The sequence below is a fragment of the Pseudomonas sp. NPDC087690 genome, from assembly GCF_044743175.1.
Lineage (GTDB): Bacteria > Pseudomonadota > Gammaproteobacteria > Pseudomonadales > Pseudomonadaceae > Aquipseudomonas.
On record NZ_JBIUVX010000002.1, the window covers coordinates 573,416 to 630,425 of the forward strand.

Genomic DNA, 57,010 nt, shown 5'->3' on the forward strand with positions numbered 1-57,010 from the left:
AACGCTATGAGCCTTATTTCTGCAGCGTGCTGGGCACGGTTGCACAAACCCCCCGCAAGTTGTGATCGATTGCTTGGGTATCTGGCGGCGGTACTGGATGGCACAGAGCAATCAATTTGTGCGGGTGGAAACGACGTTGTTTTGAATATTGATACAACGGGTGTGCAGGTTGACATATTGATCAATGAGGACTGGATCGGTCAGGCTGAAAGCAAGTTCACCTTGCAGGAATGGCAAAAAATTCTTGAGGGCTGGAAATGCCTTTTGGAGTTACCAAAAGGTTCTGAAGAGGTTGTGCTGGTCAAACTGCCGTAGAGAATATTGACACCACAGAGTATGAACTGAGGGGCCTTTGACCGGGGCTTTTTAACCTGTAACAGAATCAAAAGATCGCAGCCTTCGGCAGCTCCTACACATAACTCCTGTAGGAGCTGCCGAAGGCTGCGATCTTTTGATCTTTTACTTCGGATAAAGCGGTGGCAGGCCACTGTCGCCCACTGGGTCGTGTACGCGCTCAGCGGTCGGAATCGTGCGGATCGCTCGCCACAAATCTTCACCTTGCCAATGCTGGCCGGTTTCGCTGTAAAGCGCGCCGTTGAGCCCGTCGAGGGCATCCGACAAGGGCACAAACCGCGCCGCCATGTCCGCCAGGGTTTCCGGCTGTTGACGCGCCCACGCATCCAGCGCCTGCCGCGTTGCTTGCGGATCGTTGGCCTGGCTCGCGCGCTTGATGTCATCCATCAAGGTGCGCGGGCTCGGGCCGGTTTGGGCGGCGCGATGTACCGCCGGTTGCCAGCGCGCGCGCCACCAGAGGCCGAAGCCGAGCAGGGTGGTGCAGGCGAGAATCAGCGTGCTGAGCTTCCACCACCACAACACATCGTTATCGACGACACTCGGTTGCAGCGTACCGGCCGGCGTATCGACCTGCAGGCTCGGGTTGTTCGCCACTTGCAGGGTGCGTGCGGGCAAGCTGCTGTGTTCCAGGTGATCTTCGAAGGTGTTCCACCACACCACGTCGACCGTCGGCAGGTCGATTGCGCCGCTACGGCTGGGCACCAGCGCTTCGCGTTCTTCGCGAGTGCCGACCAGGCCGCGGTCGGTGCTTTGATTGCTCAGCACCGGTTGATCGGGGTAGCGGCGCAAACCGTTGACGTCGGTGGCGGGCAGCACTGGCAGTTGCGAACTGGCGAGACCTTCGACTTTCAGGGTCAGGCTGCGGGTCAGCGAGTCGCCCACCTGCGTGTGCTCCGGTTCCGGATTCCAGCTTTCGCTCAACGTCAGACTGCGGGCGGGCAGCCATGGCGCATCGACGGGGTAGGTCAGGGGTTTGGGTTTGACCGTCAACGGGATGTCGGCAGAACTGACACGCATCAGTTTGCCCGGCTTCGGCCCTTGTGCGCTGACGTCCGGGGACGGTTGAGGATCGACCAGCGTGGCGCTGAACGTTTGCGGGGCAATGGTCAGCAAGCCGCTGTGCTGCGGGTAGATTGCATAACGCATTTCGATCACGCCGTGGCGCACGCCGTTGAGGTCTTTTTCGTAGGTGCGCGTGTCGCCGAGTTGCTCGATGCGCGCATCGGCGATCTGCAACGGGGTCAGGCTGCTGTCGTCGTACAGCGACACCGAATGGTAGATGCGCAACGTCAGGATCGCCTGGGCCTGCACATAGACGCTGGACTGATCGAGACTGGCTTCGATGAACACCGGATCGAGGCTGTTGTTGTCTTCGCGGGTAGCGCTTTCAACCACTTGCACGGTGATTGGCTGGCTCTGCACATCGCCCATCTGCAACGGCGGAATCACCACGCTGCCGTTCTCTTTCGGCAACAGCGTGATGATCCAGCGGGTGGTCGCGCGGTTGTCGCCATTGAGCGTGTTCAACTGGTTGACCTGGCGCGTGCCACGCACTTCGAACAGCGGCTCCAGCGGGGTCAGGTCAGGTTTGCCGAACTGGGTGACGTCGCTGGTTTCGAGCGTGAGTTCGACCGTCTCGCCGGAGTTCAGGCGACTGCGATCCACGCTGGCGGTCAACTCGGTCGCCTGGGCGGTGGCCGTGCAGATCAGCAAGGGCAGCAAGAGAGCGGTGAAACGGGTCATCGAGTGTTTTCCTGATCCTGATGTTGTTGCTGTTCGTACCAGAATTTGCGTCGCAGCAGTTCGCCCGGATCATCCGGGATCTTGCCCAGCCATTGCTCCAGTGCCTGGCGTTGTTCGCCTTCGAGGTTGTCCTCGGTGGGGCGCAGGGTGGGCACGGTGTCGGTTTCTTCTTCCTCGTCGCTGCCCGGAATCTCATTGGGGCCCGGTTGCGGCGGCGTGGTCGGCGATGGTTCGCTGGCCGGTTCGGCGGGCTGCGTGTCGCCCTGGGTTTCGCTTTTCACCGCAGGCGGCGGCGCGGTAGCGGGTGGCGGTTCATCGCCGGGCAGACTTTGCTCGGTCGGTTTCTGTTCCGGCTCAACGGGCGGCGGGGTGTTTTTCTGCTTCAGCAGGTTCTCCACAAGTGCCTTGTTGGTCTGTGCCGGGCGCAGATCCGGTTGCAGTTCCAGCGCCTGCTCGTAGGCATCGATGGCTGCTTCCAGCTCACCGCTTTTCGCCAACGCGTTGCCACGATTGTAGTGGGCGCGGGCGTCGCTGCCCTCGGCAAAGCGCTGGGCGGCGCCACTGTAGTCGCCAGCCTCGTACAACGCCACCCCTTGCCACTGATGATCGTCGAAATGCTGCGCGGCTTCGGCCGGGCGCTTTTGCTTGAGCAAATGCAGGCCCTGTTGGTCCGGGCGCAGCCACAAATCTTCGAAGTCGAAAGCGTAGCTCGGCTGTGGCAGGCAGAACAGCAGCGGCAGGCAGAACAACCAGCCGCGACGCCCGGCGCACGCAGCGAGCAACAATAATGGCAGCAGCAGCCAGTAACCCTGATCGGCCCAAGTGTCCAGGCGCACGGTCTGGCCATCGTCTCGCAAGCTGCGCGGGCCATTGAGCAGGCCGAGGGCGCCGAGGTCGGCTTCGTCCAGTCGTGCCGGGTGGTAGTCGCCGCCGACACTGTTGAGGAAGGCGCTCAGGCCGGGGCTGTCGAGCTGCGGCACACGGATTGCGCCTTGCTCGTCTTTAAGGAAGCTGCCGTCCTCTTGAGCAATCGGTGCACCTTCAGCGGTGCCGACGCCAAGCATCAACAATTGTGCGGATTCACCACTGAGCGCACGACGAATGCCTTGGCGTTCCTGTTCATCAAGCGACGAGCCGATCAACAGAATCCGCCCATGACCCAGTGCGCCTTGCTTCAACAAGGCCAGCGCTTTGCTCACCGCCAGATCGGCGCGATGACCGCTCTGCGGCATCAGCGATGGCTTGAGCGCATCAAGCAAGTTGCGACTGGTGGCCAGGTCATCCGACAACGGCACCAGCGTGTGCGCGCTGCCGGCGTAAACGACGATGGCGGTCTGCGCATCGCTGCGCGCCTGCAACAGGTCGAAGAGCTTGCGCCGCGCCTGTTCCAGTCGCGTCGGCGGCGAATCGGTGGCGAGCATTTCCGGGGTCAGTTCGAGCACCACCACCAAGGGATCGGCAGGTTTCTGACTGGTCTGTTCAACGCGCTCCCAGCTCGGCCCGAGCAGCGCCAGAACGGTCAGCAACCACGCCGCGCCGAGGGCGATCCACGGCAGTTTGCTGTCGCGTCCGTTGCCGCCGCTGAGCAAAGTGGCGTGGAACGCCGGCGGCAGAATCATCTGCCAGCGCCCGGCGCGTTTCTGCCGGTGCCAGAGCTGCCAGATCAGCCAGCCGAGCAGCGGCAGCAGCAACAGCCACCAAGGACGGAACCAGTGCGGCCAGAGCGCGATCATCGGCGCCTCCGCAGACGCAGGCGCTTGAGACGCTCGCGCCAGTCAGGCAGCGGGCTTTGCAGATACAGCTCCTTGCTGAACAGGCGTTGCAGCGGGTTATCCGGCCACAATTCGCGGGCGACCAGCAGCAGGCTCAACCACAGCGCCAGTGCCAGAGGCCAGTGATACAACGCCTGAGCCGGGCGTGCCTGAGTCGGTTGCTGGGTCACCGGTTCGAGCTGGTCGAGGGTGTCCTTGATCGCTTGCAGTTCTTTGCCGTCGTGCGCACGGAAGTATTGGCCACCGGTGACTTCGGCGATGGCCTTGAGCGCCGGTTCGTCGAGGTCCAGGCTCGGATTGACGCCGAGCAGACCGGTCGAACCGCTGTCTTCCGGATTGGCGCCGATGCCGATCGGATAGATTTTCACGCCTTCGCTGGCGGCTAATTTGGCTGCGGTCAATGGATCGATTTCACCGCCATTGTTGGCGCCGTCAGTCACCAGAATCAGCACACGGCTTTGCGCCGGGCGCATGCGCAGGCGTTTCAGGGCCAGACCGATGGCATCGCCGATGGCGGTGTTCTTGCCGGCAATGCCGATCCGCGCTTCGTCGAGCCAGACGCGCACGGTGTGGCGGTCGAAGGTCAATGGCGCTTGCAGGTACGCTTGACTGCCGAACAGGATCAAACCGACGCGGTCGCCGTCGCGGCTTTCAAGGAAATCGCCGAGCAGATGTTGCACCAGTGTCAGGCGACTGACTTCTTCGTCCTGCCACTGCATATCGGGGAAATCCATGGAGCCGGACACGTCCACCGCCACCAGCAGATCGCGGCCACTGGCGGCAATCGGCAACGGCTCGCCGAGCCATTGCGGGCGAGCGGCGGCAGTCAGCAGCAACAGCCACAGCAGCATGAACGGCGCCTGTTGACGCCAGGCCGGCAGATTAGCCCGGGCGCGACGGCGGGCGAGGCCTTCGAGGTCGGACAGAAAGCTGACTTTCAGCGCCGGTTCGCCGCTGTCGGCCACCGGCAGCACAAGGCGCATCAACCACGGCAGCGGCAACAGCGCAAAGATCCACGGCCAGGCGAACTCAAACATGTTTGCGAATCCACGTGTCGACGGCTTGGGTCAGGCCGGCGATGGCCTTGTCGTCGAGTTTGCATTCCGGTTTGTACGCGCCTTCGACCAGCACCATCCAGCGCGTCAGGCCCGCCGCCGGGCAGCGGTTATCGAGGAATGCCAGCCATTTACGCCCGTTGAGGGTGTGGCTCTGGCTGTACGGGTAGTGGTTGCGGCACAGGCGTTTGAGCAGGCCATTGAGTTGTTGCAACCAGGCACCGGCCGGGGCGCCATCGTAGGGCTTGGGCATTTGCGCGAGTTCGGCGAGGGCGGCGATGCGCACCGGGTCGAGCGGCTGTTCGGCGCGTACGATCGGGCGTTTCTTCATGGGAATGAAACGGCGCAGGCGCCATACGGCGAAACCCAGCAGCGGCAGCAACAGAAGCAGCAGCCACCAACCCGGCGCCGGTGGCCAGAAGGCAATCGGTGGCGGCGAGATCAGCGGTTGCAGTTGTTCGAGGCCGTTCATCGACCTTTCCCCGGACGCTGCGGATTGAGGAATTCGCGCATCTGCTCGACCATTTCACTTTGCGTGCTCAGCGGCATCAGCAACACCCGCAGTTTTTGCGCGAGCAGTTCCCAACGGGCGATACGTGCTTCGGCTTGGGCGCGATAAGTCTGGCGCAGGTCGAAATTCAGCGTGTCGAGTTCCAGTTGTGCGCCGCGCTCGGCAAACCTCAGCAGGCCGGCAGCGGGGAGGGCATGATCCAGCGGATCAGAGATGGGCAGCATCAGCAGATCGCAATGGCGCGCCAGCAGGCTCAGCTGTTGCTCGGCGCTGTCGGACAACGCGCGTTCATCGCAGATCACGATGGCCAGGCTGCCGGGGCGCAGCACTTCGCGGGCGCGGCGCAGGGCTACGCCAAAGGCATCGCGATCCGGCTCACGCTCGGTGTGCAGCGACTGATTGACCTTCACCAGACGGTTGAGCAGTTGCAGCAGGCTTTGCTTGCTGCGTCGTGGCTTGATTTCGTAATGCTCGTTGTCACCGAATACCAGTCCGCCGACCCGATCGTTGTGGCCCAGCGCGGCCCAGCCGATCAGCGCCGCCGCTTGCGCCGCCAGTACCGATTTGAACATCAGCCCGGAACCGAAAAACAGCCGCGTGCTTTGCTCGACCATGATGAAAATCGGCCGTTCGCGTTCTTCATGGAACAGTTTGGTGTGCGGCTCTTGCGTGCGCGCCGTCACGCGCCAGTCGATGGTGCGCACGTCGTCGCCGGCCTGATAGACCCGCACCTGATCGAAGTCGACGCCGCGACCACGGAATTTCGAGTGATGCAGGCCGATCAGCGGGCTGCGCTGACTCGGCGTGGAAAACAATTGCACTTCGCGCACCCGATGACGCATCTCGATCAGCTCGGCGAGGCTGACGCGGATGCCCGGTTCGGACGGCAAAGGGGCGTTCATGGGGGTCAAGCGACGGCTACGACGTCGAGAATCCGCTGCACCACCCGATCCTGATCGATGCCGGCGGCTTCGGCTTCAAACGACAGAATGATGCGGTGGCGCAACACGTCGAACAGCACCGCTTGAATGTCTTCCGGGCTGACGAAGTCGCGACCGGCCAGCCAGGCGTGGGCACGGGCGCAGCGGTCGAGGGCGATGGAACCGCGCGGGCTGGCGCCATAGGCGATCCACTCGGCCATTTCCGGGTCGAACTTGGCCGGCGTACGGGTGGCCATGACCAGTTGCACGAGGTATTCCTCCACGGCATCGGCCATGTACAGACCAAGGATTTCCTTGCGCGCGGCAAAGATTGCCTGCTGGCTCACGCGGCGTTCAGGCTTGGTTTCGCCGTTCAGCGCTTCGCCCCGGGCCTGCTGGAGGATGCGGCGTTCGACGGCAGCGTCCGGGAAACCGATTTTCACGTGCATCAGGAAACGGTCGAGCTGGGCTTCCGGCAGCGGGTAGGTGCCTTCCTGTTCGATCGGGTTTTGCGTGGCCATCACCAGAAACAGTGGCGACAGTTCATAGGTGCTGCGACCGACACTGACCTGACGCTCGGCCATGGCTTCGAGCAGCGCCGATTGCACCTTGGCCGGCGCACGGTTGATTTCGTCCGCCAGCACCAGGTTGTGGAAGATCGGCCCTTGCTGGAACACGAAACTGCCGGTTTCCGGGCGATAGATCTCGGTGCCGGTGATGTCGGCCGGCAGCAGGTCAGGGGTGAACTGAATGCGATGGAACTGGGCTTCGATGCCCTCGGCGAGTTCTTTGATCGCTTTGGTCTTGGCCAGACCCGGCGCGCCTTCGACCAGCATGTGGCCGTCGGCGAGCAGGGCGATGAGCAAACGCTCGATGAGTTTTTCCTGGCCGAGAATCTGCGTTGAAAGAAAGGTTCGCAGCGCCAGCAGCGCTTCACGATGTTCCATCGGTGACTGTTCCTGGAAAGGGGTGGCCACAGGCGTTCGGATAACGCCGGGGCTGGGGGCGTTACTTTAATCCATCGCAGGGGGTGGCGACTAACGGCATTTTGTAGAAAAGGGCAAAAGATCGCAGCCTGCGGCAGCTCCTACAGGTGATTGCATTCCAATGTAGGAGCTGCCGCAGGCTGCGATCTTTTGGCTGTCTGTGAAGGCCTCATCGCTGGCAAGCCAGCTCCCACAGGTATTAGAGGTGTGCATGGATTTGTGCCAGACACCGATCACTGTGGGAGCTGGCTTGCCAGCGATGGGGCCAGTCCGGGCACCATCAAACTTCGTTGATGAACGTGCCAGTCCCATCAAGGATATTCGTCAAGGTCTCGACCACCTCATCCATATCCACCATATCCGGGTTAAAGCTGATCTCCAGCACATCATCCCCATTCAACGCATCAGCATCCGCCGCCGCGATCTCGATCTTCAGCAGCGTCGAAGTCAGCGTGACTTTCACCCCATCCAGCGTCGAAGGCTCGCCATCCAGGGTGATTTCCAGCTCATCCTCATCCGGATAACGGCTCATCAGGAACATGTCGCCCTTGTCGCTGTGGCAGCAGAGCATGGCCATGTTGTCTTCTTCGTCATCGCACGGGTTGACGATCAGTAGGGCGGTGGTCATTTGCATGGTCAATTCCTGCCTCGAGGGGCGTGTTGGTCGCTAATGGGCGCGATTCTGCCAGTCCTCGGGAATTTCTGCATGTGAGAGTGTCAGAGGATGTGTCGTGAACGCGACGTGGGTCAATGGTCATTTCTGGCACGCATGTACCGTAAAAACGGGCATTCAGACCAGCGTTTTGCGCCACGAGTGCTAGTGTTTACCGGTGTCAAACCCTCGGTTTACGTGCCAATGACCGAATATGTCGCAGCACCGCAAGCAGACACATTGTCGCACCCTTTAAGCTGCGCAACGGATGAGCACCCGTAAAGGCATTGTCGGCGACGCTGACAGTCGCTTTTGCAGATGCTCATTCAATGGAAGGTGAATGTGACCTCAGTGTCCCGTCCAGCTTCACCCACCTGTCCCCCTGTTTCCTCTGCCCGAGAATCAGGAACAGGGCGACACAAGCCCCGAAAGGGGTGTTGCACGCGACGCTTTCCATCAATAACAAGCTTAAGCGGAGTACCACAGATGGCGTTCTTCACCGCAGCCAGCAAAGCCGACTTCCAGCACCAACTGCAAGCGGCACTGGCGCAGCACATCAGTGAACAGGCACTGCCACAAGTGGCGCTGTTCGCTGAACAATTCTTCGGCATCATTTCTCTGGACGAGCTGACTCAACGTCGCCTCTCCGACCTCGCTGGCTGTACTCTTTCTGCGTGGCGCCTGCTTGAGCGCTTCGATCACGCGCAACCGCAAGTGCGCGTCTACAACCCTGATTACGAGCGTCATGGCTGGCAGTCGACCCACACCGCGGTCGAAGTGCTGCACCATGACCTGCCATTCCTCGTCGACTCGGTCCGTACCGAACTGAACCGTCGCGGCTACAGCATCCACACCCTGCAAACCACCGTGCTCAGCGTGCGTCGTGGCAGCAAGGGCGAGTTGCTGGAAATCCTGCCAAAAGGCAGCACCGGCGAAGGCGTTCTGCACGAATCGCTGATGTACCTGGAAATCGACCGCTGCGCCAACGCGGCCGAACTGAATGTGCTGAGCAAAGAGCTGGAACAGGTTCTCGGTGAAGTCCGCGTTGCGGTCGCCGATTTCGAGCCGATGAAAGCCAAGGTGCAGGAAATCCTCACCAAACTCGACAACAGCGCGTTCGCCGTCGATACCGACGAAAAGAACGAAATCAAGAGCTTCCTGGAATGGCTGGTGGGCAACCACTTCACCTTCCTCGGCTACGAAGAATTCGTAGTCACCGATCAGGCCGATGGCGGCCATATCGAGTACGACCAGAACTCCTTCCTCGGCCTGACCAAACTGCTGCGCACCGGCCTGACCTACGAAGACCTGCGCATCGAAGACTACGCCGTTGCCTACCTGCGCGAACCGACCCTGCTGTCGTTCGCCAAGGCTGCGCACCCAAGCCGTGTACACCGTCCGGCGTACCCGGACTACGTGTCGATCCGTGAAATCGACGCCGACGGCAAAGTCATCAAGGAACACCGCTTCATGGGCCTGTACACCTCCTCGGTGTATGGCGAGAGCGTGCGGGTCATCCCGTTCATCCGCCGCAAGGTCGAAGAAATCGAAACCCGCTCCGGCTTCCAGTCCAAGGCTCACCTGGGCAAGGAACTGGCGCAGGTGCTTGAAGTGTTGCCGCGTGATGACCTGTTCCAGACCCCGGTCGACGAACTGTTCACCACCGTGATGTCGATCGTGCAGATCCAGGAGCGCAACAAGATCCGCGTGTTCCTGCGCAAAGACCCGTACGGTCGCTTCTGCTACTGCTTGGCCTACGTGCCGCGCGACATCTATTCCACCGAAGTTCGCCAGAAGATCCAGCAAGTGCTGATGGAGCGCCTGAAGGCTTCCGACTGCGAATTCTGGACGTTCTTCTCTGAGTCGGTGCTGGCGCGCGTGCAGTTGATCCTGCGTGTCGACCCGAAAAACCGTCTCGACATCGACCCGGTGCTGCTGGAAAAAGAAGTCGTGCAAGCCTGCCGCAGCTGGCAGGACGACTACGCCGCACTGACCGTCGAAAGCTTCGGCGAAGCCCACGGCACCAACGTGCTGGCCGACTTCCCGAAAGGCTTCCCGGCCGGCTACCGCGAGCGTTTCGCAGCGCATTCGGCCGTGGTCGACATGCAGCACCTGCTGAGCCTCAACGAAAAAAATCCGCTGGTGATGAGCTTCTATCAGCCGCTCGGTCAGGTCTCCGGCCAGCGCGAGCTGCATTGCAAGCTGTACCACGCCGACACGCCGCTGGCGTTGTCCGACGTGCTGCCGATTCTGGAAAACCTCGGCCTGCGCGTACTGGGTGAATTCCCGTACCGTCTGCGTCACACCAATGGCCGCGAGTTCTGGATTCACGACTTCGCGTTCACTGCCGCTGAAGGCCTGGACCTCGACATCCAGCAACTCAACGACACCCTGCAGGACGCCTTCGTCCACATCGTCCGTGGCGACGCCGAAAACGATGCGTTCAACCGTCTGGTGCTGACCGCCGGCCTGCCATGGCGCGACGTGGCGCTGCTGCGTGCTTACGCGCGTTATCTGAAGCAGATTCGTCTGGGCTTCGATCTGGGCTACATCGCCAGCACCCTGAACAACCACACCGACATCGCTCGCGAGCTGACCCGGTTGTTCAAGACCCGCTTCTATCTGGCGCGCAAACTCAGCGACGACGATCTGGAAGACAAGCAACTGCGTCTGGAACAAGCGATTCTGACCGCACTGGACGACGTCCAGGTGCTCAACGAAGACCGCATCCTGCGTCGTTACCTCGACCTGATCAAAGCCACCCTGCGGACCAACTTCTACCAGACTGACGCCAACGGCCAGAACAAGTCGTACTTCAGCTTCAAGTTCAACCCGCACGCGATCCCTGAACTGCCGAAGCCAGTGCCGAAGTTCGAAATCTTCGTTTACTCGCCACGCGTTGAAGGCGTGCACCTGCGCTTCGGTAACGTTGCCCGTGGCGGTCTGCGCTGGTCCGACCGTGAAGAAGACTTCCGTACTGAAGTCCTCGGCCTGGTAAAAGCGCAACAAGTGAAGAACTCGGTCATCGTGCCAGTGGGTGCGAAGGGCGGCTTCCTGCCGCGTCGCCTGCCACTGGGCGGCAGCCGTGACGAGATCGCAGCCGAGGGCATCGCCTGCTACCGCATCTTCATTTCCGGCCTGTTGGACATCACCGACAACCTGAAAGACGGCGCGCTGGTGCCACCATTGAACGTGGTTCGCCACGACGATGACGACCCGTACCTGGTAGTGGCAGCGGACAAGGGCACTGCAACCTTCTCCGACATCGCCAACGGCATCGCCATCGACTACGGCTTCTGGCTGGGTGACGCGTTTGCGTCCGGTGGTTCGGCCGGTTACGACCACAAGAAAATGGGCATTACCGCCAAAGGCGCGTGGGTTGGCGTACAACGTCACTTCCGCGAGCGCGGCATCAATGTTCAGGAAGACAGCATCACTGTTGTCGGCGTCGGCGACATGGCCGGTGACGTGTTCGGTAACGGCCTGTTGATGTCCGACAAGCTGCAACTGGTCGCTGCCTTCAACCACCTGCACATCTTCATCGACCCGAACCCGAACCCGGCGACCAGCTTCGTCGAGCGTCAGCGCATGTTCGACCTGCCGCGTTCGGCCTGGACCGACTACGACACCAGCATCATGTCCGAAGGTGGCGGTATCTTCTCGCGCAGCGCGAAGAGCATCGCGATCTCCCCGCAGATGCAGGAACGCTTCGACATCAAGGCTGACAAGCTGACCCCGACCGAACTGCTGAACGCCTTGCTCAAGGCGCCGGTGGATCTGTTGTGGAACGGCGGTATCGGTACTTACGTCAAGGCCAGCACCGAAAGCCACGCCGATGTCGGCGACAAGGCCAACGATGCGTTGCGCGTGAACGGTAATGAGCTGCGCTGCAAAGTGGTGGGCGAGGGTGGTAACCTCGGCATGACCCAACTGGGTCGTGTGGAATTTGGTCTGAATGGCGGCGGTTCCAACACCGACTTCATCGACAACGCCGGTGGCGTGGACTGCTCCGACCACGAAGTGAACATCAAGATCCTGCTGAACGAAGTGGTTCAGGCCGGTGACATGACCGACAAGCAACGCAACCAGTTGCTGGCGAGCATGACCGACGAAGTCGGCAATCTGGTGCTGGGCAACAACTACAAGCAGACTCAGGCCCTGTCCCTGGCGGCGCGCCGCGCTTATGCGCGCATCGCTGAGTACAAGCGTCTGATGGGCGATCTGGAAGGCCGTGGCAAGCTGGACCGTGCCATCGAGTTCCTGCCGACCGAAGAGCAACTGGCCGAGCGTATTGCTGAAGGCCACGGTCTGACCCGTCCTGAGCTGTCGGTGCTGATCTCCTACAGCAAGATTGACCTCAAAGAGCAGCTGTTGGGCTCGTTGGTACCGGACGACGATTACCTGACCCGCGACATGGAAACGGCGTTCCCGCCGTCTCTGGTCAGCAAGTTCTCCGAAGCCATGCGTCGTCACCGTCTGAAGCGCGAGATCGTCAGCACCCAGATCGCCAACGACCTGGTCAACCACATGGGCATCACCTTCGTTCAGCGACTCAAAGAGTCGACCGGCATGAGCCCGGCGAACGTGGCCGGTGCTTACGTGATCGTGCGCGACATCTTCCACCTCCCGCACTGGTTCCGTCAGATCGAAGCGCTGGACTACCAGGTCAGCGCTGACGTGCAACTGGAGCTGATGGACGAGCTGATGCGTCTGGGTCGCCGCGCCACGCGCTGGTTCCTGCGTGCCCGCCGCAACGAGCAGAACGCTGCCCGTGATACCGCGCACTTCGGTCCACACCTGAAAGAGCTGGGTCTGAAGCTCGACGAACTGCTGAGCGGCGAAATCCGTGAAAACTGGCAGGCGCGTTATCAGGCGTACGTCGAGGCCGGTGTACCGGAATTGCTGGCGCGTATGGTCGCGGGCACCTCGCACCTGTACACCCTGTTGCCGATCATCGAAGCGTCCGACGTGACTGGCCAGGATCCGGCCGAAGTGGCCAAGGCTTACTTCGCCGTCGGCAGTGCGCTGGACATCACCTGGTACCTGCAACAGATCAGCGCGCTGCCGGTTGAAAACAACTGGCAAGCCCTGGCCCGTGAAGCGTTCCGTGACGATGTCGACTGGCAGCAACGTGCAATCACCATCTCCGTCCTGCAACAGGGCGACGGCACGCTGGACGTGGAAGCACGTCTGGCGCTGTGGATGGAACAGCACGAAAGCATGATCTCGCGCTGGCGCGCCATGCTGGTGGAAATCCGTGCGGCGAGCGGCACGGACTACGCCATGTATGCAGTGGCCAACCGTGAACTGCTGGACCTGGCGTTGAGCGGGCAGGCGGTAGTGCCTGCGGTTGCTGCGAATGCCGAGCTTGAACTGGCGTAAGTAGTGGCTGAATGAAAAAGCCCCGGTGTCGTGAGATGTCGGGGCTTTTTTATGTCTGAGGGTTTTTTGGTGGTTGTTATGGCGTCATCGCGAGCAGGCTCACTCCTACAGGGGGAGCGCATTCCAACTGTAGGAGTGAGCCTGCTCGCGATGGCGTTCTTTATATCAATACAACTTCTGACCTTGTTTACTATCCAGCATCGACACTTTATCCGCAGGCCTTGCGACCAAATTGTTGAGCGACTGGTCAAACTTCTGCAGCGCCCGAACTTGCACATCCTGCTGCTGATTAATATCGGCAACTATCTCTTCTGACCGCTTGAAGTCCGCCCATACTGGCGTCAACTCTCGCGCCTCTGAACCTTTCGCCGTACCGATATAGTTCAACTGCGTATCATAAAAATCGGCACTGACATCGGCTTTGATGTCGGAACTTCGCGAGGTGATCAATTGGCTATGGGTGTCGACAATCGCCGTCACATCCGGTCTGGCTGCGCGCAGACTTTGCATGTCCGGATACACCGTCACTGAGCCAAACTGGCGTTGCAGGGAGGCGTTAACCCAGTCCACCGCCATGTCCGGTTTTGAGCTGGCGACGTAGGCGTCGTGGATCGGCTGCACCAGCAGGCTCTGGCCGAAACCGGTGCCGGCGTTGGCCTGGTAATCGCGCAGGTATTCGCGGTTGGTCTGGGTGCTTGGGCTATAGACCACGCCCAACGACACGCCGGGACCGCTTTTTACCTGGGTGGCGCTGCTGCGGCCGGTGGGATGAGGGAGCAAGGTGTCGAGCGAGGAAACTGCTTTCGGCGCGGTGGGGACTGAACAGGCTGACAGAGCTAAAACCGATATCGCCAGTACACTGGTGAGCGCAAGTTTCATGGTGTTTCTCCCGTGAAACAACATCAGTCGGAAAGTTTGGAAATGCCGTCGGCGACGACAGTTAATTCAGACTAAACCCGCCAACCTGACAATTTGCTGAGTTAAAACGTGTTAGATAGTTTCATTTGCTGTAACCCGGCGCGGTTAATTGCGCCGGGAAATAAAAAGGCGCGAAACGATGATTTGCCCCCGTTTATTTATGGCTGGTTAAACAGCCATCAGTTTTTCAGCGGGATCAGCACTTGCTCATCCGGGGCCAGGACCATGAACACGAGCAACTTCGCAGGTTTGCTTTGGCTGGCATTTTTTGACACCAGATGCTCGGAGCCGGCCGGTTCGTACCAGAACTGGCCCTTTTTGTAGGTGATCGCCTGTTCGCCCTTCACCTGGGAAATCACTTCGCCTTCCAGCACATAAGCCATCGCCGTGCCATCGTGTTTATGGGCGATGGAGGACTGGCCGGGTTTGTAGTCGACCTCAATCATCATGGCTTTTTTGCCGGGGGCGTTTTTCAGCATCTGGTCTTGGAGGACGGTGACTTTTTCCGACGGGTCGTGGGCGAAAGCGGTCGAAGTGCAGAGGCTTAAGGCGAGGGCGGCAGCGAAGAAGGGCAGGGCTTTCATGGCGGGTTACCTGTGATAATCGGGGTGTTGCTGATCACAGTAGTCCGCGGGGCGGGGCATTCAAACGGCCAATATTCGGGAAGATCAGGTGACCAATCGGCGAGGGAGGCAGGAAGGTTATCGATGTGGCGCAATACGCTTTCGCGAGCAGGCTCGCTCCCACAGGTTCTGCGGTTGCTCACCTATCTTGTGAACAACCAATAACCCTGTGGGAGCGAGCCTGCTCGCGAAGGCGTCAGATCAGACGATAGGGAAACTGTTGAAATCCACGCTATTGGCCAGCCGGCTATCGATCAAGTCAATAAACCCCTGCGCCTCGGGCCGGTTGAAATGCGCCTGCATTGCCGCTTCCGACTGCCAGCGGGCACTGACCGTCCAGCGGTGGCTGTCCTCGGGGCAGCGGTCGACCAGGTAGGAATCGCAGCCCGGCGTCTCGCGCAGGGTTTCGACGATCTTCTGCAGTTGCCTGCCCAGTTCATCCGAGCGGCCGGCGGCAGCCTGCACCTGGACCGTATTGATCACTTCGTTGGACATTGCTCACACTCCTGAATCAGGCCGGACGAATCCTGCTCATTGAGGGATAACGCCTGTGCAGGATAGGCCTGCCGTCGTGAATCACCAATAACCAATCGGCAGTAAATGCGTTATACCAAAGGCTCATGACAGCTGTTCGAGGATGTCGCGCAGGCGATCCAGAGCGATATCGATGTCCAGCGTTTCGATGGCGCCGAAGCCGAAATACAGGCCGTTCTTCGCCGGTTGCTGATGATAGAAACCGTTGATCGAGTACAGCCCGACTTCGACCTTTTTCGCCAGTTCGATCACCAGCGGCAAGTCGATCGGCACCTTGCAGAACACCGCCATATGAAACCCGGCGCTGGCCGGCACTGCCTCAAGCCATGGCGACAAATCATCCGCCATGCGCGCGAGAATCCGCTCACGGCGCTGCGCATAAATCGCATGACAGCGGCGGATATGCTTGAGCAGGCAGCCCTCGGCGATGAACTTGGCCAGCGCCCATTGCGGCAGGGTCGAGGCGTGCAGATCGGTGAGTTGCTTGGCGCGGATCACCGCCTCGAGAATCGCCGGCGGCAGAATCGCATAGCCCAGACGCAACTCCGGCAGCAGGGTTTTCGAGAACGTGCCGACGTAGGCGACGATGCCGCGCTGATCGAGGTTGTACAGCGAATCGGTCGGCCGGCCTTCGTAGCGAAACTCGCTGTCATAGTCGTCCTCGATGATGATCGCGCCCAACTCATGAGCGCGGGCCAGCAAGGCTTCACGGCGCGCCTGACTCATCGGCATGCCCAGCGGAAACTGATGCGACGGCGTGACATAGATGAGGCGCGTGCCATCGGGAATGTGCTCGACCTGAATGCCCTCGGCATCCACCGGAATCCCGACCACCTCGGCGCCATGGGTGCCGAACAACAGGCGTGCCGGCGGATAACCCGGATCTTCCATGGCCACCAGGCTGCCAGGACGGATCAACACACGGGTGATCAGATCCAGCGCTTGCTGCGCGCCATTGCACACGACGATGTCTTCGTCCTGACAGTTGATCCCGCGGGAAAACGCGATGTGCCGGGCAATCGCATTGCGCAGCGCCGGCAGGCCTTCGGCGACACTGTAGAAACCCTTGGACTGGCTCATCTGGCGCATCGCATGGGCGACGCAGCGGCGCCAGTCATCCTGCGGGAACTGGCCCTTGCTGGTCGCGCCACCGATGAAGTCGTAACGCAGCGAGCCTTCCAGCGTCGGGTGACGCAGAAACACCGGCAGATTGCGCCAGCTCTCGATCACCTCGGCACTGGCCAGTTCGCTGTGGCTTTGCTTGCGTTGGATCTGCGCCGGGCGCGCGTTGACGTAAGTGCCTTTGCCGATCACCCCGGTGAGGAAGTTTTCGTAGGTCAGTTGCGCGTAGGTATCGGAAATGGTCTTGCGCGAGATGCCCAGTTGCTCGGCGAGCAGACGGCTGGGCGGCAATTGCGTGCCAGCGGCCAGACGCCCGGATTCGATGGCGCCGCGCAGCTGTTGATACAACTGACCGGCAAGATCCTTGCGGCCGTTGATCACGACGTGAAGTTCCATACCGACGAGGCTCCCGAGGCTAATTGGCGTGCGCGCCAGATTACCGCTGTTGCGGGACCTGCAATAGTTGCCTACCCGAAAAACCCAAAATTGGCCTAGATCCCTGTAGGAGTGAGCCTGCTCGCGATGACGGTGGCACATCCGACATCAATGTTGCCTGACACACCGCTATCGCGAGCAGGCTCACTCCTACAGGGATTTGTGTTTGGCGGGGATGCAGTGGTGTAGCGGTTTTCCGTGCAATTGGGGCTGTAATGCATGGCTGCCGGCGTTTACGGTGAAGTCATTATTCCGTCCACCGAGAACCGCCATGTCCCCGCGCCTGGATTACTACAACGCTTCGCCCAAGGCGATGAAAGCGATGATTGCCATGGAGGCGCTGACCGCCAACCTCAGTATCGAACAGCCGTTGCTGCAACTGATCCGCATCCGCGCCTCACAGCTCAACGGCTGCGCCTTTTGCACCGACATGCACTCGGTGGATGCGCGACGGGCCGGGGAGAGTGATCGGCGTTTGTATGCGATTGCGGTGTGGCGCGACAGCAACTTCTTCAACCCGCGCGAGCGTGCGGCGTTGGCTTGGGCCGAGGCGGTGACGTTGTTGGCGGAGAGCCGTGTGCCCGATGAGGTGTATCAGCAGGCCCGCGAGCAATTCAGCGAAGGCGAACTGGTCGACCTGACTATGGCCGTGACCACCATCAACAGTTGGAATCGCCTCGCAGTAAGCTTCCGCCAAACCCCAAGCGATTGAGCCCCCGATGATCGTTCCCACGCTCTGCGTGGGAATGCCTCAACGGACGCTCCGCGTTCGGCTCCGGATGGGACGCAGAGCGTCCCGGGCTGCATTCCCACGCGGAGCGTGGGAACGATCGGTAAGCGACTGAACACCACAGGATCGTTCCCACGCTCTGCGTGGGAATGCCTCAGCGGACGCTCTGCGTTCGGCTCTGGATGGGACGCGGAGCGTCCCGGGCTGCATTCCCACGCGGAGCGTGGGAACGATCGGTGGCGTGTCATTGCGGTGGGCGTTGCGGTTTCACCGAGGTGCCAAAGGTATTGCCCATCCGCGTACTGGTCGCCGCCGGTGTCGCCAGGCCAACCTGATTTGGCGGCCGCTTGTTCACCGGCACATTCAGCGCCTCTTGATTCTTCTCCGCCGCCGCAGCGCCTTCGGGATTGTTGCCCATCTGCTGGCTCAGACAATCGTAATTCGGCGCCTTGTAACCGCCAACCGTCACCTCGACACAGCCCAATGGCTGCTCGGCATAGGCGCTCGACAGCGCCATCAACATCAGCCCGCCAAGGCTTAATCGCCACAGTGTGTTCATGCTCGCCTCCTGGCCGGCCCGATGGGGCCGCGCTATGGCTTGAGTCTAGTGCAAGCCGTGCGCAATTCCCGTGATGGTTTTTTTGCACCGCCCGTCACACCAGATTCATAAACAGCCCTCAGGATGACGATTTCCAAGGATTCGTCAGCCGTGCAGCGAGGCAATTCCACGGACGGTTTTCAGCGTTCAACGAGGCTTGTGCGCCGGATGTGTCTGGGGTGGCTGCTTGGCTGTGCGGCGGGCCATGCAATGGCCGATGCGGTGCCGGCGGACCTGCGCATGACGCTGCACATTCCGGCACAGGATCTGGCGCACGCGCTGGATCAGTACAGCCACGCCACGGGCGTTGCGGTGCTGGTCGACAGTCAGTTGAGTCGCGGTCGTCGTTCGCTCGCGGTGGACGGTGAATACACCGCCGCCGATGCCTTGCGTCGGTTGCTCGGCGGCAGTGGTTTGATGGCGCGTTATGCCCGCGACGATGCGTTTACGTTGCAAGTGGCGCAGGTCGAAGACGTGCCGGCGCCGCCGCAAAAACAGACGCCGGAAAGCGTCGCGGTCAACCGCAGTTACGCGACAGCGGTGCAAGCGGCGATCGAGCGCAATCTGTGCCGCTCGCCGCTGACCCGTCCGGGCAGTTATCGCGCGGTGTTGCAGGTCTGGGTCGGCCGCGACGGCTTGGTGCAGCACAACCGGTTGGTCACTTCGACCGGTGATGTACGGCGCGACAACGCGCTGGTGGAAAGTTTTCGCAATCTCAAAATCGACCGGCCGACGCCCAGCGCCTTGCGTCAGCCGGTCACGTTGCTGTTGTTACCGGAGTCGTCAGGGAAACGCATGGAATGCACCAAATGGGAAGGAGTTTCCGGGGGATGAAAGACACCGGACAAGGTTCGATGGTCCAACTGTTCCTGACGTCCTACGAGGACTTTCGGGTGCGCCTGCGCAGGCGTCTCGGTTCGGAAGATCTGGCCAACGACGTGCTGCACGAAACCTACCTGCGCGTCGACCGTATGGAGACGCCGCCGAACGTCCTGCGGCCCAATGCTTACCTCTACCGCATGGCCCTGAACATCGCCGCCGACCGCCGTCAGGCCGACGCGCGCCTGCTCACCGGCGAGGAAGTCGAAGAGCTGCTGCAAATCGGCGACGAAGCCCTCGATCCCGCGCGAGTAGTCGGTGGGCAGAAGGAAATCCAGTCGCTGCTCAGTGCGTTGTACGAGCTGCCCGCACGGCGCCGGAAGATCTTCATCGCGGCGCGTCTGGAGGAGGCGCCGCATCTGGAAATCTCGCAGCGCTTCGGCATTTCCACGCGCATGGTCGAGAAGGAAATCAAAGCCGCGTTGGGCTTCTGCGCCGCGAAACTGGAAAGAAAAGTGTTTCAGCGGTTCGGTCGCGGGGCCGGAAAACCGTCTTCTGAATAGTGCCCGATCAATTCGTTGAGAATCTGCGCGTTTGAACATCTTTCGACTGACACCTGCCGAGCCATCGGCGGCCGACAATCTGCACAGCGAAGCCCGCGACTGGCTGGTCCTGCTGACCTCCGGCCGCGCCACCGTGGCCGACGCCCGCGCCTTGCGCGAATGGTGCGCCCGGAGTGCCGAGCATGCCCGCGCGTTCGAAGAGGCCAAGGTGTTGTGGCACAACTTGCAACCCGCCGCGCAAGGCATACAAGCACCGCGTGGGTTTGGCCGTCGTGCTTTTCTCGGTGGGGCGATTGCTGCGTCGGCGGCGTTTTTGCTGGTGCGCGGGACGATTCCTGGTGGCTTTGAAGGGCTGGGCGCGGACTACATCACTGAAGTTGGCCAGCAGCGGCGTTTTGAACCTGTGCAGGGTGTGAGTCTGGAGCTGAACACTCAGACGCGGATTAATCAGCGTGCGGTGTCTGACGGTGTGCAGGGGTTTGAGTTGGTCAGTGGTGAGGTTGAAGTGCAGACCGCGCGGTTGCCGTTGGCGATGCAGGCTGGGGGAGGGTGGTTGCGTGCGAGTCAGGGGCGGTTCAATTTGCGTAATACCGATCAGCAGGTGTGTGTGACTTGTCTTGATGGTGCGGTTGAAGTGGATGTTGAAGGTCGTAGTCTGCGTCTTGAACCGGGGCAGCAGGTGACCTATGACGCGCGGCAGGTTGGCAGTGTGCAAAGCGTCGACACAGCCGTCGTGATGAACTGGCGCCAACAAGTGTTGGTGTTTAACGGCGCCACGCTGAGCCAGATGATTGATGAGATCAATCGGTATCGGCCGGGGATGTTGTTGTTGCTTAATCGTCAGCTTGGGCAGCGGCGGGTGCAGGCGCGCTTTAGCCTTGACCAACTTGCTGGCGTTGCATTGCTGATTCGCGATGCTTATGGCGTCAAATGCACTGAGCTGCCGGGTGGCGTCGTTGTTTTGAGTTAGTGGGGTTGATTGGGTACATATCCGTTGCTGCGGTAACGGCGGCTTAGGGTTCCGCCCTTACGGCGGGTCACTTTTGACAAACGCCTCAAAAGTAACCAAAAACGCTTGCTCCTACGTCCGGCCCGCTCGCTAAAGCTCGGGGTTCCTTCGCTCCGGGATCCATCCGGGCGCATCGCCTACGGTTTGCTTCGCTGCACCTCCTCTCGATGCATTTGGCTGCGCCAAACGGTCGCTGCGCTCCCACCCCCGGATGAATCCCTCCACTCAGCCTTCCGACGTCGCCCGTGGATCAAGATCAAAAGCTGCAGCCGAGCTAACGCTCATCCTGTTGAGTGGGGCGGCTTTGCCGCTTGGGTTGTACGCACATTAAAACGGTGGGAGCGAGCTTGCTCGCGAAGACGGCCTGCCAGCCGACCAATCTCTTGCTGATGTACCCGATCCAACTGTAGGAGTGAGCCTGCTCGCGATGACGGCCTCACAGCCAACCAATCCCCAACTGACTGCCCCCAATCCCTGTGGGAGCTGGCTTGCCAGCGATGGCGGCCTACCAGCCAACCAATCTCATTGCTGATGTACTCGATCCAACTGTAGGAGTGAGCCTGCTCGCGATGACGACCTCACAGCCAACCAACCCCCAACTGACTGCCCCCGATCCAATTGTAGGAGTGAGCCTGCTCGCGATGACGGCCTCACAGCCAACCAATCCCCAACTGACGACCCCCAATCCCAATGTAGGAGCTGCCGAAGGCTGCGATCTTTTGATCTGCAAAATCAAAGTCAAAAGATCGCAGCCTTCGGCAGCTCCTACACGGATATCCACATTGCAGCCAGTATCACTCCAACGGCCCAATCACCTGCCGATACTTCTCCACCCCCTGCGCCGTCCCCCGACTCAACCGAATCTCCAACCCCAACGGATCCTCCCGCCGATTCCCACTCAACTGCCGCCACCCCTTATCCACCTCCCAAACCCGCACCTGCACATCACTGACATCATTCAAAACAGCAACCCCATTCCCAGGCGCCGGCAACGGATACCGACTCCGCGCCTCAGCCACCGCCCGATACAACGTGTCGCCCTTGACCCACCACCGCACCCGCTGCAACGCCCCCGGCTGATCCGCCGCCGTGCGAATGATGTCCAGCCGAAACCCCTTACTGTCGCTACTGCGCACAGTCAAAGCGGGCGGGGCGCTCGGCGGCTCATCATCCACCCCAACCTTCCTCGGCTCGGTCAACTCAACCCCCGCCCGCATCTCCACATCCCGCTGCAACTGATTCAGCGCCCGCAACAAACCGTCTCTCTGCTCACTGCTCGCCTGCAAATGACTGTCCGCCCGCGTCACACTGTCGAGCCCCCGCCAGGCAATCAGACTCACCACCGCCATCAGCAAAATCGCGACCATCACCTCAATCAACGTAAACCCCTGCTGGCGCTTCATTGCAGGCTGATCCTTCCACTGCCATCACGCAGCACACTCAAACGATTCAAACCATCCGACAACGTCAATTGCAGCGGCGGATTGATCCACTCAGCGTTCAGCACGACCTTCTGTTTCGGCTCCACCCGCACCTCCATCTTCGGACTCTGCCAGGCACGCGGTCGCAACTGCGGATCCTGCGCGAAATGATCAAACCCCTTGCCACTGTCACTGCGCCGACTAAACCGAAACCCCTTGGCATCACTCACCCACACAATCGGCCGGCCATCCGCGCGGGCCTCGGCCTGCGCCACCTGCAGCAACTGCGCCACGCGCTCGGCATCCTTGCGCAGCAACTGCAACGGATCGGGCTTGATACTCAGGCTGATCGCCGCACTGGCGATGCCGATGATCACCAGCACCACCATCAACTCGATCAGCGTAAAACCCTCTTGCCTGTTCATCGCGCGCGCGCTCCTTTGCGTCCTGCGCCATCGTGCACGGCCAACATGTAAGGCGTGTGAAATAAAACGGAGAGAATTGCCGCGTAGGCTGACAGCAGGGATAAAAAGGAGATTCAACCCATGACATTCACCGCACGCGTTTCCCCACCTGAAATGGTCCAGATACTCGCGCTGACCGACCCTGAGTGATGACGATCGCTCGTCGGAAAAGGACCGCTACCTGTCAGATCTGACAGGTGTGCATTTGCGTTTTTCAGCGTTGAATTACTCCGTCCCATTTATCTCACTATCGGAGTTTTCACCATGTCGACATCCCAATCCAATGCAATCGTACCCACTATCGTTTCGGTCAAAGGAGCCAACGGCGTTGAAATTGCGAATGGCGCTAAAACCACCGAGACCAGCGTGAGACTTGCCGGTAACGCGCAACCAGCGCAGCAAGTTGAAGTGTTTGATAGCAATTTAGCCAAAGGTAAAGTCGCTGTTGATCCAACGGGGAACTGGACCTTTTCCTTGACTAATTTGAGCGTGGGTTTGCACAGCATTACAGCCAAGGCCGCTGTTGGAGAAGCGTCCCAGCCTCGGACCTTCACCGTGGTTCCAAACAAGTAAGCTTAAAAAACTGGCTCCTGGCCTGGCCCTCTTCTAAATATGAGGGCCAGGCTCAGGAGCTTTATGGGCTGCCCAGCACGGTATCGAGTGTGGCCAACGGTAGCGCCTCCTGACTACGGTCAAACAACTGAATGCCAACCTTGAGCAACCGCCCATTCCCCGCCGCGCCAATGACCTGTTCATAGCGCAACAACCGCATAACCCGGCCATGCGAACTTCGCATTCAGGGCCATCGAACGCTCATTGCTCCGTGCCTCAAACCGGCCCCACGATGATCACCAGCACCACCATCAACTCGATCAGCGTAAAACCCTCTTGCCTGTTCATCGCGTGCGCGCTCCTTTGCGTCCTGCGCCATCGTGCACGGCCAACATGTAAGGCGTGTGAAATAAAACGGAGAGAATTGCCGCGTAGGCTGGCAGCAGGGATAAAAAGGAGATTCAACCCATGACCTTCACCGCACGCGTTTCCCCACCCCAAATGGTCCAGGCCCTCGCACTGCTCGCAGCGCTGGTCGGCGTAGCGACGTGGTCGTCGCTGCTGCTGACCTCCGCCGAATCCCACACCCCGGCAGCGGCCCCGCAGTTGTTGGCGGCACGCAGTGATAGCCCGGCGTTGCAGTGGTTTTCCAATCAAACGGCGCCGATGGACATCAAGGTGAGCGGGGTGATGGCGGGGAGTCGGGGGGCGGTGGCGATACTGAGCCTGAACGATGGGCCACCGAGGAGTTTTTTGCAGGGGGAGAAGGTGGGGCCTGGGGTGAAGTTGGTGGCGGTGGCGGTGGAGGGGGATGGGGTGGTGATTGAGCAGGGTGGGGAGAGGGTAAGGTTGGGGGTGGAGAGGTTGGTGGAGGGGCCAGAGTTGCCGAAGATGACTCGGCACTGATTTGCGGGGCAAAACTTACGTTCTCTTGGTGGTTAGAGTGATAGTTCAATTACCTCTACGACTGAAGGGAATGGAGAAGCAAAGTTTATTTGTGTGTTTTTTCGACGGATCACTGCTGTTCGAATCTGCGTAGCAAATTCGGGTCGATTCAGCCTGCTTGCCGATTTTCTGTTTCTTTGTTCATATGGGTAAGCATTTCGACCAACAACGTTGCCGCTGAAATCACAAGGAAGAGTATGGCCGCCCTCTACCAACTCGCAGTGCTTGGCTCACCCACGCCCGCCCAGATTTATGAACTCGAAGAAATCGTCGAATCTGCGGTTGGCATGTTCAATCTACGATTAGGCAATGAAGTTGGGTGGGAGATACGCCCGGAAGCGTTCAATCCCGACCAACAGTGCTCGTCTGCTGCGGTGTTTTTCGGTGGTGAGAGCCCTCCTCTCGGCAATATAGTCAAGCTACTGGAACGAGGCATCCCGATACTTCCAATAGCGTCCAACGTTGAGAGCGTGAACGCCGAGATTCCTGAATTACTGCGTCCTATCAACTGTTTAGCCTATACCCCAAATGGGCCACAAAGAATCGCCACCGCGTTACTCGAGTGTGCAGGATTACTACCTCGCCAGCGTCGAGTATTTGTAAGCTACCGCCGAAGCGAGGCCCGTGAGGCAGCGTTACAACTCTTCGATGCATTGTCCGCTCGATTATTCGATGTATTTCTCGATACGCATGGTATTGCACCTGCGGAGGATTTTCAGACGATGCTATGGCATCGACTTTGCGATTCCGACGTTCTGGTAATGCTTGACACACCTGGCTATTTTGAAAGCCGATGGACTAGCGCAGAGTTTGGACGGGCCTTGGCTAAAGGCATTAGCGTATTACGGGTAGGTTGGCCCGACTGCACGCCATCTTTGCGAACATCCACAGCCAGTCGTGCTGAGTTGTTAGCTGAAGAAGTGGATGATGCTACAGGGCGCCTTGCAGAAAGCGCCGTAGAGCGAATCTGCTTGCAGATCGAAGAGGTTCGTAGTCAAAGCCATGCAGTGCGTTCTTTAAATTTAGTGAGTAATTTGCGTAACGCTATTCAAACTATTGGCGGACAGTTCATCGGAGTTGGACCTAACAAGGCGGTCTATATCCAACTTCCAGACGGACGAAATGTTGTCGTTTATCCTACAGTAGGTGTTCCAACGTCGACCACGTTGCACGATGCGTCCAGCAATTCGCCAGATCAATCAGTCGCCGTTGTATACGATCATGTTGGATTACACCCCCGATGGCAGGGTCATTTAGACTGGCTTGGGCAGCACATTCGCTCTGCAAGATGGGTCAAAGCTAGCGAAGCCGGATGGCAATTTGCAGACTGGGAGGTTTAAACGTGGGTGCAATTTTTCTTTCAGCCAGCGTTCCACTTGTGAACCGGGGTTCGTATCACGAAACCGCCAATCCATTCCTAATTCAGTGTGCTGTAAGAGAACTCATTATATCCGTAATTCGTCAGCATAAGATTGTTTGGGGAGGGCATCCAGCTATCACCCCCATGATCTGGAGTATATGCGAGGATTTGGGTATTGATTATTCTGGGGCAGTGGTTCTGTATCAGAGCAGGTTTTTTGATAATCGCTACCCGGAAGAAAACGATCACTTTAAAAATGTTATTTTTATCGACGCAAAACCTGAAGGGTTAGATGCGAGTTTGCTGTTAATGCGAGAAAAGATGCTGTCGCGCGATGACTTAGTTGCGGCTGTCTTTATTGGTGGTATGGAAGGTGTAGAACATGAGTTTGAGCTGTTCAAGGATTTCCATCCAACAGCTAAGATTTTACCTATACCATCCCCTGGCGGCGCTGCTTTGGATTTAGCCAAGAGTCTCGGCTGTTTTTCAGGTGCGGATCTTAATGATGTGGACTTTGCACAAATATTTCACACGCATTTGGGAAATATTTAAAGCGTTGCGGATTGAAGTTTTTAAGCGGATTGGGAGGGTGGTTGCAATCCATCCTCCCATTTGCACATCCATGATTAGGTGAAATCACTAAAGATAATAGCCGTGAACGAAAGGATTTTGGTTGATGGGGAAAACCTAATCTAAAGAAATTAAATCCCATCAAAACAATGAGCCGTTACTCCTTATAGATGGTCCGTAAAGTTCTGTGATTTGTTTTTGGAATTGTGTTTGGCCTCCATAACTTGGATGTCTCACGCAGATCACGGGCACTGAATCAATAATACGATTTGCCGCAGCCGCAGCGTCGTTACCAATCGCCACTATCCGAGATGGCCGAAGCAATGTGATGAGCTGCTGGAGTAGTTCTTCGCCTGCTTGTCTTTCACGAGCGTTGTGCTGTCTATTTGTGAACGGATCCCCTGATTCATGCGGATGTAGAGGAAAGACATTCCATAGAAAGATGCGCGCGTCAATATTTTCAAGCATTCCCCATATCACCGCAGCTGTTCGTTCGGCCATAGCATTTCCTATAGTCGGGCGCTCAGGAACCAGTTCAAGATTCCACCGTCGGGTGTGCTCAATTATGTGAACATCGTCAGTTAGGGCTAACCCTGTACGGCGCCCTCCGCGATATCCGAGGTCTCTTCCAATCCATATGGCGTCAACGGGTTCCTCAAGTGCACGACGCAACACCGCGGACAGAGTGGTCGCACGGCGACGCGGTGCATCACGTCGATCATGAATTTCACAACGATCCGAATACGGATTGAAGCAATTTTCAAACTGCAGAGACGCTACTGCACCAACAAATGGGTGGATCTTCATTTTTCAGACTCTAGCGGCATGTATGTGATAGTGCGTTCTTCACGGTTCCCAATGATCCAACCGCCTTCGTTCGCCTTAAGCTGGCGAAACACAGTATAGCCATCCAGAATTGCCCTTTCCCAGAGCTTCAGCGGGCATTTCTCTACTTCATAACCAGCCACGAATTCGCCAATTGTTTTAAGAAGACCAAGCGAAACCTTGTCTTGGTCGGCAAAAAAATTCAGATCTTTCGCTCTGGAGAATATCCACGCCGAAACCCCTTCTTCTACAACGGTGGCTCGACCATTGTCCTGCTCTTCATCATACCTCGGATTACTCTTTCGTTTGTGCTTGATCAATGCTCTAGTTACAGGTGACCAGTGCAGGATTGCTGCATAAGCAAAGTGAAAAACATCATGGAAGCGGTAACCGTCACTGTCAGCAATGTTGTCACTTAGAGGATCACCAATGAATACCTCCTTCCATTGTAGATAGCTTTTTCCACTTCCCCGCTGGTTTACTCGTATTCTGAAGCTTCTAGGGAGTTGTTCTTCGATTCCAAAGTTGCAATCGAAATCTAGGCCAACTAAATCTTGTGCTTGGGGTTCTAAGAACGCGCCGCGAGCCTTCCTGATATTGCCGCGAGCTACTTCCGAAAATGCAAGCTTGGCCGCGTGCATAGAGTCCAGAAAAGCCCGTGCAAAATTAGTCAAATCGTGACGGGTAGGAGTGTTTCCGAGTAGTGCCGCGGCCGATCGCCCAAGGCAAACTAATGTGTCATCTAGAGAAGTAGCAGAATCTACAGGGACAGCTATATAAGCCAACGCACCATCAGCTACATCACTTGCGGCCCCCACATTCCGGAAATGTCCATGATTCGCTGCCTCCGAAAATATATCTTCAAGAGAAATATCCAGGCGCCTGCAAATTGCAGCTAGATACCAAAGTGTATCGCCAAACTCCTCTTCTGCTGCCTTTTTGAAGCCGGGATAAGCCGTTCCCTCTCGAACACTCTTTTTGGCGGTGGCCATTATTCCACCGACTTCCCCGTAAAGGCCCTGAAGAATGGGATTAAAGTCGTTTGAGTCAAGCACGTCTGTATCTGCAATTTCTGCAGCGTAATCCGAGAGCAATAGAGAACCTTCTTTTTTCATCGGTCACCTGCGAATAGTCAGCCATTCGAATGGAGCGCCCTGATAGCCATGAACGCCAAAGCTTCTAACCCATTTTTCAAGACTCGAAATTAGTTGTACATCATCAAAAGTGGTGAGCCCGATGCCTTGTTTACATAGATCGCGACCTTGTTGGTCTTTCAGGTTGTCGGGGAACTCTGGCCCATCTCCCCCAAAATATACAAAGTCCTCACTAATTAGCACCCTGTTGACCCCTGAGTCACGGGCCACGTGATCCGGGTTAACCGAACCATCTGGAAGGGAGTGGAATGAATCTCGCTGCTGCCAATCGGCCCCAGCCGCAGCCCGGAAATATATATTATCTCCGCAGCTTTGTTTTCGACTACCTTTGCGGAAGGGTTTTTTTGACTCAAATCGAGGGTCTAAACAGTATTCATCGAATGACATTGCCTCAGTTACACGCATTGCGTAAACGAGATGCCCTCCAAGTCGAACATTTCGATCATTACTACCACTACCGACTACCCAATCACCAATTTGAGCTCCTTTTCGGATTTTTGGCTTACAGGTTGCGAGCGTGCAGTAGTTATAGAAGGGATTAGGAGCGAATCCACTGTCATACCGAACAACATAAGAATAAATACGAGGCATCAGCATGGATGCCTCTTCAATGGCACCGGCTCGCACGCACCCCCATCAGGTTTTTCCCAAGAATCCTTGCCGTTGATGGCTTCAATGATGGAATCTCCATTCCATCCAACCAGTGCGTCGGCATACTCTGTCAGGGCACTAGGGAGGTCACACTCTTTTTCGCCATGCTCCCAAACACCTACAATACGCTTCCCTTGCTTTGCGGCATATTCGATCTCCCAGTTAACCCAATCACTGTTCTTTGTCTGAGGGGAAACGTAGCAAATAAATATACCTGCCCAGTTGATAGCGGGAGCAAGGATCTGCGTCTTTATATAGTGCTCGTCGGTAGCATTATTGAATTTCCCTGTATGGATGGAAGAGTCTCTTACCTCCAGTCCTTTTGGAGCTAGCAAATCCTTGAGTTTCTTTAGTCCATGATCGTCCTTGTGAACATGGCTGATAAAAACGTTCTTTTTTTCCACCACCTGTCACCTCCATTCGCATCGCATAGTTTCTGCGCCTTTTGGTTCCAAACCTCGTCCGTGGCGCCACGAAAAGAAATGTAGCGCTAATAATGTCATTTGGCCACAGCAGAGATGCGTAGCGCTTATGGGCCGTGGCGGACCGATTTTTTCACCATGAAGGTCAACTGGTACGTGGTTCTACCGCCACGCCGCAATAGCGTTGTTTCGATTTCCATCCAAATGGTGCTCTAGGTCTACAGAGAAAACCCGGGCGACGTATTTGCTACCGTTGCGATAGAGCGCCTGACTGCAGAGTAGAGCGGATGGATTATTGATTACTGCAATATCGATTGGGGATCGGCGGTTTGGAGTGGCTAGGGTTGAGGGGGGCGAGGTTGTTGAGCGTTTGGCTTCTTGCCCATCTGGGCTGTTCGCTAGCGTCAGGTGATGAGAGGCCCAATCGATATAAGGTGAGAGAGGACGTGACGGGGGGCGATAAACGCCAATGTTTAAAAAGACATCTCCAGACACTCTCTCAGGCTACATATCCTTGCGCCTTTGCCTACAGCTACGCCAGAATCCGCCGGCTTGTGCGCCTTGGGGGCGAGTTCTATTGTGGTGCGGTCGCTGATGATTCAGCGATCGGGTTTAGCGACTCGACTTTTTGTAATAGGTGCATCAGCGTTCCATGCTTTGTCGCAGATTCAATGTCTGCGACTCCGCTATGGTGGCTGTATGCGGGAGACCCTCGGGTCTGCCGGGTGCCTATAACCGGTTCGCTAACCTGCGTACAGCCGCCACCTTTCTGTTTAGCGACAGTTATGGCGGCTCCACTCTAATAGGAGCCTCACCATGATCAAACCAACACCCAACCCGCCCGAATCTAACTGCACGTCTCCCTACGAATCCATCGACTCCAAAAAACTCCACGAAGCCGCCGACCGCGCGCTCGATCATTACCTCTGTCCACCCGGTTCCACGCCGCCGCCACGCAAAAACCGTGGGATGTACGCCGTGACGGCGGACAACAAAACCGAAGAACTGCTGGTCGATGCCAGTGCAACACTTGCTTCGGCCAAAACCATCGCCCAGAACGTCTCCAGTCTGTTGCCGGCATCGCAGCGCCATGCGCTGGCGGGGATTGCGCAGTTGATCATGCTCGGGGAGCTGGCGGTGAATCGGGCGTTGGATAATTTGCAATTGCCGGATTGATGCGGGTGTCGGGATCACCTGGTGATTGATCGGGTGTTCATTCTGGCGCCTTCGCGAGCAGGCTCGCTCCCACAGGGTTTTAGGTTGGTCACAGATAGTGTGTGCGAGGCTGAAACCTGTGGGGGCTGGTTATTGAGGCATTTCAGGACATTCATCGGTCCATCGCGTCACCGTCATGTCATTGAACTGTTCACCGATGGTATCGACGCGCAGGCAGGTGCCTTTCTTTGAGTAGTACAAGATGCAGCGCGAGCTATCGAAAGAACAGGTATCCAGTTCGATGAACTTGCGTGCAGCCAACTCACGCTCCACGCCGCTGTATTCATAACCGTCGGTGGTATGCATCGGCGTTGGCTTCCAGCCTTGTTTGATTAGCTTGGACTTGGCCGCCACCAAACGCTCACCGACGACGATGCCTGCTGGCCCGCGCTTGTCGTTTGGCGCCTGTGAGCCATCGGCAAACGCTGTGCTGATACCCGTGCAATAAAGTGCGACAAATATGAGATGCAAAGCCTTCATTTGACGGTTCCTCCAGCCGATTTGTAGTACGACAAAAAATCCGGATATTCGGCGTAAGGTTGCGGTGGATAGTGATTTTTCTTGCCGGGCCCCTCGGGAAGTGCCGCCCACCGTGTTGCGGCTTTCGGCATCGCGCCCGGGATGTCACCTGCCTTGATCTTGTCGATCACGCCGAGGGTGCGCAGAATGTCGACCGCCATAAGGTCTTGGGTATGAGGCGTAAAGTCGGTCAGCCCCATCTTGCCGCCATACTCGCGCCAAGTGGCAATGGTTATTTGATACAAGCCCGATGCCGTAGTTGATCCGCCGAAACCGGCGCCTGGATGGGTGGACTCATCTGTGAACGTCCATTTCCCGGTTTGAAAACCCTTTGCCCAGCCATATCCATATTTCGCGTGGTAGTCACCGCCTTCGGCTTTGGCAATGGCAGCCAAATATGCCTTCACGTTCGGATCCTTCAAATACTCCTCATTCTCCGCCCGTCTTATCTGTTTTCTAGCGTCCAGCGCTACAGTTTTAGGGGAGGTGTCTTTGACGGCCGTCACTTCTCTCGTGGCGACGGGAGACATTTTCCTGCCACTCTTGCTAACCACTTCAGCCATGCCTTAATCCTCAAGAAACAGCTTGATGGTTTCAGGCAGGTGCGAACTCACTACATGCGTGTAACCCATCGGATCACTTACGCCATGTTCCATGCTGCCGTCAGCGCGTTGAATGGCGTATTCAAAGTGGGCTAGCGGTTTGCCCGACTCTTGGTCAACCAATCTGAACTTGTCAGTAAAGTGCACGGGCATCGGCAGCAGACCGCTGAAGGGTGCTGATACGACGGTGTCGCCAATAATGACCGTTCCGGATCCGCCGATAACCACGTTGCCGTGGCCACCGGTACTGTCTTTAGTCGCAGCATTCAGCCCATTGATGAAAACCGTAGCGCTGACGGCGCCCGTAATTGGGCTACCGCAGGCGGATTTGTCGGTCATTCGAGCGGCGGCAAGACCGTCGAAATTTACATTGGGCGAGCCGCTGACAATAGGGTTTGTGCCATGCCCCGGGAGCGGGCAATTGGTTGGATCTGTCACTCGCGCAGCAGATTTGCCACTCATGAAATGTTCCTTTTCAAAGTTTCAGTTTTCCTTGACCGGAATGCAGTCGATATGGGGCGAGGGGTATCGGCCGCCAAAATAATGCGGGGGTGTCCAGCGTGTACGCGCGAAGAAAAGGGCATGTCCTTGGAGGGGCGCATAAAGTTTTACTGTCCATGTAAATGTGCTGCGCGCAGCATGCCCGAGGCAGGCGGCGCGCTCAATATTTACTTACAAATTATTGGTTGACTGCTGGATGTGGCCGCGAGGCAGGGCGAGCAGGGGGAATTCTTGGCAACAGGTGCTGGGAGCGATTTTAGACGGCAGGACGCGATGAGGCGCGATAAACACCAACGTTTAAAAAGACATCTCCAGACACTCTCTCAGGCTACATATCCTTGCGCCTTTGCCTACAGCTACGCCAGAATCCGCCGGCTTGTGCGCCTTGGGGGGCGGGTTCTATTGTGGTGCGGTCGCTGACGAATCAGCGATCGGGTTTCGCAGCCCGGATTAATCAAGGCGCACAGCGCTCCGAATTGTTGTCATTCAAAATTTATGGCAACGGTGCTTTATGGCGGTTGTGCGCGGGATACCTTCGGGTATGCCGGGTTCCTTGATTCCCGGTCTGCGAACCTGCGTACAGCTGCCACCTCTCTTCGTTTCGCAGCGAAATGTGGCGGCTCCAACAATCAAGGAGCTTCACCATGATCAAACCAACACCCAACCCGCCCGAAGCCGACTCGGTTTCCCCCTACGAATCCCTCGACTCAAAAAGACTCCACGAAGCTGCCGACCGCGCGCTCGGCCATTACCTCTGTCCACCCGGTTCCACGCCGCCGCCCCGTAAAACCCGTGGGATGTATGCGGTGACGGCGGACAACAAAACCGAAGAACTGCTGGTCGATGCCAGTGAAACACTCGCTTCGGCCAAAACCATCGCCCAGAACGTCTCCAGCCTGTTGCCGGCATCGCAGCGCCAGGCGCTGGCGGGGATTGCGCAGTTGATCATGCTCGGGGAGCTGGCGGTGAATCGGGCGTTGGATAATTTGCAATTGCCGGAGTGATGCGGGTGCCGGGATCACCTGGTGATTGATCGGGTGTTCATTCTGGCGCCTTCGCGAGCAGGCTCGCTCCCACAGGGTTTTATGCTGATGGCAGATGTTGTGTACGACGCTGATACCTGTGGGAGCAAACATTGGCGACGGATCTATTTTCTGCCCCACCCAGTACCGCCATAAAACATTGATGATTTGAGCGCGGCTTCTGCGAGTCAGAAAACCGGATTTTCCCTACAACGAACACCGATCCATCCTGCATTCAAACCTGAGTCCGTTCGCCAAAGTCCTGCGTTTTCAGAACGGGACACGGACGTGACCAGACTCATCCCACAAAGCGAGGTTCATGGTCAGCGAGAGCAGATCCTCGACTCCTACCAATCCATGGAACACTTCCGACAGGCATTGAATCGCCCGGACGACTTGCCCGGATTCGACGACTTGTTAAACGCCATGGGCCTGCATCGTTCCAACTACATGCACGGCGCGAATGAGCGAAAACTCATCGATGCTGTGCGTAACGGTGATTGGGCAACGGGAAAGCTCGTGTGTGTGCTTGTGGTCGGTGCGGCAGGGTCCGTGGAGACAGGAACAAAGATGACAGAGCTAGGAGAGTTAGTGGGACAAGAAATTCATGAGTATTCCGAGTAATGGAAATCACCAGCACAGTATTTGCCTGGGCATGTGGGGCGCAGATAATGATGGGCGTGATCAACTGCGCAATGATTTTCTACGCCGTTTATACAAAACTCGATGCTCTGGAAAAACACTTTGATGAGTGGCTGTACCTATCCATGGACTGCGGTTCATCAGGGGGAAGTTTTTACTCGAGAACTCAGCGGATGGCCGCTGTCAGCCGGCTGATTACATCCAAGAGTATCCAACGGCAGAAACCTTGTTGATTGACGCCGTTCAATGCCTTCCCAGAGGACTCAGGTTTTGGGCGACGAGTCCATTTCATGTCGGCTATTTCGTGTGGGGTGGATCGTGGGTGGTTTGGCTTTATGGGAAATACAGAGGTTTTTTGTAATGGATGGGGCAAAAAAAGACAATCAGTCCTTCGGTGAGGTTGTTTACGAAGACTCTCCTTTCATGCCAAAACCCAACTACTTCCACCCCCGGCGCCACAAGAATGAAAAAGCTTTTGATCGCAGCAATCCTCGCCGTAGTGACCATGCTCTACGTTGGCTATTACGAAGCCCTTGAGGACGGTGACATCGAGACGATTGTCTTCATCAAGAAGCACCCCACGTTTCAGATGAAGTTTCACAACATCCACGCCAACGATGGAGAGATCAGGAAGGTAGAGCGCCTGACTGCAGAGGAGCGGGGATGGATTATCGACTACTGCAGATATCGCTTGGGAATAGATACAGACCTGAAAACCCAGGATGACGTTGAGATGTGCCGCAAAAAATAGAGCTGCTCATGTGGCCGAGGTTGTCAGTAACTACTGGCTGTTTCGGCCATTTTCTTGCGTCTATTGGGATAAGGGGACGGATCTGTTGCGGGTACGTGACGGAATGAGGTCTCGTTAAACGCGAACGTTTAAAAACATCTCCAGACATTCTCGCAGGCTACACATCCTTGCGCCTTTGCCTACAGCTACGCCAGAATCCGCCGGCTTGTCTTAAACTCGACATGACCCAACACCTGATTCACAGCCAACTCCGTGACCATGAGGACCTACGCAAAGTCTTGCGGTGGGCGGGTTCTAAGGTGGCATCGAAGTTGTTGAGCATTTCAATCGCGTTGCTTAGGGATTCGCTAGCGTTGGCCAGGACGGATTCGGTGTGTTTCCCTTCAAAAATAACGTCAGTGGTTGTTCTTGCCTTCATTCCCATCATCGTTCATGGCTATTGCCGTTGGGGATGAGAGTTGGCATCATTTTGCCATCGCCTTAAGCTGAAGCGAGAAATTGACAGTTCATTTTTTAAGCATTTACCGCTGCTCGACAACACATTTGAATGACGGGCCCAATCTACCGTCATCCCATTCTCTTTGAAGTGAGGGTTACTGCATGGATGCAACGATAGAAGCTGTAGAGGAGTTCCTCTGCTCCCCAAAACTGTCCGAGCTTTGTGAAGTTCTGAAAATCGGCGATGACATCCTTGACGTCATCAACCTCAGTGAAAATCAGCACTCGGATTTCCTTGCGTGGCTATTCGACCCGCGAGAGGGTCATGGGCAAGGCGATCAGATAGTGAGAGACCTCCTGATCAGTGCAACTCAAGCTGTGGCTGAATGTGGCTTGGACGGAAGAAGTACCACGTCCCGCTTTTTTGCCGAATGGCCTCCTTCCAGAATTCGAACGGCCAGCTTCGGTAGTGTTTTTACAGCCCGTGAGTTAGGTCTGAAGGCCGCTGAGCGAGTTGATTTGTTTGTGATCGACCCGGACAACAAATTCGTGTTGCTGATCGAGAACAAAGCTGGCACCGCACATAGTCAGCAACAGTTGGATGGTTATCGGACCAACTGGCAAGAGGTAGTAGCCAGCAATGCTCATCTGAAAGACTACAGTAGTGTGCATATTGCCTTGGATCGAGATTTTGTATCCGGGGACTGGTCGGAATGCCCCTCGAATGGCTATTGGTTGCATTTGGGGTACGACTGGCTAAAAGCATCGGCCGACCGTGCGGTACTGCATATGGAGCGCGGTAACGCTGCGGCGAGATTAGTAGTGAGTTACTGCAACAGACAAACCGAGTGGGAAAGTCCTGCAAACCAGCGCGCGATCACTTTGGCTGCGGAGTTGCATCAATTGCATGGTCCTGCTGTTAGGCACATGCTTGAAGCCAACACAGGACGTCTTGAGAAGTGCTGGTTACAAGACGGCAGCTCAACGCATATGATTTTCATGCTGCAGAATAAAGCGGCGTTTGCGTTACTTCGCGACACTCAGGGCATGGCATCGATTAGAGAAATGTTATTGGCCAAGGTGCCTGGGTTTACCAGGAAATCTATCGACCATGCCCGTGCTTGGCTGGCCGTATGTCCTCCAGGTTGGGAACAGTTTGTCAGGGAGCAGTATTGGCCGGTTTATCTCCATGTGAGGTACTCGGACGGCACGAAAACGAAATACGATGTTGCTTTGGTGCTCGACGTTGCCCAAGCAAAGTCCGAGGCCGAGGGGGAACAGTTACGGGAATATCTAAAAGTATTTGATAGTCGCTTTGGCAAACATCAGGGAACGTCATTTCGTAAAGTTTTTCTTAATCGGGAACTTGGAGTTGTTGACTTGGTTCGTAAGCTTGAGGAGCATGCGAAGCGATTGAGAACAGTTTGTGCGTAGGGGGTGTTGACGTTGCGTGTATGAACAATTCTTGCCGGAGTTAGATTTAAAAGGGAGGCGAGTCTGCTGTTTGATGATAAAGGCTCGATCTCTATTTGTTTTGTGGATTGTTATCTGGAAGGATGCGTCATGTTGGTGCCAAATATAAATCGCACTGAAGCTCAAAGTGCCATGGAACTCGCAGAAGAGCTAATGATTCCCTATAAAGAGGATCTTGAGTACCAAACGCTTCAGCTAGAGTTTTCGAAAAAAGAGCTTTCAGCGGCTCAGGCTCTTGTCTCGATCATAAAGCGCAGCGAAATTAGAAGCAAAGTACTTAAAGATTGCGCTGAATTTGGTAGCTGCTACACCAGTAAGTTAGATGATGGCGACTTGCAGCGGTGCGAGCAATTTGTATCTACTCTCGAATATAGAGTAATGGCATTTTCTCGAAGGATCGATAGGTGTAACGAAGCGATTGATTTGTTAAATAATGACATTTCGGATCTAAAGAAAATTTTAGATACTCCGTTTGGGAATATGTATGTATATCTTGCTTGCATTGGAGATGGGCCTGGGTGGGCATTTTTTACATATAAGCCAGAAAAGTGGCTAGCGCGCTGGACAAGATCACTGCGCTCGAAAGTATAACCGTAAACAAAAAAGGATCGTTCCGCTTTCTGTAAAGTGAAAATGAATCCATCCCCAATCTATTAAGGCTTAAGCAGTTATGTATGGGGTGCCCGTGGGACGGGTTTTAGATGAGGCTATTAAGTGTGTACGAAGAAAAGATAAGAGTTAAGGTAAAAGAGTACTTTCGAGACGCTTGCGAAAATTTGGATAGGCAGCGTTACTCGCAAGAAAGTGCATATGTTGATGCTTTTATTGCAAGGCTTGATGGGAAGCTAAATATTGGCCCAGATCACGGCGTCATACGATTTACGCCAACAATTGTGGCGGATCGTGGTGCGGGTTCTGCAGAAAGTAAATTTGGGGCTGATTTCGCAATTGTCTTTCAGAGCAAGGAAGTAACCCACCCGATTAGAAAGGCCATTATTTCCCAAGCAAAGAATGGAATGGTAAGTGCGCTATCTAAAACCGAACAAAATCGATTGGCTGCGCAATGCCGTAAAATGGCACGTATTACTGATAGTTATATTGTGCTTGAGGCGCCAGTTGTCAGTGGTGCGATGCCAACAGTTAAAATTGGCGATCCTCAAACTGGATTGTGGGAGAGGGATAGTATAGATTTTGATGATTATTTTTTAGAGCAAATATTGTCCTGCAAACACGGAGACAGGAGGGAAAGCTTTATTGATGGTGTTGCAGATAGCAAGCTCTCAGGAATAAAAGTTGATGTAAATGACCTTGAGTACACTCCGAAAATAACACCTAGGAAAAGGCGCGCTCCGAGAAAAAATAGTGATGATATGGAGCCGTAATATCTGAAAAATTATGCAAGTCACGCGTTGGTACGGCATTATCTATCTCTCAAATTAATCGTTAAGCCTTTCTCTGAAAATAAAACAGCCTCCTTTGTTTGGTCCCAATGAGTCGCTGTCGTTGGTCAGGAAAGATTCGGCCCCTCATCCCAGCCCTCTCCCGGAGCGAGAGGGGGCCGACGGAGGTGTCTGGCGTTGTAATCGATCTGAGCGACCGAGTCGATTATGGGGTTGGTTGCAGGCGTCCAAGTTGACTATGGGTTCAATGCGGTTCGGGCGAGTTGGTGAAGACTTTCAGGTGTGTATCGGAAATGACCCACGGTCGATTCGCTTTCATACGAGTGGTCCGACGTTTCGGGAGAACTAGGGATTTTCCGGGCGGCTGAGTAACGTCTCAAGTCTGGCCAACGGCAGCGCATCCTGGTTGCGGTCAAACACCTGAATCCCAACCTTGAGCAATCGCCCATTCTCTGCCGCTGCGATCACCTGTTCACACCGCAACAACAACCGCCCCTGATCACACTCCTGCGATTTCATACCCATCGGCAACTTACCTTCCAGGCGCAGCTCGGCCATGCGGCTTTGCGCCGCCAGCATCGCAACCGAGCGATCCCTCAAAACCCCGCTACTCTGCGTCATCAACCCCGCCACCCGTACAGCCGCCGACATCGCCACGGCAATAATCGCCAGCGCTACCAGCACCTCAATCAACGTGAAACCCTCTTCCCGCGAACGCGCACGCATAAACCGCCCAAAGCCAAAACCCAGCCCTCGACGCTAACCCGCGTCCTTGACGGCTTGACGACGAAAACACCCGAGGATTTTCAACATCACTGACATATCTTCTTGCAACACTGCGCGTCGAATCGAATCAAGCCAGGGTATGTCGAGATGGATATCGCACCTTTCAAATCGCTTCAGCAACCGTTGCGCACGCCGCGTGGGCAGCAGGGTTTTACCCTGATCGAGATCATGGTGGTCGTGGTGATTCTGGGGATTTTGGCGGCGATGGTGGTGCCGAAAGTGCTTGATCGGCCGGATCAGGCGCGGGCGACGGCGGCGAAGCAGGATATTGGCGGGTTGATGCAGGCGTTGAAGTTGTATCGCCTCGATCACGGCACTTACCCGAGCATGAACCAGGGCCTGAAGGTGTTGGTGGAGCGGCCGGCGGATGCGAAGAACAGCAATTGGCGCTCGTATCTGGAGCGTTTGCCGAACGATCCGTGGGGGCGTCCTTATCAGTACCTCAACCCTGGCGCCAATGGCGAGATCGACATCTTTTCCCTCGGTGCCGACGGTCAGCCGGACGGCGACGGCGTGAATGCCGATATCGGTTCCTGGCAGTTGTAAGGCCGGCCATGAACAGCCGTTCGCCTGAGGGGGCGAAGCAACAGGGCATGGCGATTATCAGCGCGTTGTTGATTGCGGCCGTGGTGGCGGTGATTGCGGCGGGCATGTTGACGCGCCAGAGCGTGGCGACCCGTGCGCTGGAGGCGGATCAGCAGCGTGTGCAGGGGCGTTGGCTGGTGCTGGGTGGGTTGGAGATCAGCCGTCAGTTACTTTGGGATGCACGTCAGCGCGATCCGTTGACCCGGCTCGATCAGCCGTGGGCGCAGCGTCTCTCCGCGCAGGGTTTTGAAGGGCGGCTGGAGGATGAACAGGGCAAGTTCAACCTGCGCAATCTGGTGGCCAATGAGCGGGTTGATGAGGCGCAGGTCGCGGCGTTTCAGCGCTTGTGCGAGTTGATCGGGGTCAGTGCCGGGTTGAGTCAGCGCATCAGTCAGCGGGTGATCGCTTCGTACCCGCGACTGCTGAATCCACAGATGGCCGAGGCGCCGAAAAGAGGTTTCGACAGCGGCCGTGCGACCTCGCCCAACGCTTCACACAAACCGCAGAATCCGACGCTGCCGATGCTGCGCAGCATCGATGATTTGCGCAGTGTCGACGGCGTGAATGAGGCGGTGATGGGCAAACTGGCGCCGTACCTGACGGTGATTCCGGCGACGACTTGGCTCAATGGCAACACCGCCACCGCGCCGGTGTTGGCCGCGTATGTGCCGGGGCTGTCGCTGGAGCGTGCCAATGCGTTGATTGCCGAGCGCGATGCCGGGCGCTGGTTTATCAACCGTGGCGATTTCGTTAACCGTTTGCGCATGCCACAATTGGAGCTGACCAGCGTCAAGGTCGGCATCACCAGTGACTGGTTTCGCCTGCGCGGTGAGGCGCGGCGCGATCAGCGGCGGGTCAGTCTTGAGGCGTTGCTGCATCGCAGCCAGGACCGCTTGCCGCAAGTGATCTGGTCGCGGGTGGGCGTATGAGCCAGTTGAAAGTGGCGTTGCCGCCCTTAGCGGAGCTGGATTTACAGAGTGAATTGCATTGCGCCTGGCTGGATCGACAGGGCCAGGTCACGCGGGAAGAACGCCACAGTCTGAGCCAGTTGAGTCAGCTGTCGAAACTGCCGCCGCTGGTGTGTTTTCTGCACCCGGCTGACAGCCTGTTGGCGAGTCTCGATTTGCCGCCGCTGCCGGCCAACAAGATCGTTGTAGCGGTGCAGTGTGCGGCGCAGGCCTTGATGCTCGGCGACAGCAGTGAGATGCACATCGCTCACAGCTCGCGGGACGAGGCCGGGCAGGTGCAGATCGCCTGGGCGCCTCGGCAGCGCTTGTTGGGTTTTGCTCAGTTGCTGAAAAGCGCGGGGTTGAACCTGCGCGGTCTCTACCCGGCGCCGTATAGCTTGCCGGTGCTGCCCGGCACCGTCGCGTGCGTGCAGGACGGGCATTTGTTGTTGCGCGATAGCGTGCAAGCGGCGCGGGTGCAGCCGTTGTTTGATGACAGCCTCGACGGTGTGGTGTGGGAACCGGGCATCACTTTGCATTGGATCGGTGAGCAACCGCCGCCGGGTGCCGAATTGCCGATGACCGATGCGCAGCGCTGGACCGGGCCGTTACCGGGTTGGGGGCTGCATGGCGCGGTCCAGCAGCAACAAACCGAGCATCGCGGCTGGGGCAGGGCGATCGCCCTGTCAGCGTTGGCCGTGGCGGTGTGGGTGATCGGTTTGAACCTGTATGCCGCTCGCGAGGCCGGGCAGGGTCAGCGGTTGAAAACCCAAATGAATCTGCGGGTAAAGCAGGCCTTCCCCGAGTTGCCGGTGATTCTCAACCCGTTGCAGCAGGCGCGTCAGCAATTGGCGGCGCGGCAGAAGGGCGCGGCGGATGATCCGGCGCAGACTTTCAATCGTCTGGTGTTGCAGGCCGGCAGCGGCATGCCGTCGATGGCCGGCAGTGTCGAGCGGCTGACGTTTGTCGACGGCGCGTTGCAGTTGAGTCTGCTGAGTGAAGCCCGTCGCGGCGGCAATGATCAGGAGTGGCAAAGCACCTTGGCCCAGGCCGGTATCAGCGTCACGGCAGACGACGAGGGTTGGACCTTGCGTCCGGCCAGCGAAGCCCCCCCAAGCGACAGCGATGACAGCGGCGGAGCAGAAGCAGATGAATAAGGCCTCGCTCGCGCTCTATTGCGCCAAGTGGCAACGCTTCAACGCTCAGGTGCAGGCGCGTTGGCAGCCGTTGGCGCTGCGCGAAAAACGCATGGTCGCTGGGATGGCCATCGCGCTGATCGGCCTGCTGCTGTGGGTTGCGCTGATCCAGCCGCCGCTGAAGAAAATCGCCTATTGGCAAACCGAGACGCCAAAGCTGCGCGCCCAGACCGAAGCGCTGGAAGTGCTGCTGCGCGAAGTCAGCGTGCGCCCGGACGGGCAAAGCGTGGCGCAGTCGCTGGAGCAGACCCTGCAGGCCAGTGGTTTGGCGGGGCATTACCAATTACAGGAGGCACAGGGCGCCTGGTTGTTGACCTTCGACGCGGCGCCGGCCGACGCCGTGCTCGACTGGCTGTTGAGCAACCCGGCACAACTTTCTCTGCAAGTGGTCGAGGCCCGTTTGCAACGCGCGGACAACCCCTCGACCGAAGTCACTGCCGGCACTTTGTCAGGCACCGTTCGCATGGATCAGGCGCTGGGCGCTAAGGAAGCTTCATGAAGGGGTCAGGATCCAAACCGGCACGGCTGGCGTTGCCGATGTTGCTGATGGCGTTGAGCGCGTGCAGCAACACCAATGCGCCACAAAACCAACCGCCGCTGCTGGTCGACAGTGAACTCGGTCGGCCATTGGCCAATACCCAGCGCAGCGGCGATGCGGTGGCCGATCGCGAACGGGCGCAAGCACAGGCGCGGCCAGCGCCCAAGCAACTGCACAACATCAGCAAAAGCGCACGTACGGGCGCCGTTGCACCGAGCAGCGCGGCGCTGGGCAATCCCCTGGGCGATCAACCGGTGACGCTGAATTTCGTCGATGCCGATATTCAAGCGGTGGTGCGTTCATTGTCGCGTTCCAGCGGCCGGCAGTTTCTGGTCGATCCACGGGTCAAGGGCACTCTGACGTTGGTCTCGGAAGGTCAGGTCCCGGCGAAGCAGGCGTACGACATGCTGCTGGCGTCGTTGCGCATGCAGGGTTTCAGCGTGGTCGATGTCGGCGGCGTGGCGCATGTGGTGCCGGAAGCTGATGCCAAATTGCTTGGCGGGCCGGTTTACAGCGCCGACCAGCCTGCGGGCAACGGCATGCTCACGCGCACGTTCCGGCTGCAATACGAGAACGCGGTGAACCTGATTCCGGTGCTGCGTCCGATCGTGTCGCCGAACAACCCGATCAACGCGTATCCGGGCAACAACACCATTGTCGTCACCGATTACGCCGATAACCTCAACCGTGTGGCGCAGTTGATTGCCAGCATCGATTCGCCCAGTGCGATCGATACCGATGTGGTGCAGATCCAGAACGGCATCGCTGCCGACATCGCGCCGATGGTCGCCGAGCTGCTGGATGCGCCAGGCAATGATCCGACGCAGAAAATAGCGGTGATCGGTGATCCGCGTTCCAACACCATCATCATTCGTTCTGGCAGCCCGGAGCGTACGGAACTGGCGCGCAATCTGATCTACAAACTGGATAACGCGCAGAGCAATCCGAGCAATCTGCACGTGGTTTATCTGCGTAACGCGCAGGCGGCGAAACTGGCGCAGGCGTTGCGTGGGTTGCTCACTGGCGAAAGCGATAGCGGCACCAGCGACAGTGCGCGTTCGGTGCTCAGTGCGATGGGTGCAAGTACTGGCGGCAGTGCTGGGCAGAACGGCCAGAGCGGTACGCAAAGCAGCGGCACAACATCGACCAACAGCAGCGGCAGCACGGGCGGCAGTTACGCTCAGGGCAGCAGTGGCAGCACAACTGGCAGTGGCGGTGCGCAAAGCAGCGAGCAGAACGTCGCCTTCAGTGCTGGCGGGGTGACCATTCAGGCTGACGCCACTACCAACACCCTGCTGATTTCCGCGCCGGAGCCGGTGTATCGCAACCTGCGCGAAGTCATCGATCTGCTCGACCAACGCCGCGCACAAGTGGTGATCGAAAGCCTGATTGTCGAAGTCGGCGAGGACGATGCCAGTGAGTTCGGCGTGCAATGGCAGACCGGCAATCTCGGTGGCAACGGCGTGATCGGCGGCGCGAATCTGGGTGGTTCGGGGATCAACGTCAACGGCAAGACCAGCATCGATGTGCTGCCGCAGGGGTTGAACCTGGGTTACGTCAACGGCACCGTGGACATTCCCGGTATCGGCAAGATTCTTGACCTCAAAGTGCTGGCCCGGGCGTTGAAGAGCAAGGGCGGCACCAACGTGTTGTCGACGCCAAACCTGCTGACCCTCGACAACGAAGCGGCGAGTATTTTTGTCGGCCAGACCATTCCGTTTGTCAGCGGCAGTTATGTGACTGGCGGTGGCGGCACCAGCAATAACCCGTTCCAGACCGTGACCCGTGAAGAGGTCGGTTTGAAGCTCAATGTGCGCCCGCAGATTTCCGAGGGCGGTACGGTGAAGCTCGATATCTATCAGGAAGTCAGCAGCATCGACGAACGCGCTTCCAACAGCGCGACATCGACGGGCATCGTCACCAACAAACGTGCAATCGACACCAGTATTTTGCTCGACGACGGCCAGATCATGGTGCTCGGCGGGTTGCTGCAGGACGGCTACAGCCAGAGCAATGACGCGGTGCCTTGGCTGGGCAGTCTGCCGGGAATCGGCGCGCTGTTTCGCAATGAACGCCGGGCGATCACCAAGACCAATCTGATGGTGTTCCTGCGCCCGTACATCATCCGCGACAGCGAAGCGGGGCGCAGCATCACGCTCAATCGCTACGACTTCATGCGCCGCGCCCAGGGCGGTTTGCAGCCGGAACGCAGCTGGGCGATGCCGGACATGCAGGCGCCGCAGTTGCCGACGGCGGCGCAGGGGGTTCCGGCGGTGGTGCCGAGCTCAGGCCCACGCGCAACCATCAAAGCGGTGCCCATCCAATGACGCCGACATCACCCTTTGATTTGGAAAACCGACGTGTAGGAGCTGCCGAAGGCTGCGATCTTTTGATCTCGCTCTTCGACGGACCCAAACGGCCAAAGATCAAAAGATCGCAGCCTTCGGCAGCTCCTACAGGGATTGGGGAGGGTTTGAGATGAGTGTGTTGCCTTACGCCTGGGCCAAGGCGCAGCGCATTCTGTTGTGCGATGGCGTGTTGACGGTGTGCCCGTCGACGCCGGGCTGGTCGATCAGCGAGGCGCGGCGGCAGTTTGGCGCGGCCACGATTGAGCGCGTGCGCGATGATGAGCTGGATGGTTTGCTCGCCGCCGCTTATGCCGACACCGGCAGCGCGGCGGCGGTGGTCGGTGCGGCAGAAAACGAAGTCGATCTCGACCGCCTGATGCAGGACATGCCGGAAATCACCGACCTGCTCGACACCCAGGACGGCGCGCCGGTGATTCGCATGATCAACGCCTTGCTCACCCAAGCCGCGCGCGACGAGGCCAGCGACATCCACATCGAACCGTTCGAAACCCATTCGGTGGTGCGCTATCGGGTCGACGGCACCCTGCGTGACGTGGTCTCGCCGCGCAAGGCGTTGCACGGTGCGCTGGTGTCGCGGATCAAGATCATGGCGCAACTCGACATCGCCGAAAAACGCCTGCCGCAGGACGGTCGCATTGCTTTGCGCGTGGCTGGGCGGCCGATCGATATTCGTGTCTCCACCGTACCGACCGGGCATGGCGAACGGGTGGTGATGCGTCTGCTCGACAAACAGGCCGGGCGTCTGCATCTGGAAACGCTGGGCATGGACGCGCAGGTGTTGGCCAAACTTGATCACCTGATTCGCCAGCCCCACGGCATTGTACTGGTCACCGGCCCCACCGGCAGCGGCAAAACCACCAGCCTCTACGCGGCGCTGGCGAGACTCGATGCGAGCACCAGCAACATCCTCACCGTCGAAGACCCGGTGGAATACGACCTGCCGGGGATCAGCCAGATTCAGGTGAATGCCAAGATCGACATGACTTTTGCCCTGGCGCTGCGAGCGATCCTGCGCCAGGACCCGGACATCATCATGATCGGCGAAATCCGCGATCTGGAAACCGCACAAATCGCCGTGCAGGCCTCACTCACCGGTCACCTGGTGCTGGCAACCTTGCACACCAACGACGCGGTCTCGGCGGTCAACCGCTTGATCGACATGGGCGTCGAACCGTTTCTGTTGGCGTCTTCAATGCTCGGCGTTTTGGCGCAGCGCTTGGTGCGGCGCCTGTGCAATCAGTGCAAGCAAGAAGACCCAACGGCGCCGGGCACTTGGCGCCCGGTCGGCTGCCCAGCGTGCAATCAAACCGGTTACAGCGGCCGCACCGGCATCCACGAATTGTTCTGCATCGATGATGACATCCGCACCCTGATCCACCAAGGGGCAGGGGAGCAGGCCTTGCGCGCATCCGCCGCCAAGGCCGGTATGTTCAGCCTGCGTGAGGATGGCGAACGCTGGATCCGCAGCGGCGCCACCGCCCCTGAAGAAATCCTCCGTGTGACACGGGACGCCTGATGAATCGCTATCGTTTTGAAGCCGCCGATGCCAGCGGCAAGATCGAAACCGGGCACCTTGAGGCGGACAGCCAGGCTGCCGCGTTCACAACATTACGCGGGCGCGGATTGACCGCGTTGTCGGTGCACAAGGAAAGCAACGTTGCCCAGCACGGCGGCGGTGGATTGTTCAGCGCCAAGCTCTCGGACAACGATCTGGCCTGGGCCACGCGGCAATTGGCGAGTTTGCTTGGCGCGAGCCTGCCGTTGGAGGCCGCCCTTAGCGCGACGGTAGAGCAGGCCGAGAAAAAGCACATCGCCCATACGCTCAGTGCCGTTCGTGCGGATGTGCGCAGTGGCATGCGTCTGGCGGAATCGCTGGCGGCGCGGCCACGGGATTTTCCCGAGATTTATCGCGCATTGATTGCGGCGGGCGAGGAATCGGGTGATCTGGCGCAGGTCATGGAACGGCTGGCCGACTACATCGAGGAGCGCAACAACCTGCGCGGCAAGATTCTCACCGCGTTCATCTATCCGGGCGTGGTCGGGCTGGTGTCGATCGGCATCGTGATTTTCTTGCTCAGTTATGTGGTACCGCAGGTGGTCAGCGCGTTTTCTCAGGCGCGGCAGGACTTGCCGGGGCTGACGTTGGCGATGCTCAACGCCAGTGATTTCATAAGGGCGTGGGGCTGGTTGTGTGCGGCGCTGATTGCCGGGGCGTTCTGGAGCTGGCGTCTGTACCTGCGCAATCCAGCGGCACGTTTGAGTTGGCATCATCGGGTGCTGAAATTGCCGCTGTTCGGGCGTTTCATCCTCGGTCTGAACACCGCGCGTTTTGCCTCGACGCTGGCGATTCTCGGCGGCGCCGGGGTGCCGTTGTTGCGCGCGCTGGAGGCGGCGCGGCAGACGTTGTCCAATGATCGTTTGAGTTTGAGCGTCACTGAGGCTACGGCCAAGGTGCGCGAGGGTGTGAACCTGGCGGCGGCGTTGCGGGTGGAGAATGTGTTTCCGCCGGTGCTGATTCATTTGATCGCCAGCGGCGAAAAAACCGGGTCGTTGCCACCGATGCTCGAGCGTGCGGCGCAAACCCTGTCCCGCGATATCGAACGGCGGGCGATGGGCATGACCGCGCTGCTTGAGCCGCTGATGATTGTGGTGATGGGCGGGGTGGTGCTGGTGATTGTGATGGCGGTGTTGTTGCCGATTATTGAGATCAATCAACTGGTCCAGTAGCCGGTTTTGATGGTGTCTGACCTGGCCTCATCGCTGGCAAGCCAGCTCCCACAGGGGGCGGAGTTGTTGATGCGATCTGTGTCACAACAGAAAACCTGTGGGAGCTGGCTTGCCAGCGATGGGGCCAGTCGGGGCAATAAATAATCCAGATTTTTTCCCAGGACTGCGGTATCACCCGACCCTCGATTCCCCCATCCTCGGGTTCTCCTTTCTGTCATCTGCAACCACCCGCCAACGGCTCCAGCCCGATTCCGCCAAACCCCTGATCCAGGCCCTTCGCCGGCCCCAACAAACACCCGAGAAAATCCCTTCGGAAACGCCTCACAGCTCCCGAGGTTTTTTCCTTTATCTGTCACCGGAACCTGCGAATTTCTCAGTGCGACTTCACCACGGCCAACGCCAGCGAGGGCCCGGTGAGTCTTCCCAGTGTCATGCAAGCAACCCCGAAAACCTGTGTTCACAAACCAGTTGAAAAGGAGATTCTTCATGTTCAAGCGCACTCTGATCGCCGCCTCTCTGACCGTCGCCGCTCTGGCTTCCGCGCAAGCCATGGCCGTTACCGGTGGTGGTGCAACGCTGCCTGCCGCTCTGTACAAAGGTTCTGCCGACAGCATCCTGCCAGCCAACTTCTCCTACGCCGCCATCGGTAGCGGCGGTGGCAAGACTGCTTTCCTGAAGAACAACCCTGCTGGCTTCGGCACCACCGGCACCGTGCACTTCGCCGGTAGCGACTCGATCCTCAGCGCTTCGGAACTCAGCACCTACACCACCGAATTCGGTGCTTCGTACGGCCCGCTGATCCAACTGCCTTCGGTGGCCACTTCGGTTGCCATCCCGTACAAAAAGGCCGGCCAGACTGCTCTGAACCTGACCAGCGCTCAGCTGTGCGATGCTTTCTCCGGCGCTAAAACCACTTGGGGCGCTCTGCTGGGCACGGCTGACACCACCCCGATCCGCGTTGTTTATCGCAACGTTTCCAGCGGCACTTCGGAAATCCTCAGCCGTCACTTGAACTCGGTCTGCCCGACCCAGTTCGCCACCAACTCCACCTTCACCAATGCTCGTCTGCCAGCCGGTTCGGCACTGCCGTCGAACTGGGTCGGCGTCGCTAACACTTCCGACGTCGCCACTACCGTGAACGCGGTTGACGGTTCGATCGGTTATGTCGGTCCGGACGGTGTTGACGCTACCAGCAACGCTGTTGTGGCTCGCGTCAACGGTGTTCAGCCTACTTCGCTGAACGTGACTCTGGCACTGTCTTCGGTGTCGGCTCCTTCGACTCCAGCCCAGGCTGCCAACCCTGCCAACTGGTCGCCAGTGGTGGCTAACCCGGCATTGGGTTACAAACTCGCTGCCTACACCAACTTCATCTTCGGTCAGTGCTACAAGGACGCAGCCGTGGCCGCTTCCGTGAAGGCCTTCCTGACCACTCACTACAGCATCCCGGGCAACAACACGGCGACTCAGGCGCACAAGTTCGTCGCCGTGCCTGATTCGTGGAAAAACGCTGTAACCGCCAACTTCATCACCAACACGTCGGGCAACAACCTGGACATCAACAACACCACCGTGTGCAACACCATCGGTCGTCCTTTGTAAGTCGGTTGGTTCAGTCAGCGGTATGAATGGCAGCCCCTCGGGGCTGCCATTTTTTTTGCCCTCGTGCGGAGGGCACTTGATAAGGAGGTTGAGTATGTTCAAGCAGCGAATGATGGTCGCGGTGTTATCAGGCGTAGCACTGGTGTCGAGTTCGGCAGGGGCCGTTACCGGGGGCGGCGCAACCATCCCGGCCAAGCTTTACAAAGGGGCATCTGACAGTATTTTTCCTGCCAGTTTCAGCTATGCAGCGACGGGAAGCGGTATTGGTAAATCTGCATTTCTAACCAACAACGCGGCACAATTCGGGACGACCGGGACGGTACATTTTGCGGCGAGCGAGTCGATTCTCACCGCTACTGAAATTGCAACTTACAACGCTTCCCTCGCTTCTGCCTATGGGCCTTTGATACAGATTCCGTCGGTGGTTACCCCGGTGGTCATTGTTTATAAAAAGGCAGGTCAAACCGCTCTGAATCTGACCTCGGCGCAACTGTGCGACGCGATGTCCGGCGCTGCTACCACTTGGGGAGCGCTTCTGGGCACGAGTGACAGCACTCCAATCCGGCTTGTTTACCCCAGCTATTCGAGTGGCGGCACTGAAGTACTCAGTCGTCATTTGAACGCGGTCTGCCCGATCCGGTTTTCGACCAACGCTATTTTCACCAGTGCGCGCATCAATGCGGGTTCCTCGATACCTTCAAACTGGGTAAGTGTCGGCGCGGATGGCGATGTCAATGCGATGGTCAACAGTGTTGATGGTTCCATCGGCTATCTGGGGCCGGATGGTCTGGATGTGAAGAACAATGCCGTAGTCGCTCGGGTCAACGGCGTTCTGCCCACACTCGCTGATTCGACTTTGGCACTGGTGCCTGTTTTGCATCCGCCAACCAGAGTTGTTGAACCGTCAGCCTGGGGGCAAGTGATTGCCAAACCCAGCAGCGGTTACTCGATTTCCGCGACGTCCAACCTGATTTTCTCTCAGTGTTACAAGGATGCCGCGGTCGCCAGCGAGATCAAGAGTTTTCTCAGCAAGCACTACAGCTACCCGGGAAATGTGCCTTCCAACCGTGCTCATGGTTTCGTGGGTATGGCGGACAAAATGAGAGAGGCGGTGATCGCCAACTTTGTTACGAATACTTCGGGCGAAAACCTCGATATCAACAACCCGTCCATTTGTAACGGTATCGGTCGACCTCTTTGAAATACGCCTTCGTTGAGCCAATGGCAGCTGCGTTCGCCACTGCCATTTTCGGTTCTGGCACTCAGCCATCGTGCTCGCAATTACTCCCCTAACATGAAGTTTGTGTGACATCCGTTCGGTCGCGGCCCTCGCCAACGGCCTATGTCGTAACAGCAGGTTTTTGCAGGCCTGCGGCAGCTTTGGCCACCCAAGTGTGGCAATCAAAAAAGGATCTCGTAGTGATGCTCGCTCGCCCATCCCGTCGTCGTACCCGTGTTCTGTCCTCCAGGCGTGAAGCTGTGGAGCCGACGCTGTGGCTGCTCAAGCCGTTGGCGCACGCCGTGGCGTTGTGTCTGGTGGCGGGCAGTGCGCAGGCGCAGACGGCGTTCAGTTCGAGCTGGTTTGCTGCCAAGGGCGCAGCGCAGCAAGCCGCGGCGGCGCGTCCGAGCATGGGCGGCTTGCCGGGGATGACACCGCCGCTGGCTCAACAGCAAAAGGCCAATCAGCAGTTGCAGCGTTCGATCCAGACGTTGAACAACACCGTTGCCGCGATTGCCGCGCAACAAGCGGCGCAGGCGGCCGGGCGTGCTGCCGCCTTGGGCACGGTGCAGTTTGTGCCGGACGGTCTGGGTGAGGGCGGTTTGAAAGTCGATAACAGCCTGGCTCAGGGTTGGCAGAACGCCAAGGGCCCACAGCAGACTCAGGCTGACGGCAAGACCACGGTGAAGATCGAGCAGACCGCCGACAAGGCGATCCTCAACTGGGAAACCTTCAACGTCGGGCGCAACACCACGGTCGAATTCGCTCAACAAGCGAACTGGGCCGTGCTCAACCGGGTCAACGACCCGAGTGCGCGCGCCAGTCAGATTCAGGGGCAGATCAAGGGCGCCGGCACGGTGATGCTGGTCAACCGCAACGGCATCGTTTTCAGCGGCAGCAGCCAGGTCAACGTGCGCAACCTGGTGGCGGCGGCGGCCAATATCACCGATATCCAGTTCCGCGACCGTGGGCTGTATTTCGACAGCACCGGCACTCAGCCGACGTTCACCGACGCGGCTGGCAAGGTGTTGGTGGAGCGCGGCGCGTCCATCGAGACGCACAAACCGGCGGTGTCCACCGATGCCGGTGGCTATGCGTTACTGCTGGGCAACGAAGTGCAGAACGACGGCAGCATCAGTACCGCCAAAGGGCAGACGGTGCTGGCTGCTGGTGATCGCTTTTACATTCGCAAAGGCTCGGGCACTGAGGGTAATACCTTTTCGACGACGTTTGGCAGTGAGGTCACGCCGGGCTTCAAGGCCGGGGCCGTTGCCGGCAAAGTCACCAACAACGGGCTGATTCAGTCCGCCACCGGCGACATCACCCTGGCCGGTCATGAAGTGGTGCAGAACGGTGTTTTGCTCGCCAGCACTTCGGTGTCCACGCGCGGCACGATTCATTTGCTCAACCCGAGCACTGACAGCACCGGCAGCGTCACGCTGGGGCAGGGCAGCGCCACGGCAATCATGCTCGACAGCAGCGACCTCACGGCGCTCGACAGTCAACGCGACGCCGCGCTGACCGGCGTCAACGCCAACAACCGCATCCGTGGCGATCAATCGCGCATCGAGATCCAGAGCGGCGGCAGCGTCGAGTTCCAGAACGGCTCGATTACCTTGGCCACCGGCGGTCAGGTCGCGGTCAGTGCGCAACGTCGCAGTCTGGTACGCGACGGCGCGATGATCGATGTGTCCGGCGCCCTCGGCGTCAAGGTCGCGATGGAAAACAACAACATCAAGATCAACGTGCAGGGCAACGAACAGCGCGACGCGTCGATCAACCGCGAGAAGGGCGCGCTCAACAGCAACGACGTCTGGGTCGATGTCCGCGAATTGGTCTACGTGCCGGCCGGCACCAACGGCTATGCCACGGATCGCTGGTACACGGCGGGTGGCTTGCTGGAAGTGGGCGGCTACCTCGGCACCCAGGGCCACAGCATCGGCGAGTGGATGGCGCAGGGCGGTACGGTGAGTTTCGCCGGTAACGACGTGGTCACCGAGAAGGGGTCGCTGATCAATCTGTCTGGCGGCACGCTGGATGTGCAGAGCGGCCAGATTCGTCAGAGCTGGCTGCGCGGTGCTGATGGCAAACTTTACGAAGTCTCGCGTGCGCCGGGCGATCTGCTCTACACCGGGTTGTACAAAGGCTATGAGGACAGCAGCGAACGCTGGGGCCAGACGAGCTATTTCTACAACCCGCTGATCGCGCCGCGCTCACGTTATGAGTCGGGTTACACCGTCGGCCGCGACGCCGGGCAACTGGTGATCGCCACTGCCAATGCGGTACTCGACGGGCAAATGATCGGCGAGGTGTATCAGGGCGAACGGCAGAATCAGGCGCCGAAACCGGTGCTCGACGGCTATGAACAAAGTCAGACGGCGTTGGCGCGGCGTGCGCAATTGATCGTCGGCAGTTACGACCCGACCTACGTCGCGGCGGCGAGTGGCTTGTTGTATACGCTCAATCCGACGCTGGACCAGGTGCAAATGGGCGGCGAACGTCCGCTTGCCGGCAGTGATCTGGACTTGGCCGGTGCGGTGTCCGATGCACGCAAGGGCAAGTTGTTTCTCGATAACGATCAACTCAATGGTGTGCGCCTCGGTGCGCTCAAAGTGGCGGCCAAGGATCAGGTCGTCGTCGACGGCGCACTGACGGTCGATAACGGTGGCGACATCACCCTGTATGCCCCGGATGTGCAGATCGGCGCTGACCTGACTGCGCGTGGCGGTAGCCTGCGCCTGGGCAACGTGCTCAATCAATTCCTCTCCAGCGATACCGCCGACACTCGGCTCACGGCCAAGGCCGACAAGGCGACGCAGGTCAACGTGGCCGACGGTGTGCGACTCGATACGCGTGGCGTGTGGAGCAATTTGCGCACTAACCCGGACGATGGCGCGAACCTCGCGTACTTGAATGGCGGCCTGGTATCGGTCCGCAGCAGTGGCGATATCGATATCGGCGCGGGCAGTCTGCTCGATGTGTCCTCCGGCGGCGCTGTGCTGGCCAACGGCAAGACCCGTGGTGGCAAGGGCGGCGACTTGACGCTGGAATCCAGTGCGATTTCGGCGCCCGGTAAAACCCATCTCGACCTTGCGGGTGAATTGCGTGGCTACGGCGTTACGGGCGGCGGCACGCTGACGGTGCAGGCCAACAAGATCCTCGTTGGCCAGACCGACCAGGCATTGGCCGACAACACCCTGCAACTGTCCGACGATCTGTTCAGCAAGGGTTTTTCCGCCTACAACCTGATCGGCCTGAGCGGGCTGGATGTTGCCGAAGGCACCGCGATTGACGTCACCCTGCCGGTGTTCCGATTCGGTGATGCCGCGTCGAATCAGGTCAGTGGTGTCGATCCGCAAACGGCGCTTGAGTTGTGGACGCCGACGCTGTTCCAGGAAAACCCGACCAAGGGCCTGCTGACCCAGCGCGCCGGCGCCAGCCTGACGCTGCAGGGTGGCGCCAGCCTGATCGGCTTGATCGATGCCGCCAACAGCCCGTTGACCCTGGGCCGCGGTTCGCGCATCAGTGTCGATCCGGGGCAGAGCATCAAGCTGCGCGGGGCGGGGCAGATCACGGTCGAAGGTGAACTGAATGCCTGGGGCGGGACGATTGATATTCGTCAGCAACAGTTCGGCGCGATCAACCCGGGCACCTCCAATCAAGTGGCGGATTCGACTGCGCACAACCGTTCGATCTGGATCGGCGAGCAGGCCGTACTGGATGTCGCCGGACGCGCCAATACGGCCATTGATGTTCTGGGGCGCACGTACGGTCAGGTCGGCAAGGGCGGCAGCATCATCATCGGCGGCGAAATAGACACGAAACTGGCGACGGCCACAGCGGCCGATGCCTATGTCATCGTGCGTCAGGGTGCTCGACTCGATGCGTCCGGCACCGAAGCTGTTGTCGATATCGCCGGTCAGGGGCCGACCCGCGTTGCAACCGATGGCGGGCGCATCAGCCTGAGTGCCTACAACGGCGTGTTCGTGGAGGGCAGCTTGCGTGCGGCGGCCGGAGGTGTCGGCGCTGCCGGTGGGCGTCTGGAGCTGGCGCTTGAGGTCCCGTTGTACTTGGATTCGGCAAGCAATGCGGTGCGCGCGCCGAGGGAAATCATTATCGGCCAAGGCCCCGGCGACGCGCGGTTGTCCGCTAGTTTGCGGCCGGGCGAGGGCGCCGACAGTTTGCGCTACGGCCAGACGCGCCTGAGCGCGGATGAGTTGATGGCCGGCGGTTTCGACAACCTGAGTCTGCTGAGCAACGGCTTGCTGTCGTTTGACGGTGACGTCAATTTGCACATGAACCAGAGCCTCAATCTGTATGCCGGGGCGCTCTCGCTGGCAGAAAATTCCACTGATGCGGCACGTATCGATTTGCGCGCGCCGTACCTGCGCCTGTCCGGTGTCGGTACTTACTTTGAAGCGCCCACCATGACGCGGCCACGGGTGACCCTCAATCCCACGAGCCGATTGTCGCAGGCCACGTTCAATGCCTCGGCGAACCTGCTGGATGTGGGCAACGGGCTGTCGTTCGGTACGCAGGGTGCGATCTTGCAACAGCAAGGACCTGCCGTTGCATACAGCCGCCGGGCATTCGGCCTGGTGTCGCTCGACAGCAGCGGTGACCTGCGTTTCCTCGCCCCCAACGACCGTGCCGAAAAAACCCGCCTGTGGACCCCGGGAGACTTGAATCTCGGTGCGGCGCAAATCTACCCCGCCACGGGCGTGCAGGCTGACGTCCGCGCCGGCTATCAGGGCGCCGACCGGGCGAACGAACACACCCTGCGGATCAGCGGTCGCGGCGCGGCACCTGCGGCGGTGCCTTACTCGGTATTCGGCAGTTTGAGCCTGACTGCAGGCATCATCGAGCAGGGCGGGGTGATCCGTGCACCGTTGGGCCTGATTACCCTGGGTGACGATGTTCTGACCGCCACACGTGAGGTGCGCCTGTTGCCGGGCAGCATGACGTCGGTCAGCGCCGCCGGGCTGGTCATGCCTTACGGTGGCACCACCGACGGCATCGACTATCGCTACAACGACAAGTCGGTCATCTTGAATGGCATCACTGGCCAAACCAATGGCGTGGTCGTCAACTCGCAATACATCGATGTACAGAGTGGTGCGACTCTTGATCTGTCCGGTGGCGGTGATCTTCGCGGCGCCGGTTTCGTTTCAGGGCGTGGCGGCTCCACCGATGCCCGTCTCAATCCGTTGGTGCGCAATGCCGCCGACGGCACCTTCAGCTTGCCAGGGCTTGCGAGCAATCCGGTGTACGCCATCGTGCCGGGTAATCAGAGCGTGTATGCGCCGGTGGTGGCAGAGGCCGCTGCGGCAGATCCGCGGGTCGGCCAGCAGATCACCCTTGGCGCCGGCGTGCCCGGTCTGGCAGCCGGTACTTACACCTTGCTGCCCTCCAATTTTGCCCTGTTGCCGGGGGCGTTCCGAGTGGAAGTCAATGGTCAGGCGACGCCGAGCGGGACGACGCCTGCGCTACAACTGCGCAACGGTTCCTGGACCAGCAGCGGGCAGATGTCGATTGCCAATACCGCTTTGCGTGACAGCCTCGCCAGTCAGGTGATCCTGACGTCTGCCGATGTGTTGCGCCGCTACTCGCAATACAACGAAACCAGCTTGACCCAGTTCATCTACAGCGATTCCGCGCGACGGGGCGTGCCGCGTGCGCTGGCACCCATGGACGGCAAGACGCTGGACTTGCGTCTGAACGCCGGTGGCGAACAAGACATTGCTTTGCAGTTCAACGGGCAGGCGCTGTTCAAGGCCGCCGAGGGTGGCTTTACCGGCACCGCCGTATTGCGCGGGGGCAATGCCGGCGCGAACTTTGAAATCCTTGGTGCAGGGCATGCGCCAACCGCTGACTTCGATGGCGTCTCGGTCTACGCGGACACGCTCAACAACCTCAATGCCGGACGCCTGAGCATCGGTGCGATGCCGAACGTCATGTACGGCAACTCGGCCAACATCATCGGATTTCTTGGCACCAGCAAAGACATTGTTCTGCGTGAAGGGGCGATCCTGTCGGCGCCGGAAGTCTTGTTGCGCACCACGTCGACCCTTGGTGGCATCACGGTCGAGGCGGGGGCGGGGATCAATACCCTGGGACGCGGCGATGTGGCCTACGACTCAACGGCCGGCTATTTCTATCAGCCTGACCAATCCAGCCTGTTGCTGGCTTCCAACGGCTGGACTCATGTTCTGGCGCCGAAAGCGGCCAGCGGCATTTCCGGCGGTGGCAGGATCCGCATCGGTGTCTGCACCACGGCTGTGTGCAGCAACCCGGCGATCCTTTATTCGGACGGCAGTCTGACGGCCGCCACGGATAATCAATTCGAACTCGACGAAGCGGTGCGTTTCGGCACGCGCCACCTGGCGCTTTCGGTCGGCTCGGTCAACGCCGGCAGCGCCGAAGCACTGGCAGCGGCAGGCAGTCGCGTACCGGCGGGGTTGATGCTCAACCAGAACGTGCTCAATCGACTGCTGCGTGGCGATACGCAGTACGGCGCACCGGCGCTGGAAACCCTGAGCCTGACCACTCGCGATGCTTTCAATTTCTACGGCAGCGTGAGCCTCGACACTCTCGATCCGCAGACCGGCCAGAGTAAATTGCAGAACCTGGTGCTGGTCACTCCGGCGATCTATGGCTTGGGCAATGCCAACGATGTGGCGAGCATCCGTACCGCCAATTTGATCTGGAACGGCGCCACGCAAAGCCCTGGCGGCGTGATCACCGCTGGCGCCGGTACGGGCAGCGGCACGCTGGACATTCAGGCGCAACGTATCGAGTTGGGTTACGACTCGATGCCGCAAGCGAGCGGCCTGGATCAGAACAATCGTCTGGCGCTGGGTTTTGCCAACGTCAACCTGACCGCCAGCGACCGCATCACCGCCAACCACAAGGGCAGCCTCGCGGTGTATCAGGAGCAGGGCACTTACGACCCGGTCAAGGGTTACCGCTACAGCGGCGGCAACCTGAATCTGCGTACGCCGTTGCTTACCGGTGAAGCGGCGTCGGTCAGTGTGCTCAAGGCTGGCAACAATCTGACGCTCAGCGGTGGCGGGGCTGCCGGGGTGGCGGACGCGCTGGGTGCCGAGTTGAACCTTGAGGCTCGCAACATCGTGCTCGATAGCCGTATCGCCCTGGCCAGCGGCAAGCTGACGGTCAAGTCCGAAGGCGATTTGACCCTCGGCAATGCTGCGGTGCTGGACATGGCCGGGCGTACGTTGCCGTTCAACGATGTGAACAAGTACAGCTGGGGCGGCGACGTGTCGCTGTACAGCGCCAACGGCAATATCCGGCAGGCGGCGGGCTCGCGGATTGATCTGTCGGCGAAGAATCATCAGGCCGGCAACCTCACGGCCACCGCGCTGGGCGACGCT

At 58.5% G+C, this 57,010-nt stretch carries 52 protein-coding genes (1 of these 52 only partly in view); 28 read left to right on the top strand and 24 right to left on the bottom strand.

The genetic code is table 11. From position 1 onward, the window contains the following. The first annotated feature begins 6 nt into the window (after positions 1-6). Positions 7-315, top strand: a complete 309-nt coding sequence (locus ACIPIZ_RS06780) for a hypothetical protein (protein ID WP_401164635.1) — start codon at positions 7-9, stop codon at positions 313-315. 144 nt (positions 316-459) lie between these two features. Here ACIPIZ_RS06780 and ACIPIZ_RS06785 read toward each other — a convergent pair whose 3' ends face one another. The 7 genes from ACIPIZ_RS06785 to ACIPIZ_RS06815 form a co-directional block, all read right to left on the bottom strand. Continuing rightward, entirely contained in the window at positions 460-2,097 is a 1,638-nt protein-coding gene (locus tag ACIPIZ_RS06785; RefSeq protein WP_122854165.1) for a BatD family protein, read from the bottom strand. Then, positions 2,094-3,830, bottom strand: a complete 1,737-nt coding sequence (locus ACIPIZ_RS06790; protein ID WP_401164637.1) for a tetratricopeptide repeat protein — start codon at positions 3,828-3,830, stop codon at positions 2,094-2,096. Before ACIPIZ_RS06790 ends, ACIPIZ_RS06785 begins: the two co-directional genes overlap by 4 nt. Continuing rightward, positions 3,827-4,906, bottom strand: coding sequence for a VWA domain-containing protein (locus ACIPIZ_RS06795; RefSeq protein WP_122660885.1), 1,080 nt, complete (start codon positions 4,904-4,906; stop codon positions 3,827-3,829). Before ACIPIZ_RS06795 ends, ACIPIZ_RS06790 begins: the two co-directional genes overlap by 4 nt. Continuing rightward, positions 4,899-5,396: a DUF4381 domain-containing protein gene (locus tag ACIPIZ_RS06800; protein WP_095050116.1), complete on the bottom strand. Its 498-nt coding sequence runs from the start codon at positions 5,394-5,396 to the stop codon at positions 4,899-4,901. The genes ACIPIZ_RS06795 and ACIPIZ_RS06800 overlap by 8 nt, the downstream gene beginning before the upstream one ends. After that, the gene (locus tag ACIPIZ_RS06805) at positions 5,393-6,337 is read right to left on the bottom strand and encodes a DUF58 domain-containing protein (RefSeq protein ID WP_008088002.1); all 945 of its coding nucleotides are present in this window, start codon (positions 6,335-6,337) and stop codon (positions 5,393-5,395) included. The genes ACIPIZ_RS06800 and ACIPIZ_RS06805 overlap by 4 nt, the downstream gene beginning before the upstream one ends. Positions 6,338-6,342: 5 nt before the next feature. Next, positions 6,343-7,302, bottom strand: coding sequence for a MoxR family ATPase (locus ACIPIZ_RS06810; protein WP_003218556.1), 960 nt, complete (start codon positions 7,300-7,302; stop codon positions 6,343-6,345). Positions 7,303-7,621: 319 nt separating this feature from the next. Beyond that, on the bottom strand, positions 7,622-7,975 hold the full coding sequence (locus ACIPIZ_RS06815) for a hypothetical protein (RefSeq protein WP_064119835.1): 354 nt from the start codon (positions 7,973-7,975) through the stop codon (positions 7,622-7,624). Between the two features lie 504 nt (positions 7,976-8,479). Between ACIPIZ_RS06815 and ACIPIZ_RS06820 the strand changes: the two genes are divergently transcribed. After that, positions 8,480-13,375: an NAD-glutamate dehydrogenase gene (locus ACIPIZ_RS06820; protein WP_401164641.1), complete on the top strand. Its 4,896-nt coding sequence runs from the start codon at positions 8,480-8,482 to the stop codon at positions 13,373-13,375. A 165-nt stretch (positions 13,376-13,540) separates the two neighbouring features. Here the strand turns inward: ACIPIZ_RS06820 and ACIPIZ_RS06825 are convergent, their stop codons facing one another. The 4 genes from ACIPIZ_RS06825 to ACIPIZ_RS06840 form a co-directional block, all read right to left on the bottom strand. After that, the gene (locus ACIPIZ_RS06825) at positions 13,541-14,254 is read right to left on the bottom strand and encodes an ATPase (protein ID WP_122660883.1); all 714 of its coding nucleotides are present in this window, start codon (positions 14,252-14,254) and stop codon (positions 13,541-13,543) included. A 218-nt stretch (positions 14,255-14,472) separates the two neighbouring features. After that, positions 14,473-14,877 carry a cupin domain-containing protein gene (locus ACIPIZ_RS06830; RefSeq protein WP_150647370.1) on the bottom strand — a complete coding sequence of 135 codons (405 nt, stop codon included), beginning with the start codon at positions 14,875-14,877 and terminating at the stop codon, positions 14,473-14,475. Positions 14,878-15,117: 240 nt separating this feature from the next. Next, positions 15,118-15,411 carry a putative quinol monooxygenase gene (locus tag ACIPIZ_RS06835; RefSeq protein WP_016984406.1) on the bottom strand — a complete coding sequence of 98 codons (294 nt, stop codon included), beginning with the start codon at positions 15,409-15,411 and terminating at the stop codon, positions 15,118-15,120. Positions 15,412-15,534: 123 nt separating this feature from the next. Then, on the bottom strand, positions 15,535-16,968 hold the full coding sequence (locus ACIPIZ_RS06840) for a PLP-dependent aminotransferase family protein (RefSeq protein ID WP_105705057.1): 1,434 nt from the start codon (positions 16,966-16,968) through the stop codon (positions 15,535-15,537). 310 nt (positions 16,969-17,278) lie between these two features. Here ACIPIZ_RS06840 and ACIPIZ_RS06845 point away from each other — a divergent pair, with 310 nt between their 5' ends. Beyond that, a complete protein-coding gene (locus ACIPIZ_RS06845; protein WP_008087990.1) occupies positions 17,279-17,719 on the top strand; it encodes a carboxymuconolactone decarboxylase family protein in 441 nt (146 codons plus the stop codon). Between the two features lie 262 nt (positions 17,720-17,981). On the opposite strand, the gene ACIPIZ_RS06850 is transcribed toward ACIPIZ_RS06845, so the two are convergent. Further along, entirely contained in the window at positions 17,982-18,296 is a 315-nt protein-coding gene (locus ACIPIZ_RS06850; protein WP_122660881.1) for a hypothetical protein, read from the bottom strand. A 207-nt stretch (positions 18,297-18,503) separates the two neighbouring features. Between ACIPIZ_RS06850 and ACIPIZ_RS06855 the strand changes: the two genes are divergently transcribed. Genes ACIPIZ_RS06855 through ACIPIZ_RS06865 form a run of 3 tightly spaced genes read left to right on the top strand, consistent with a single transcriptional unit; the run spans position 18,504 to position 20,687 of the window. Next, positions 18,504-19,169 carry a secretin and TonB N-terminal domain-containing protein gene (locus ACIPIZ_RS06855; protein WP_095122850.1) on the top strand — a complete coding sequence of 222 codons (666 nt, stop codon included), beginning with the start codon at positions 18,504-18,506 and terminating at the stop codon, positions 19,167-19,169. Continuing rightward, on the top strand, positions 19,166-19,717 hold the full coding sequence (locus tag ACIPIZ_RS06860; RefSeq protein ID WP_007913935.1) for an RNA polymerase sigma factor: 552 nt from the start codon (positions 19,166-19,168) through the stop codon (positions 19,715-19,717). The genes ACIPIZ_RS06855 and ACIPIZ_RS06860 overlap by 4 nt, the downstream gene beginning before the upstream one ends. A 31-nt stretch (positions 19,718-19,748) precedes the next feature. Beyond that, positions 19,749-20,687, top strand: coding sequence for a FecR family protein (locus ACIPIZ_RS06865; RefSeq protein ID WP_401164646.1), 939 nt, complete (start codon positions 19,749-19,751; stop codon positions 20,685-20,687). 833 nt (positions 20,688-21,520) lie between these two features. Here ACIPIZ_RS06865 and ACIPIZ_RS06870 read toward each other — a convergent pair. Further along, on the bottom strand, positions 21,521-22,129 hold the full coding sequence (locus tag ACIPIZ_RS06870; protein ID WP_401164648.1) for a prepilin-type N-terminal cleavage/methylation domain-containing protein: 609 nt from the start codon (positions 22,127-22,129) through the stop codon (positions 21,521-21,523). Next, complete coding sequence (gene gspH, locus ACIPIZ_RS06875; RefSeq protein WP_038369315.1) at positions 22,126-22,572, bottom strand: type II secretion system minor pseudopilin GspH; 447 nt, start codon at positions 22,570-22,572, stop codon at positions 22,126-22,128. Before gspH ends, ACIPIZ_RS06870 begins: the two co-directional genes overlap by 4 nt. A 303-nt stretch (positions 22,573-22,875) precedes the next feature. Between gspH and ACIPIZ_RS06880 the strand changes: the two genes are divergently transcribed. Continuing rightward, positions 22,876-23,184, top strand: coding sequence for a hypothetical protein (locus ACIPIZ_RS06880; protein WP_401164650.1), 309 nt, complete (start codon positions 22,876-22,878; stop codon positions 23,182-23,184). 61 nt (positions 23,185-23,245) lie between these two features. Here the strand turns inward: ACIPIZ_RS06880 and ACIPIZ_RS06885 are convergent, their stop codons facing one another. Continuing rightward, the gene (locus ACIPIZ_RS06885) at positions 23,246-23,383 is read right to left on the bottom strand and encodes a hypothetical protein (protein WP_401164653.1); all 138 of its coding nucleotides are present in this window, start codon (positions 23,381-23,383) and stop codon (positions 23,246-23,248) included. A 56-nt stretch (positions 23,384-23,439) separates the two neighbouring features. Beyond that, positions 23,440-23,511, bottom strand: coding sequence for a prepilin-type N-terminal cleavage/methylation domain-containing protein (locus ACIPIZ_RS06890; RefSeq protein ID WP_401164795.1), 72 nt, complete (start codon positions 23,509-23,511; stop codon positions 23,440-23,442). A gap of 120 nt (positions 23,512-23,631) precedes the next feature. Here ACIPIZ_RS06890 and ACIPIZ_RS06895 point away from each other — a divergent pair, with 120 nt between their 5' ends. The 3 genes from ACIPIZ_RS06895 (at position 23,632) to ACIPIZ_RS06905 (ending at position 26,020) form a co-directional block, all read left to right on the top strand. Beyond that, positions 23,632-24,069 (top strand): type II secretion system protein N, encoded by a 438-nt coding sequence (locus ACIPIZ_RS06895; RefSeq protein WP_401164655.1) that lies wholly within the window; start codon positions 23,632-23,634, stop codon positions 24,067-24,069. Between the two features lie 236 nt (positions 24,070-24,305). Continuing rightward, entirely contained in the window at positions 24,306-25,448 is a 1,143-nt protein-coding gene (locus ACIPIZ_RS06900) for a toll/interleukin-1 receptor domain-containing protein (RefSeq protein WP_401164657.1), read from the top strand. A 2-nt stretch (positions 25,449-25,450) separates the two neighbouring features. After that, complete coding sequence (locus ACIPIZ_RS06905) at positions 25,451-26,020, top strand: hypothetical protein (protein ID WP_401164659.1); 570 nt, start codon at positions 25,451-25,453, stop codon at positions 26,018-26,020. A gap of 159 nt (positions 26,021-26,179) precedes the next feature. Here the strand turns inward: ACIPIZ_RS06905 and ACIPIZ_RS06910 are convergent, their stop codons facing one another. The 4 genes from ACIPIZ_RS06910 to ACIPIZ_RS06925 are packed head-to-tail and all read right to left on the bottom strand — an operon-like array spanning position 26,180 to position 29,072. Then, complete coding sequence (locus ACIPIZ_RS06910) at positions 26,180-26,845, bottom strand: uracil-DNA glycosylase (protein WP_401164661.1); 666 nt, start codon at positions 26,843-26,845, stop codon at positions 26,180-26,182. Further along, positions 26,842-27,978, bottom strand: coding sequence for a nucleoside triphosphate pyrophosphohydrolase family protein (locus ACIPIZ_RS06915; protein WP_401164664.1), 1,137 nt, complete (start codon positions 27,976-27,978; stop codon positions 26,842-26,844). Before ACIPIZ_RS06915 ends, ACIPIZ_RS06910 begins: the two co-directional genes overlap by 4 nt. A 3-nt stretch (positions 27,979-27,981) precedes the next feature. After that, positions 27,982-28,614: a hypothetical protein gene (locus ACIPIZ_RS06920; protein ID WP_401164667.1), complete on the bottom strand. Its 633-nt coding sequence runs from the start codon at positions 28,612-28,614 to the stop codon at positions 27,982-27,984. Further along, a complete protein-coding gene (locus tag ACIPIZ_RS06925) occupies positions 28,608-29,072 on the bottom strand; it encodes a TIR domain-containing protein (protein ID WP_401164670.1) in 465 nt (154 codons plus the stop codon). Before ACIPIZ_RS06925 ends, ACIPIZ_RS06920 begins: the two co-directional genes overlap by 7 nt. An 834-nt stretch (positions 29,073-29,906) precedes the next feature. On the opposite strand from ACIPIZ_RS06925, the gene ACIPIZ_RS06930 reads away from it, so the two are divergent. Next, positions 29,907-30,266 (top strand): DUF6124 family protein, encoded by a 360-nt coding sequence (locus ACIPIZ_RS06930; RefSeq protein WP_401164673.1) that lies wholly within the window; start codon positions 29,907-29,909, stop codon positions 30,264-30,266. Between the two features lie 129 nt (positions 30,267-30,395). Here the strand turns inward: ACIPIZ_RS06930 and ACIPIZ_RS06935 are convergent, their stop codons facing one another. From ACIPIZ_RS06935 to ACIPIZ_RS06945, 3 genes are read right to left on the bottom strand one after another with little or no spacing between them, the layout of a single operon-like run. Further along, a complete protein-coding gene (locus ACIPIZ_RS06935) occupies positions 30,396-30,785 on the bottom strand; it encodes a hypothetical protein (RefSeq protein WP_401164676.1) in 390 nt (129 codons plus the stop codon). Further along, positions 30,782-31,387 (bottom strand): hypothetical protein, encoded by a 606-nt coding sequence (locus ACIPIZ_RS06940; protein ID WP_401164678.1) that lies wholly within the window; start codon positions 31,385-31,387, stop codon positions 30,782-30,784. Before ACIPIZ_RS06940 ends, ACIPIZ_RS06935 begins: the two co-directional genes overlap by 4 nt. A gap of 3 nt (positions 31,388-31,390) precedes the next feature. Then, entirely contained in the window at positions 31,391-31,888 is a 498-nt protein-coding gene (locus tag ACIPIZ_RS06945) for a PAAR domain-containing protein (protein ID WP_401164680.1), read from the bottom strand. 683 nt (positions 31,889-32,571) lie between these two features. Here ACIPIZ_RS06945 and ACIPIZ_RS06950 point away from each other — a divergent pair. The 7 genes from ACIPIZ_RS06950 (at position 32,572) to ACIPIZ_RS06980 (ending at position 37,635) form a co-directional block, all read left to right on the top strand. Then, positions 32,572-32,931: a DUF6124 family protein gene (locus tag ACIPIZ_RS06950; RefSeq protein ID WP_401164683.1), complete on the top strand. Its 360-nt coding sequence runs from the start codon at positions 32,572-32,574 to the stop codon at positions 32,929-32,931. A 306-nt stretch (positions 32,932-33,237) separates the two neighbouring features. Continuing rightward, positions 33,238-33,573 (top strand): hypothetical protein, encoded by a 336-nt coding sequence (locus ACIPIZ_RS06955; protein ID WP_401164686.1) that lies wholly within the window; start codon positions 33,238-33,240, stop codon positions 33,571-33,573. Next, positions 33,573-33,824 (top strand): hypothetical protein, encoded by a 252-nt coding sequence (locus ACIPIZ_RS06960; protein ID WP_401164688.1) that lies wholly within the window; start codon positions 33,573-33,575, stop codon positions 33,822-33,824. Before ACIPIZ_RS06955 ends, ACIPIZ_RS06960 begins: the two co-directional genes overlap by 1 nt. 230 nt (positions 33,825-34,054) lie before the next feature. Continuing rightward, a complete protein-coding gene (locus ACIPIZ_RS06965; RefSeq protein WP_008087947.1) occupies positions 34,055-34,342 on the top strand; it encodes a hypothetical protein in 288 nt (95 codons plus the stop codon). A 600-nt stretch (positions 34,343-34,942) separates the two neighbouring features. Continuing rightward, a complete protein-coding gene (locus tag ACIPIZ_RS06970) occupies positions 34,943-36,214 on the top strand; it encodes a PD-(D/E)XK nuclease family protein (protein ID WP_401164691.1) in 1,272 nt (423 codons plus the stop codon). A gap of 129 nt (positions 36,215-36,343) precedes the next feature. Then, on the top strand, positions 36,344-36,844 hold the full coding sequence (locus ACIPIZ_RS06975) for a hypothetical protein (protein WP_401164693.1): 501 nt from the start codon (positions 36,344-36,346) through the stop codon (positions 36,842-36,844). A gap of 125 nt (positions 36,845-36,969) precedes the next feature. Beyond that, positions 36,970-37,635, top strand: coding sequence for a hypothetical protein (locus ACIPIZ_RS06980; RefSeq protein ID WP_401164696.1), 666 nt, complete (start codon positions 36,970-36,972; stop codon positions 37,633-37,635). 363 nt (positions 37,636-37,998) lie between these two features. On the opposite strand, the gene gspI is transcribed toward ACIPIZ_RS06980, so the two are convergent. Further along, positions 37,999-38,379: a type II secretion system minor pseudopilin GspI gene (gspI, locus tag ACIPIZ_RS06985; protein ID WP_401164698.1), complete on the bottom strand. Its 381-nt coding sequence runs from the start codon at positions 38,377-38,379 to the stop codon at positions 37,999-38,001. 147 nt (positions 38,380-38,526) lie between these two features. On the opposite strand from gspI, the gene gspG reads away from it, so the two are divergent. The 10 genes from gspG to ACIPIZ_RS07035 form a co-directional block, all read left to right on the top strand. After that, positions 38,527-38,985 carry a type II secretion system major pseudopilin GspG gene (gene gspG, locus ACIPIZ_RS06990; protein WP_007918211.1) on the top strand — a complete coding sequence of 153 codons (459 nt, stop codon included), beginning with the start codon at positions 38,527-38,529 and terminating at the stop codon, positions 38,983-38,985. Between the two features lie 8 nt (positions 38,986-38,993). Continuing rightward, complete coding sequence (gene gspK, locus ACIPIZ_RS06995) at positions 38,994-39,953, top strand: type II secretion system minor pseudopilin GspK (RefSeq protein WP_401164700.1); 960 nt, start codon at positions 38,994-38,996, stop codon at positions 39,951-39,953. Further along, the gene (gspL, locus tag ACIPIZ_RS07000) at positions 39,950-41,128 is read left to right on the top strand and encodes a type II secretion system protein GspL (RefSeq protein WP_401164702.1); all 1,179 of its coding nucleotides are present in this window, start codon (positions 39,950-39,952) and stop codon (positions 41,126-41,128) included. Before gspK ends, gspL begins: the two co-directional genes overlap by 4 nt. Beyond that, a complete protein-coding gene (gspM, locus tag ACIPIZ_RS07005) occupies positions 41,121-41,666 on the top strand; it encodes a type II secretion system protein GspM (RefSeq protein ID WP_401164704.1) in 546 nt (181 codons plus the stop codon). Before gspL ends, gspM begins: the two co-directional genes overlap by 8 nt. Then, positions 41,663-44,032 (top strand): type II secretion system secretin GspD, encoded by a 2,370-nt coding sequence (gene gspD, locus ACIPIZ_RS07010; protein ID WP_401164706.1) that lies wholly within the window; start codon positions 41,663-41,665, stop codon positions 44,030-44,032. The genes gspM and gspD overlap by 4 nt, the downstream gene beginning before the upstream one ends. A gap of 151 nt (positions 44,033-44,183) precedes the next feature. Further along, positions 44,184-45,590 carry a type II secretion system ATPase GspE gene (gene gspE / locus ACIPIZ_RS07015; RefSeq protein ID WP_401164708.1) on the top strand — a complete coding sequence of 469 codons (1,407 nt, stop codon included), beginning with the start codon at positions 44,184-44,186 and terminating at the stop codon, positions 45,588-45,590. Then, positions 45,590-46,801, top strand: a complete 1,212-nt coding sequence (gspF, locus tag ACIPIZ_RS07020; protein WP_150647386.1) for a type II secretion system inner membrane protein GspF — start codon at positions 45,590-45,592, stop codon at positions 46,799-46,801. The genes gspE and gspF overlap by 1 nt, the downstream gene beginning before the upstream one ends. A gap of 486 nt (positions 46,802-47,287) precedes the next feature. Next, positions 47,288-48,400 (top strand): substrate-binding domain-containing protein, encoded by a 1,113-nt coding sequence (locus ACIPIZ_RS07025; protein ID WP_064387719.1) that lies wholly within the window; start codon positions 47,288-47,290, stop codon positions 48,398-48,400. Positions 48,401-48,494: 94 nt separating this feature from the next. Then, the gene (locus ACIPIZ_RS07030; RefSeq protein ID WP_122660862.1) at positions 48,495-49,601 is read left to right on the top strand and encodes a substrate-binding domain-containing protein; all 1,107 of its coding nucleotides are present in this window, start codon (positions 48,495-48,497) and stop codon (positions 49,599-49,601) included. 221 nt (positions 49,602-49,822) lie between these two features. Beyond that, positions 49,823-57,010, top strand: partial view of a filamentous haemagglutinin family protein gene (locus ACIPIZ_RS07035; protein ID WP_401164710.1) — the 5' portion only. 5,310 nt of this gene lie beyond the right edge of the window; the window shows 7,188 of its 12,498 coding nt (coding positions 1-7,188); the start codon lies at positions 49,823-49,825; the stop codon falls past the right edge of the window.

Coding starts and splice junctions, on each gene's coding strand:
- ACIPIZ_RS06975 (WP_401164693.1), top strand. CDS start 36,344: ATGTTGGTGCCAAATATAAATCGCACTGAAGCTCAAAGTGCCATGGAA.
- ACIPIZ_RS06930 (WP_401164673.1), top strand. CDS start 29,907: ATGATCAAACCAACACCCAACCCGCCCGAATCTAACTGCACGTCTCCC.
- ACIPIZ_RS06965 (WP_008087947.1), top strand. CDS start 34,055: ATGAAAAAGCTTTTGATCGCAGCAATCCTCGCCGTAGTGACCATGCTC.
- ACIPIZ_RS06880 (WP_401164650.1), top strand. CDS start 22,876: ATGTCGACATCCCAATCCAATGCAATCGTACCCACTATCGTTTCGGTC.
- ACIPIZ_RS06900 (WP_401164657.1), top strand. CDS start 24,306: ATGGCCGCCCTCTACCAACTCGCAGTGCTTGGCTCACCCACGCCCGCC.
- gspM (WP_401164704.1), top strand. CDS start 41,121: ATGAATAAGGCCTCGCTCGCGCTCTATTGCGCCAAGTGGCAACGCTTC.
- ACIPIZ_RS06830 (WP_150647370.1), bottom strand. CDS start 14,877: ATGAAAGCCCTGCCCTTCTTCGCTGCCGCCCTCGCCTTAAGCCTCTGC.
- gspG (WP_007918211.1), top strand. CDS start 38,527: ATGGATATCGCACCTTTCAAATCGCTTCAGCAACCGTTGCGCACGCCG.
- ACIPIZ_RS06960 (WP_401164688.1), top strand. CDS start 33,573: ATGGAAATCACCAGCACAGTATTTGCCTGGGCATGTGGGGCGCAGATA.
- ACIPIZ_RS06950 (WP_401164683.1), top strand. CDS start 32,572: ATGATCAAACCAACACCCAACCCGCCCGAAGCCGACTCGGTTTCCCCC.
- ACIPIZ_RS06835 (WP_016984406.1), bottom strand. CDS start 15,411: ATGTCCAACGAAGTGATCAATACGGTCCAGGTGCAGGCTGCCGCCGGC.
- ACIPIZ_RS06910 (WP_401164661.1), bottom strand. CDS start 26,845: ATGAAGATCCACCCATTTGTTGGTGCAGTAGCGTCTCTGCAGTTTGAA.
- ACIPIZ_RS06935 (WP_401164676.1), bottom strand. CDS start 30,785: ATGAAGGCTTTGCATCTCATATTTGTCGCACTTTATTGCACGGGTATC.
- gspE (WP_401164708.1), top strand. CDS start 44,184: ATGAGTGTGTTGCCTTACGCCTGGGCCAAGGCGCAGCGCATTCTGTTG.
- ACIPIZ_RS06800 (WP_095050116.1), bottom strand. CDS start 5,396: ATGAACGGCCTCGAACAACTGCAACCGCTGATCTCGCCGCCACCGATT.
- ACIPIZ_RS06795 (WP_122660885.1), bottom strand. CDS start 4,906: ATGTTTGAGTTCGCCTGGCCGTGGATCTTTGCGCTGTTGCCGCTGCCG.
- ACIPIZ_RS06785 (WP_122854165.1), bottom strand. CDS start 2,097: ATGACCCGTTTCACCGCTCTCTTGCTGCCCTTGCTGATCTGCACGGCC.
- ACIPIZ_RS06790 (WP_401164637.1), bottom strand. CDS start 3,830: ATGATCGCGCTCTGGCCGCACTGGTTCCGTCCTTGGTGGCTGTTGCTG.
- ACIPIZ_RS06840 (WP_105705057.1), bottom strand. CDS start 16,968: ATGGAACTTCACGTCGTGATCAACGGCCGCAAGGATCTTGCCGGTCAG.
- gspK (WP_401164700.1), top strand. CDS start 38,994: ATGAACAGCCGTTCGCCTGAGGGGGCGAAGCAACAGGGCATGGCGATT.
- ACIPIZ_RS06885 (WP_401164653.1), bottom strand. CDS start 23,383: ATGCGGTTGTTGCGCTATGAACAGGTCATTGGCGCGGCGGGGAATGGG.
- gspH (WP_038369315.1), bottom strand. CDS start 22,572: ATGAACAGGCAAGAGGGTTTTACGCTGATCGAGTTGATGGTGGTGCTG.
- ACIPIZ_RS06940 (WP_401164678.1), bottom strand. CDS start 31,387: ATGGCTGAAGTGGTTAGCAAGAGTGGCAGGAAAATGTCTCCCGTCGCC.
- ACIPIZ_RS06845 (WP_008087990.1), top strand. CDS start 17,279: ATGTCCCCGCGCCTGGATTACTACAACGCTTCGCCCAAGGCGATGAAA.
- ACIPIZ_RS06780 (WP_401164635.1), top strand. CDS start 7: ATGAGCCTTATTTCTGCAGCGTGCTGGGCACGGTTGCACAAACCCCCC.
- ACIPIZ_RS06850 (WP_122660881.1), bottom strand. CDS start 18,296: ATGAACACACTGTGGCGATTAAGCCTTGGCGGGCTGATGTTGATGGCG.
- ACIPIZ_RS06855 (WP_095122850.1), top strand. CDS start 18,504: ATGTGTCTGGGGTGGCTGCTTGGCTGTGCGGCGGGCCATGCAATGGCC.
- ACIPIZ_RS06805 (WP_008088002.1), bottom strand. CDS start 6,337: ATGAACGCCCCTTTGCCGTCCGAACCGGGCATCCGCGTCAGCCTCGCC.
- gspI (WP_401164698.1), bottom strand. CDS start 38,379: ATGCGTGCGCGTTCGCGGGAAGAGGGTTTCACGTTGATTGAGGTGCTG.
- ACIPIZ_RS06920 (WP_401164667.1), bottom strand. CDS start 28,614: ATGCTGATGCCTCGTATTTATTCTTATGTTGTTCGGTATGACAGTGGA.
- ACIPIZ_RS07025 (WP_064387719.1), top strand. CDS start 47,288: ATGTTCAAGCGCACTCTGATCGCCGCCTCTCTGACCGTCGCCGCTCTG.
- ACIPIZ_RS06915 (WP_401164664.1), bottom strand. CDS start 27,978: ATGAAAAAAGAAGGTTCTCTATTGCTCTCGGATTACGCTGCAGAAATT.
- ACIPIZ_RS06895 (WP_401164655.1), top strand. CDS start 23,632: ATGACCTTCACCGCACGCGTTTCCCCACCCCAAATGGTCCAGGCCCTC.
- ACIPIZ_RS06820 (WP_401164641.1), top strand. CDS start 8,480: ATGGCGTTCTTCACCGCAGCCAGCAAAGCCGACTTCCAGCACCAACTG.
- ACIPIZ_RS06970 (WP_401164691.1), top strand. CDS start 34,943: ATGGATGCAACGATAGAAGCTGTAGAGGAGTTCCTCTGCTCCCCAAAA.
- ACIPIZ_RS06815 (WP_064119835.1), bottom strand. CDS start 7,975: ATGCAAATGACCACCGCCCTACTGATCGTCAACCCGTGCGATGACGAA.
- ACIPIZ_RS07030 (WP_122660862.1), top strand. CDS start 48,495: ATGTTCAAGCAGCGAATGATGGTCGCGGTGTTATCAGGCGTAGCACTG.
- ACIPIZ_RS06825 (WP_122660883.1), bottom strand. CDS start 14,254: ATGAAACTTGCGCTCACCAGTGTACTGGCGATATCGGTTTTAGCTCTG.
- gspF (WP_150647386.1), top strand. CDS start 45,590: ATGAATCGCTATCGTTTTGAAGCCGCCGATGCCAGCGGCAAGATCGAA.
- gspD (WP_401164706.1), top strand. CDS start 41,663: ATGAAGGGGTCAGGATCCAAACCGGCACGGCTGGCGTTGCCGATGTTG.
- ACIPIZ_RS06870 (WP_401164648.1), bottom strand. CDS start 22,129: ATGAAGCGCCAGCAGGGGTTTACGTTGATTGAGGTGATGGTCGCGATT.
- ACIPIZ_RS06810 (WP_003218556.1), bottom strand. CDS start 7,302: ATGGAACATCGTGAAGCGCTGCTGGCGCTGCGAACCTTTCTTTCAACG.
- ACIPIZ_RS06945 (WP_401164680.1), bottom strand. CDS start 31,888: ATGAGTGGCAAATCTGCTGCGCGAGTGACAGATCCAACCAATTGCCCG.
- ACIPIZ_RS06860 (WP_007913935.1), top strand. CDS start 19,166: ATGAAAGACACCGGACAAGGTTCGATGGTCCAACTGTTCCTGACGTCC.
- gspL (WP_401164702.1), top strand. CDS start 39,950: ATGAGCCAGTTGAAAGTGGCGTTGCCGCCCTTAGCGGAGCTGGATTTA.